Genomic DNA, 53,757 nt, shown 5'->3' with positions numbered 1-53,757 from the left:
AAAGCAGATTCTTTTGAAAGGCGTACATATCAATAATTATAAGAGGTGTGGCGTCACTCTAATACTGATCTCAAATCTCTTGTGCTTTGTGAACTAACAATCTGGTGTATATAGACGATTCTGTTTTATAGGATGTGTTTACACGTATAACAAAGGGGTAATACGTGTATATTTATATAAAATTAAAGTGGTTCAAGTCGGAGGAAGGCACCTTAGGGTGCCTTTTCTTTATGGAATGAATAAGGAAAATTATGATATAATAGAATTGTCGAAACACACATGTGTCCAATGGAATTGGCTTACCATTGCTGATGATGACTGGCTTATTAATCATTTTATATTCCGCTTTTTGTATTATTCGTGATTTTAAGGGAGTGAAGCCTATGACAAAAATTAGTAACTTTTTAAATCTAACATACGCTACTAGCGCAAGCATCATCACATTTATGACAGCCATTCCTTCTTATAGGTTCTAACCTACTGACGAACTTGTGAAACTCAAGCGAAAAGAAGGATATATAATATTTCTATCAAGTCGGAGGAAGGCACCTTAGGGTGTCTTTTCTTTATGCATAAAAAACCTCACCATCTTATGAAAATAGTGAGGTTTTTATGCGTACTTATTTATCTTTAACAATAGAATAATCAGGGTTATCATGTAATACGTAGTTAATAAAACGAAAATCTTGTCTTCGAGCATACTTATAATTTACATCAGCAAATTTATTAAAAGTTAAGTCTTGTGCAATTGAAACCATTTGTTTATTCATACATATGCCATACAGTATAATGTTAATAGATTCCCTACCAATTTCTTGATATAAATAATCTAAATAGAAATCTACTTCCCAGGTATCCATACTATTTTTATATTCATAAATTAATCGCAAACTCCGATTAACACTACTAAAAAATGAAGGAATTACATCGTTATCATATATTCCGCTTTCATCTATAGCAGCAGATAATAAGTCGCCATATTCGTCAAAATATTTATCTACTTCATTTTCTCCAGGAAGCTTTTTAGATGGGTCTTTCAGAGAATTTATCATAGATTTGTCAATACATAGCGTAATAGATCCCATCCATTCATTAAATGTATAATAAGTCTCACCAAAAGCCATTTTTAAATATGCTACCGCTTCTACTTTAGATTTTCTCAGCTCGTCAATTTGTATAAAAAATGAGTTTTCAAATCGCTGCATCTTAGCGGTTTTACTTTGTTCTTGCAATGTTTCCTTTGTGCTTTCCATTTCTTTTTGGAGTAAGGACAACTCTCTTTGTTGTGTTTTAAGTTGTTCATGTTGAAGTTTGTAAGTTCTATAAATAAAGAACATCGTAAAAATAGTCAAGAATGGAATAGTTGAACCCCCAAGGAAGTCCCCATAAGTACCTAAATCATCAAACTTGAATGAAAATCCTTTTATTAACAATAATCCCATGAAAGGAGATACTATAGCCAAAAATAAAAATAACCAGCTAACATCAAATCCTCTATCATTTTTCTGATTTATATTGCCTTTTAAATCACCAGACATTTCGCACCTCTTTTTATATTTATAGATTACACCTATAATAACACGGCATTTAAATAACTTATTATATTCACACGTTAATTTTATAATCTGTTTTTCTTAAATTTCACGTACTATATCTGATGTGTAAAACCTAATTCAGCAATAAGACCTATTCTATCATCCATCCCCTTATCCTCTAACTAACTAACTAAGTAAGTAGTAAATTCCTTTATTTATTCCTCTATCTTAGCGAGTAGTTCTCCTAGAGCTTAAACAATCTTATATTTTTCTGCTTTTCTTCGAATTTAATCTTGACTGAAGATCTTGAGGGTTTTTATCATGTGGGAACGATTATGGAACACGGCTGGAAGGCAGATTTATCCCCTACTTTGAAAGACTACAAAAAAGTAATCAATCAAAATAGATGGATAAGCGTCTTGTTTTCGCCATGCGGTCACTTATAAGGTATCCGTATGTATAGACCCCGTTCACTCAGCGATCTTCACCGCATACATCCTTTTACTATGGCTTGTCCTTGTAATATCGTCCCTACACGACAAACTGAATGTACTCCCTAGCACCGTAATGCTAACGATAACCACCCGAACCTTTTAGAGAATCGTCCCTGGGCAAGTTCTCGCCCACCCTCACCAGAAGAACAGGATTCCAATGAGGGGTGCTGTTTTTGTAGGCGTATACTTTGTACCCCCTGCACGACCAACAGCTAGCCACGCCGTAACACGTTCCCTCTATATAGAAGCACGGAATTACGGCTTATCAGTTTTTATTTACGTGGTATCAGGCAATTCCACGCGAACAAAAACAAAAAGGCATCCCAAATTCCTAAATGGCCTGTACATTCACAAGACTTCTAGGATTAGAGATGCCCGTTATATATCTTTTGGACTAGAAAATAATCAAAACTAGTATTTACTAGTTGATATTTATCCAAACAATGATAAAATGGGTATATCAAAGAAGCCTCGTGAAAAGGCATAGTTGTTTAAGGTTAGTGTTGGTGCACTACTTAAACGTAAATACTGTGGGTTAATACAGTTCTTTCTAGTTAAGTGGTGGTACACTTACTAGAACCAAGTCATTCCCGCTAATGGTTGGCGCCAATAGCACAGGGAGTGGCTTTTTGTTTTGTGTTCATATTCAATTGTTGTATGGATCTTCGTTTATGTAAAATATCAAATTATGTTTTGTTTTGTAGAATGTTGCTTGTTGTTTACTACGTTACAACAAGCATTACCCTTTGTAAACAGCGAATTTGCGCACTTTACGAATAATATCCCTATTTCCCTATTTCCCTATTTCCACTTATAGATATAGGGATATTTCCCTTTTTCCCTATATCTATATTTCCCTATTTTAGTTATTTTTGCTCCTTCTATCTTCAATATTAAATGATATGTATTTTCCTTATATTTCTCCGACTTGATTACAAATAAAACCTCTTAATATCAACGTTTATGTTATTAATTTCTAACTCTATGATTCTATTGCATAACCTCAATATCATTGTTATAATTTCTATAAAGATATAGAAATATCCCTATTTCTATAGTTAGAAATATCCCTAATTCCCTATTTCTATTTTTCCCTATTTCTATAAAGGGATATAGGGAAATTTCAAATAATATAACTGGAGTGTTAAAAATGGCTATTACAATTACGGTAGGTAATTACAAAGGTGGAGTCGGTAAAACCACTAATGCTGTATTGAACTCTTATGAATTTGCTAAAAAAGGCAAGCGTACATTACTTGTTGACCTTGATCCACAAAGTAACGCAACCAAGTCTTTAATGTTAACAAAATCAATCCTTAATCCTGATGAAATTGTTACTGTTGAAAAAACATTAATGAAAGGAATACAAGAGGGAAACCTAGACGGCTTAGAAGTGGAAATTATGGATAATTTGCATTTACTTCCTTCTTATGTTGATTTTCAGGACTTCGCAAAATTTCTTTATAAAAATTGTTCTTCGGAAGCTGAGGAAGATCATTACTTTAAAGGATTACTTGAAAAGATAAAGCATAAATACGATTACATATTTATCGACGTACCTCCTATGTCACTAGAAGTTACAAAAAATGCAGTTGTAGCTTCTGATTATGTTCTAATTGCTCTGCAAACACAAGAACGGTCTCTTACTGGTGCCGAGAACTATATTAATGAACTTATTAAGTTAAAAGAACAATATGATCTTGATATTGAAGTAGTTGGCGTTCTTCCTGTCCTATTAAAAAACAACGGTAAGGTTGACGAGTATATCATGGAAAATGCTCGTGAAATTTTCGGTGAAGAAAACCTATTCAAAAACATTGTCCCGCAAATGGAACGTATTAAGCGATTTGATGTAAATGGTATTACTGAAAAAGATAGACATGATATGAATGTAATTGAACTATACGAAACGATTAGTGATGAATTGTTGTCTCGTATTGATATGTTCGAAAAAATGAAGGTTGGTGTGTAAAATGGCGCGAACTCCTGGTTTGTTAGGTAGAAAGAAAAGTAACTTTGAACCTACTGAACCCTATGTACCAGAGCAAGGACAAGCTGTAGTGGAGAACAATGAAGTACCAGCTGCTCCTTCTCAACCTAAGACAGAAGAAAAACAAGTAACTCGAAAAGAAAAAAGAAACGAAAAAACTGAAACGAAAAAGAAATTTAAAAACCAGCAAGGTAGTATTAAAATTTCTAATCAATCAAAAGAAGAACTTGAAGTATTAATGAAACTTACGAACACAAAATTCACATATGAGATCATCGACTTACTTATAGATCGTTATATAGAAAACGATCTAACACCTGAACAGAAAAGGAAATTCAAGCTCTTAACAGAGGTTTAAAAAATATAGAAATATCCCTATTCCTATAAAGGGATATTTCTATATTTCCACTTTTTCTATATATAATACAAAAAATTGTTTTAACAGTTTGAGATAAAATATTAAATAGGAGTGGGTAATTTGGATAAACAATACTTAGTGACTGTGACGCCTATTCAAAAAGATTCTAAGCCGCAGAAAAAGAATTCATTGCCGGCATCAGACAGAAAAAATATAAAAGTATCACTTGAAACACTTAATAAAATGAAAGCCATTTGCACAATGAAAGACATGAAAAATTATGAACTTATTGATGAAATGTTAGATTACTATATCACTAATAAATTGAATTCAAATGAACAAAATGACCTAAACGACGTACTCTCTATAAGAGGACAAGCTTAATGCTTGTCTTTTTTTATTATCAAGAGTTTTTAGGGAGGATTGTAGATTCTTAGGGAGAATGTTGCAATAGGAACGAAAGGGGGAACGGATACAAATGGATCAGGAACAGTGGAACGGGAATCGTGACTCATTAGAAAAATCTTATTGGACAAAGGAAGTTGCTGAGACTCTTGGTATAAGTGACAGCTATTTACGTAAATGGTGTTTGGAACTAGAGAAGAACGGATACAAATTCATCAAAGTTAAGGACGGAAAGAACAGAGAGAACCGAGCTTTCACGGAACATGACTTGATTGCATTGCGAAAGTTTCAATCCCTTATTGGGAACGCTGGAACGACACGTTCTATGGCTGCTAAAGTTATTGCTGAAGAATACAGTTCGGAAGATAGGAATGGTGGAACGGGGACTGTTCCTGCGCCTCTTATTAGAGATAATGATCGTGAAAAAGCCCTAGAGGAATTAAAAAAACTGGCATTAAATAGTTGGAAGGATGAGTTGAAATCCGAGCTTGTAGAGGAGATTAAACAAGAACTTAAAGAAGAAATTCAGCAGCATATGAAAGAGCAAATACAATCGGCAGAGGAACGTCTTGGTGAACGTTTAAAGAGCCATGACGAATTACTCATGCAAACGATTCGCGAACAACAAGAGACTAAAAAGATGTTAGTTGCAGCGCAGGAGAAAAAGAAATGGTGGCAATTCTGGATTAAATAGAGTCGTTACATTTGAAACAAGAAAATTATAAAAAGCCCTGTTTCTGTTTATACAGGGCTTTTTTCAGCATTTCTATTCAATTCATTAACTCTCTTCTCTAACTCTTTAAAATCACCAGACAAATCTGTCAATAATTTCATTATTCTTTCATGCTTTTCTTCTTCCTTTTGTAAAAGTGATTTATTATTTTCAATTATGTCTTGCATGCCTTTAAGTCTTTTGTATTCCTCTTCAAGTCTTTCTCTTTCCCTTGTTACTATAGCCTTTTTATTACTAAATCCAATAGTTATATATACAAAACCTAATGCTAAAAGACTTGCTGTAGTGCTTATTGAATCAAGAGTATCTTTATCTAATGATGTGATAAGCTTAGAATTCGGGTAAACTAATATACTCATTGTCGCTAAAATATACAATAAACTATCAATAAAGAGATAGAATTTATTATTCGAATTATCATATCTGTTTTTAAAAAAGTCTGCTAGGGTCAAACACAACCCTGATGCTGAAATACCAGTCACTAATGGAGAACTAATATTTGCAGCTCCTGTAGCATTCCATAAGCCTAAACCAACTATTGCTAACCCTAAATATATTGTTATTTTCTCAACATCCAAAAAAATATTTCTTTCCATACCTGAACAACCTTCCCCAACGTTATATGATGTTACAATTATATAGTAAAATATTGACACTTGATATATTTAATATAACAAAATGAATCTATATAGCCTTTGCAATTTCAACTAATAATCTCATAAATAGCGGAATCATTTGAACTACAATATAACCAATCCCTGCGCGACTTATTAACGAAAATCCTCGTTCTTGGCTACCAACCATAATGAATAAACCTCCACATAAAGCGACTACACTAGCAATCGGATAAGACACCGCTTTAATCAAGAAAATAACAGGCTCAAATGCGTTTACAATACGGTTATATAATTGGCCATCAATATAATTTTTTATTGCTCCATCGTTGGACTGTACGTCTTTAAACACTTCATTTACATCTGGATTATTCCCATCAGCAAATACATGAGGAATATCTATAATGTTGCTGAATATAATAGCACTACCGATTACTAATGAAATGCGCACTGCGACAGGTGCGTATTTTTTTGCTTTCTTTTTGAACAAACTCCACTTTTTCTTTGTCCCGTAGTTACCATCCATAAAATCTTTGATGCTCATTGTCTCTGCTGCCATATGGACCATCTCCCTATTTTTAATGGAAATCAGTAACTGTAAAGATGTTACAATCCAATCCCTCGCAAAGCTTTTGTAGGTTCTTCCTGCGGTATTCCGTCGTGGTGTACCAAATAAATTTTGGTGGATTCTCAAATACCTTGCATTCAATCAATTTGCGATACTTCTGCATTTTAATTCGGTTCGCGCTCATCTTTTGCTCATGATCCACCTCTACAATGTGATAACGGCCATTATCCGTGAATAGCGCATCTGCAATTATAGAAACGATACCTTTTACATTCATTTTCACTTCCTGCTTCCACGTTTTCGGGCATTCGTAAGCGATGTAGATATCATTTCGCATGATGTAATGGCGAAATTGATTAGAACGCTTGAGTATTTTCTTACTTCCGATACGTTCGCGCCCTTCTTTGTTGAGATAATATACCTTTTCCCCATCCCTAAAGCTAGACACATATTCTTCAAGACTCTTCATCACACGCGAAGCATTCCTGTCACCACCGAGGTCATGTAGGACCTGAATTTGCTTTCTACTAAGAAAGCCGAGTTTCTTCAAGCTCAAGAGTATACTTTCCGTTCTCGCTTCCTTCATGGCTAGTTTTTGCATCTTCATGCTCCTTCCTCGCTCTTATGTTGATGTGTGGCTTTATGATGTTATCAATCTGCTTATTATCGATATAAACTGTCTGTAGGACCTTCTTTTCATTCGTTTGGTATATAGCCCTTCCCTTTATGTTAGGAAGACTCTCTGCGCCGCCCTCATCTAAAACGGCACGGCTCCCTGCTTCTGTCTGTAATCTAAAGCAAATACGAGCGCCTATGTTTTGCCTTAATTGCGATGGTAAAGCTTCATTTGTTGGGTACTGCGTCGCATATACCAAGCGAAATCCCGCTGCCCTGCCACGGCGACCTATATCAACAATGATGTCTCTGCATTCCTGATATGGTGTCATGTCGGCTGCTTCATCTACAATGACAAAGTATCGTACTGGATCCCCGGCTTCTTTTATGTCTTCGTATCCTTTTTCTAGTAAGTATTCGTTTCTAGCATTCAGTTTATCTTGCAATTCCCTTAGAGTTTCAAGGGCTTCCTCTGGGTTCTTCGCAATTGATTCGACCTGGTTTAAGAATCTATATCGGTTAAAAGAGAGACCACCCTTCAAATCTATAAGGAATAACTTTGTATTTTCTGATTGGTTACGAACTAGGGATGTAATTATAAGTTTTAATACATTCGATTTACCCATGTCCGTCATGCCGGCTGAGATCATGTGCGAAAGTTGATCAAAGTCATGTTTTACCAATCCATCCCTCGTATAACCAATTGGAACCTCCCAACCTCTACATTGCTTCATCATATCCTCTTCAAATTTAACGAAATCAGGAATTCCTTTCTCATAAACTCGTATTTTAAGTAACCCATCGTAAGACAGCTCAATTTCCTTTCTAACGAGTTTTTTCTTGTTTATGATGTTTTGTATTTGCTTTAAAATATCTTTTCGCAGTCGGAGAGATTTGAAGTCTTGTAGTTTGAAATCATAAACTTTGCTCTTGTGGTTTAATCCATCCTCTAAATGTTGCATCTTTTGCTCGAAATCGGAGAAACTAAGACCGAGCGGAATCCTATACGCATATTCAACTCCCCAATCATTTCTCGTTTTGCGAAGTAACTGTATAGTCCTGGTCTCTTTTCCTTCTTTTACTTTTAATCCGCAGTTTGCACAGATTCTTTGAATTTTAGAGGCATCGGTCGTAGCTCCTTTTTGATGCATTTTTGATAGAAAGACTACACCACCAACTGTAGCTGAACTTACTAACTCGAATATCACAAACTTACACCACCCTTCTTTCTGTATTCTGCAAGAATAGTCCCTGAAGATTAGAAGAGATAAAAACAACTATGAATCGTTGAAAATACTAATTTTGTCATGTCTGAAACAGTATTCTGTGAACGAATTCTATTTGGAATAGGTGAAACGAAGTTTTAAAAGGCTATTAATCTGGAACCGTAAATCGTAATTTGTTTGGTATGGTAAAAAGTATTGTGTACTGTTTGGTCTTTATGTCAGTTTTTTTCTCGCGTTTAAAAAAATGACGAAAAGGGCAAGCTATTCATGAGGTGGTAAAGGTGTTTGGATTAGGCAAAAAACGTAGTAAATTTGGTAAGTGGTTAGATAAACAAGGAATCACACAAGGGGAATTAGAGAAGGCTGCTAAGTTGAGCAGAGGTACTATTTCAAAAGTATGTAATGATAAAGAATACACACCTAAATTTTCGACTATATCCCAAATAACAAGGGGACTGAAGAAGTTAGGAAAAAACATAAATGAAAATGAATTTTGGATGTAGCTTCGTAAAATCGGGGCTATTTTTACACTTTCAAAAGAACAAACGTTCGTGTATAATGAACATAAATCGCACGAATCGGGGGATCATCATGGATATTGAAAATTGGGGAACACCAAAGTTACGCGGGAGAGGTATGGTGAAGTGGCAGCCTTTCGCTTCAATACCAGAACAACATGAAGAAATTTGTGATTTGAACCATAACTTTGCCAAACGACAAGCTTATGATTCTTCAAATAGTAGTATATCTCGCGTGAATTATCCGAGATATACGTTGGGAGTGAGTAAATAGGCTATTATCAGGAATCAAATGGGGTATTTTTATTAGTTATTTTGGCAAGCTTATGGTTCAATATAGAATCTATGGCGAGGTTATGCTTCCAAAATTATAAAAATACTCCCCATATAACAACCGTTTACGGCAAGTAAATGGTTCCTATCGTGGCAAATTTATGATTCAAGTCACAAAATTCGCGGAATACTTGAGGATTTGAACAAATTACCTAAACCTATTGTTACTGAAGATATGAGAGAGCAGCTTGAGCGCAGTCTTATTTACTCGATGCAAACTAAAGAAGAAATCGATATTTCATATTACCGTGATGGACATATTAGCAACATGTACATAAATGTATTACATATCGAACCGATGACAAAAACGGTATATTGTACGGATGCATTTGGTTTGAATACCGAATTTAAGTTTGATGAATTAGTGAATATAGCTGACTGATTTCAGTCAGCTTTTTTGCGTGGGAATACCAACCATTTGTTATTGAATAAGATTATAATACACATTAGATACATAAATTTAACAATTTGGGATGGGGGAATACTTATGGAAAACAATACTAAGCCGAAAGAAAATGGAGATAATTTCACTATGTTTTTGGGGGCAGGATGTTTACTAGTAATAATCTTACTTATAGGTTTCGGGATATTTGGAATGATCAGCGCCTTCTTTGGCGACAACGATACTGAAGAATATAACAATAATCCTTATACAGAAGATTTTGATGGGGATGGTATTGGTGGAGATAAGGATGATCATGATTATTACCATAAAAATATAAAATAAGCCGCCCAATGGACGGCTCTTATTTTTATTTAACTTCATACCACCAACCTTTTTTATCCAACCAACCTTTCATACCATTTAATTGCGCATCGCTAGTTGGTTCTGTAACAAAATACGTTAATCCATTAGATTGTAATTTGAAGTCCGCTGTCATTTTCAAAGAATTTAAAGCGCCCATTACATCAGGAGTTTCATATGGTGAAAAAGCGCCAGTTTGGATGACATTTTGTTTAGATGGTGCGATAGATTGACTTGTACCAGAAGATTGAATGGATCTCCCCACAATAACCTCCGCTACTGCCTTGGCTGCTTTATCAAAATTAGCACGATACTTTTGCATATCCGTTTCATTATCAATAAAGCAAATTTCAGGTAATAATCCTGTTTTTGTTTTATTAATCCATCCTAACTCAGTAGAAAATTTAATCCCTCGATCTCTTAATCCAAAAGCATCGGCCATTACTTTAGAAATCTTGGCTGCTAATTCTCTATTACCATATGAAGGATGTAACCAAACTTCACAACCTGTACCACCTGGAGAAGCATTTAAATGAAACTGACAATCTACATCACTATCTTTTACTCGTAAGTGATTGTCTGCTGCGTTACTCCACACTGCGGTTTTTGTTGTTCCTACTTCATCAGAACAGTTAACATATTTCCATCCTGCTGCCTGTACATAACTTGCTACTGCATCCAAGAAACGTCTGTCCTCCACATGCTCAATTCCATATTGACTATTTGCACCTGGTACAATTTTATTGTGGCCACCTGACCCTGCGAAACAACCCATTATTCAACATCTCCTTTTTGATTGCCATCATGATCTGACCAAATACCTAAAGCGATACCAACAGATAATAAAAAAGGTGCCAGTTCATCTAAGAAAGTCTTAGCTTCTGGCACCCCGAATTTCGTAAACAAAAATCCAAGCAAAGAAAAAACCGCAATCCAGGTCTTCCAATTGCGGAGTCGTTTTTTGATATTCTCTTTTGACATATTACATGCCACCTCCCTTCATTAAGAAAGTGAGTGCTGCTCCGATTAGCCCGCCTACAATGAGACGTAAAATCCATGTAGTATTGGCACTGATTTTATCAAGAAGCTTATTTATATTTACAATGTCCTTTTCATTGACTGTAGTACGTGTCTCTAGATTGCGAATGTCACGTTGCATATCCTTTTGATCTGACTTAATTTGTTGGATCTCTTGCTTTAAATCTTGAATTTCTTGCATGGGTTCAGCTCCTTTTCTAAAAATAAAAAAGCCTGCTATAAGCACGCTTCGTTTTGTTGTAAAATCCGTATTTTATTTAAAGACCTATTAGCGATAAACATATTTCTTTATTTTATCTTCCCATGCCTTATAACCATCACCCGTTATGTGGACTCCGTCAACTGTCCATTCTTCTTTTAATTGACCTTCTTTATCTGTAAATAGATGATGTAAGTCAATAAAAGTATGTCCATTTTCTTTAGCGACTTTTTCAAGTTCTATATTCAGCCAATTGATGTCTTCATTGCTTAACTTTTTAGCTTTAGCTAAAGGTTTAGTTGGAAGTATGCTTTCAATGAATATCTTTGTATCTGGTAACTCTGATTTCATTTTTCCAAGAATAGCATTATAGTTTCTTAATATCTCCTCTTTTGGGGTTTTAGCTCCTAAGTCATTAATTCCAATCATAATAAATACTTTAGATGGCTTTAAAGCAACAATTTGATTTAAACGCTTCATTACACCAACAGTTGTATCTCCACTAATTCCACGATTATATGTCTTAACGTATGGAAAAGCTTCTCCCCACTCGTTAAAATTAGTTATACTATCACCTAAAAACACGACTCCAGTGTCTACAGATGTAGCCTTGTTGAATATAGAGGTACGCACTTTGTATGATGGAGAATGCTCTCTTTGATCGCCATTGCTATCACTTGTAGCTGACGAAGCTTCAGACGATTCTATCTTGTATTCTGGAGATAAGATTGCCTTTTTTTCACCAATTACATTTGAATAAACAAAATAACCGCCAACTAGCAACAATGTAATATTTATTGCAATAGATATAGTTGCTACCTTCTTAAGATTCATGTTAGTAAATCCTCCTAGAAAAATTTTCATAAATTGAATTTAATTCACTAAACAATATTATTGTATATATTTTATTGTAGCAATTTTAAAAAGGCTATATTTAATTTGCCTGTCTTATTATAAGAATTATATTTTATTTATATATTTTTAAAAGGTTTTCCAAACATTACATATTGCTATATAATTGAATTTCTTATGGTATTTCTAATATCACATAAATTTTCATTTTTAATATGACATAATCATATCTAGTAAAATCAATTTAATTAACTAAAAAAAGTAGGGATTTTAATGATTCAAGGTAAATTAATTAATAACAACAGCCCGAAGTTAACAATTATTTTTCAATCAGCTGGTCGTATACCAGATCATATTTTAGATAAAATTTTATTAAAACAAGCAAGTAGAGAAGAAGTTGCACTATATCATCAAAGATATAATTGGATAAAAATAGCGACAAATAAAGAAACAGATTACCTTTTTTTAGAAGATTTTTTCTCTGATAGCTATGGATGGTACATGATTGACTCCGGAAAAGATATAATAGAAGAGTTTAATCACCAACTATCTGAATTTATTGAGCAACACCATTATAAAGAGGTTATTACATTTGGTAGTAGTAAAGGTGGGACAGGAGCGTTATTATATGGTCTTTTAAATCCTAAAATTACGACTGTATTCTCCGTTGTCCCGCAAATTAACTCAATAAAGTATATTAATAAGTATATGAATAAATATAAAAGTTTGTTTTTCCCAAAACCAGATACAAGTTTAGAGAAACAATTAGATGACATTTTTTATAATCCCGAACTATATAAGAATGGTACGCATAAGAATACAACTATTTACTTCTATACCGGATTAGGTGATGATCAATTTACCGAAATATTAAACTTCCAAAATTTTATTGTAGAGAAAGTAAAAAGTAGCACAATTATTATCAATTCTAGCCAAAAGAAACATACGCCTGTCGTTGTAGATAATGTAGCGTTTATTCAGGATTTATTGCATGCTCTTGAAAATAATAACAAGATTTCTAATAAAAACTTAGTTAAATTACAAAAAGGACTATTTTTGCTAAAAGATAAATAACATAACAATATTGGATTCTATTTGACAACCCAGTGAGCAGTTAGCGTTTGCTAGCTGCTCTTTTGTTATAATTCAAACATCTTTTTAATCTCTCCAAACGTTTCTTTATTTCTATTAGGAATACTAATAACAGTTATTCCTTTTGCTCCACACTTCTTACATATCCAATTACGTTTAGGTGGATAGGACATCATCATTAAATCTTCGTATTTTTTCATGGTTACAAATGATCGCTTTAATTTCTTCAACTGTCCCTTGAATTTCAAATCCATTAATTTTAACTTTCAATTACTGTCCCTCCTTCTGTGTTTTGTTGTGCCTGTATTTTTTTAAATTCTCTACGCATTAAAGCCATCTCTAAAAACTGACACTCATCCGCTCTAATACCGTATCGGCTACCTGCTGGGGTTAGTTCTATCTTTTCACCAGTGATTTTCCCACTTTCGTCCACCACGTTAATGTACTCAGCAGGCCATTCATCGTATGTGAGAATGCCGATTTTAAGTGCATCTAATTCGTATTTTTTAAACACTTCATCTATGCGTTGTGCTATAACTCCGACATGCCAAAGCGCTGCCGATTCACCTTTGACAGATACATCACTATTAAACTTGTAACAACAAAAGTTAACTTCGCTCCAAGCATCTAACCAAATATCTGGTATTTCGCCAATTTGTTGCTTTTCGCGTTCATCTGATGTATTGATTGTACTTGTTTCTGCATACAACGCTTTCCAGCGGCGGCTAGGAGTACCCAACGCCTGTGATACGTCTTTATCTGGTCTCAGGTTTGCACGAACATTCATAATGTTATTTGCCATATCACCATAGATAAAAGGTGTCTCATTTGCATCGTTACCATAATCAATCCAAAGTAATCGGTCTTGATTAGTTGTTGGATTCGCCTTGTTACCAATGATAATGCTATTAGATCCTGTATAGTTTGCTCCCGCTTCTGTCCCGACCATTACATTCCGAGCGCCAGCACCACTATTTAAACCAGCACGTGTACCAATCATTACGTTTGCTTCACCGTCTGTTTTATTTTGCGCTGCGTAGGTCCCAATAATTGTGTTGATGAAATTATTAACCCCTTTATTCTTTTGCAATGCTTGATGTCCAATTGCAATGTTACGGTTACCATGAACTGAATAACCCATCGCATTATTACCTAAAATGACGTTTTTATAACCATCTTGAAGATACTTAGATGCATTACGCCCAACAGCAATATTATCTTTACCTGCCAAAGCATTAGCTAGAGCGAAAGCTCCTAGTGCCGTACATCGATCTGTTAAATATGACCTTGATAAAGCTTGATATCCCATAGCTGTATTTTGCGAACCTCTTACCAATTGAAGTAGTGCGTTTCTTCCTGCTGCTGTATTACCTGATACTTGCGAGGAAGAAGTTGCGGCCGGAAATCCTCCACCGGGATTAACGATTTCTGCACCAGGAGGTGCTGGATATCCGATTGGCTGAATGAGTTTTTCTACATTAGGATTCATTTGCTTTAGGAGGTAATGATCTGTTCCTGGTATATTCCAAATGTTTTTCTGATCTTTTTCGTTTAACCAAAGTTCATGCCGCGAAACAATAGGATCTTGAATACCTGCCCATTTCATTGCATTATTACCTACTGCTAATGAACGGGTATAAAACTTCCCTCTCGAAAGCGATCCACTACCAATTGAGACATTCGAATACTGATCCGCATTATTCTCCTGAGATTGGAATCCCATAGCCGTATTTTGTTTGCCACTTTTTAATTCTTTTAGCGCATATTCGCCACTTGCAGTATTCGCGTAGGCATCCAACCCAACGTTTACACCTGAATTGCGACTATTAAATTCGTTCAATATAGGCTGCGGGATTGAGCTTAAAACAACAATTCTTACCCCTGTTCGCTGACTTGGCGGGATTGATTCATTAAATTTTTCTCGCTCTTTAACATGCACAACAGCTCCAAGACCATAGTACCAACCGCGTAAATCATCCCCTTTCGCCATATAGACGCCAGGTGGGCAAAATATCGGTACGCCTGGGTTATTTACTTCAGCAGTCAGGAATGCTGTTGTGCTATCTGTCTCACCATCACCAATCGCGCCAAACCAAGTAACATTTACTCCTCTAGTTCTAAGATCATTTTTTAAACACTTATAGTCAGCGTCCTGCCTGTTTTTAGCGGTAGGATGAACGATACCTTCAGCGTCAACTCTAGAATCTACAACTTCAGCATTACTATCTCCGACGGCATTGATAACTAGGTTATCGATACGTTTATTTGCATCGGTTTCTACTTTGGTAACGAAAGACTTCAAGAAATTCAATACAGTTTCAACAATTGTCCAATTTTCATTTGTATTATTTCTAAAATCTCTATCTGTCCAGCTATTAAACCAACGCTTCAGTTTATACAAGTTACGTTCCTCCTTTTATATAAAATTCGTTTTTTAATACTTCTCTATTAGCCTTCTAACCAAACACGGAATATCCGCGCGTAGGCTTTCTTTCCTGCTACTTTATTTCTCATTCGTAAATAAAAGGCTTCTAATTCACCATTTGGGACACCCAAATCATATATAAGTTCAACACCATTGTTTTGATTAGGCGGTGATGATTGAGTCGATGTAGCTCTACTTCTTATAGTGCTGCCATCACCATCAACTATCGCAATTTCAACTTCACCGCCAGCTTCGGTGAATATTTGTGCCGCCAATTTAACATATCTTGTTTTATGTTCAAAAGTGTAGAATTGGCAATTATCTAAGACATCATGGGTAGATGTTAACCACCAACCATCTTCTTCCACGTTAATCCCGCGATACGGTGGATAGTGACCTGCAATATCAAAACCATACTGGATAGCACCACCAATAATTGTCGCAAAGCCATCTTCCCTCTCAACACGAATAAGACCACGATGAACATCGAGGCCTCCTGCACCAATATGGACGTATCTATTTTTATCATTAGGATCTATATACCAAACGCCAGTGTTATCAGCAAATGTTTCTGTGGTCATGTACAAGCGTTTTAGCGCTAAGCTTAAATTACCTTCATCATCCATCAACTGTTGGATATCCCTTTGAGTCTGTTGGAATTGAGCTTGAATTGCGCTTGCGGTTCGTAACGTTTTAAAAGTTGATAGTTCAAATGTTGGCGAAATACTATTATTCACTGGGTCATCAATAACCTCAACGATTCGTATCAGAACAGTTACATCCGCCTCTTCATAAAGCATATACACATAGTCGCCATAATCGTATGGATGCATTTGCAAACCATTTTCGTATAAATCTGAAACAGATACATTAAATTTCGTTAGAGGTGTATCGTTTAAATTATTTTTACATGCTTCCAATAAAGAGCTCTCATACTTATAACGATCATCATCAATCGACTTTTGATGAATTTCACCGTATACACTTGCTAGTGGTGATTTATATTCAACAGAAAACTCTGTCTCGTCATCTCTTTTTCCAAACCCTCGAATAACTGTGCAAAAGTTTGACATGTCCGTTTCTTCATTGAAAGTCTGCAAATTATGTCCATATCTAAACTGTGATTCTGTAGTCTTGCCTATCTCATTTTTAAATGTAATAACTTTATTTTTGTTATCAATGGAAAACTCAGCTTTATACCTTTCTAATCCTTTTTGCAGCAATGCAAGCTTAGAATCTCTCCCGACGTTTTCAAAACGTTGTGGGGCAAATGCACCGTTTATAATGTATGTCCATCCACTACCAACAAATAAGAAGTCGCAGAATTGTTTAAAGTTAATGGTTCCGTTCAGTAATTCATATTTATGTTGACTGATAAAATCATCAAGAAATACATGCATTGCATTAATTCTTTTTCCATAGTGTCCTACTTTAGATATACCAAGTACAATATATTCATCGCCTGTTTCGGGAATTGTTACTTTAGAACGTTCACCTAGCAATTTATAAGCATGTGCTGCTTCTGGGGTGTTTAGTTGATAGAAATTAAGAGAGTGTTCTCCATTGACTCTTCGTTTTCTTCTTACTTCCTTGAAGTCGCAAAGCATCTCTGTTTGTCCATTTATTCCTGTGACTAATAACATAACTTCACCTACAAATAATGGAATTGGAAATCAAACTCTACTTCAAAAGCATCTGTTGTGCCAGTTAACACAAAGTCATTCCATCCAGGTTTTAATGTGATTAATCCCCAATTCGTATTTTTAAAAATACTTCCTAGTACATTTCGATATGCTCTGACGCCATCTAAAGTAATAACATCGTTCAATGTCGTTGTAACACCTGTATAATTCCAAATATCACCGGTAGTGTTATTTTTTATAGTCAGATTATTAGATTTGCCTTTGTACTTTATTTTCAAGCCCATAGATCTCGGATCAACGGTTACATCACCAGCATTATAAATTCGAAAAGACGTAGTAGTATGATGATACTTTATATCTTCTGCAATTAAACCTTGTCCAACTTGCCAAAGGTTTGAATCAAAAGTAAAAGGATCTGTAGTTTTTCCAACTGATTCTGCAAATGGTAGTTTTACAGTTACAAAATCAATTTCAAAGAATCCATATTTCCAATTTTGCTCAATGTTATAGGATGCATTGCACTTAACAAGCCATCGCTTACCCGGATTTCGTTGATCTATAATATAAAAAGCTTCTCTACTATCAAACAGACGAAATACCTCATCTCGCAGTAACGCATAATCCCACATATCAACTGCTTTAAAATAAAAGGAACAGTTTATTGTACGTTGACCATAAACTGTTCCTCTATCGATAGTTCCATTTCTATTTTCTACATTCTCAAAGTTATGAACAGGCGATGGTGACTGCGGATTAAAGTCTCTTGTCATGATGCCTAGTTCTTCTAATACATACTTTTTTCCGTTTAATGTTTGCACTGTTGTTCCTAATGTGATTACTTCAGTCATTTCATCACCATCCTCCCTTTTGTCCCATAACAAATGATTGATTTACAATTCGTTTCCCTTGATCCACATCAATTTTATCTCCGATCGCTCTTACTACTTCAGTGCTATCAATAACAATTACATTCTCAATAACAGCAGGAGTAGTATTTTGTACATTATTTAGAGTTTGAGACTCGGTTGTTGACCTGCTTAAAGTTTGTCCACCAAATCCTGAAGTAGACGTCACGTTCGAAATACTAGAAGGTGTTTTATAACCTGCTGAAACCATAGGGATTGAAGGTCCAGATACAGTCCCCATTGAAACATCGCCAAGCACTACTCCTTCTGATAATGTATCAAACGAATCCTTTACCGCTACTGCCATCTCCCTAGCCGCTTTAAAGACTGGATTCTCCATAGAATTGATACCTTTTACTAAACCTTGTCCTACGTAAACCCCCATATCTCTCATGACACGGGAAGGAGAATGGATACCTAAGAAATCTGTTACTGCGCCTTTTACGCTGGAAGCCACGTCTTTAGCAGCTTCCCAAGCCGCACTTGCCATTGAACCAATACCGTTAATTAGTCCTTGGATGATATTCGCACCAATTTCAAATAAATCAACATCCCCTAAAGATTCTAAAAGTTGACTACCTATTTCAACCCCGGAACTAAATACCTCTCCAACTAAACTTATAATTCCATCAATCAGTGCGCCAATTAATTCCACACCAGCAGAAAGTAACTCTGGTAAATGTTGAATTATTGCTTTTAATAGTTCAGCCATAAGTCTAATTCCAGCTGCAACTAACTGAGGAAGTACTTTAATTATCCCGTCTATTAATTTAGTTAATATTTGCACACCTGCATCAATAATTTGCGGTAAATTTTGAACTATAACCTCAGTAAACTTCGTAATTATTTTAATAACCGCATCTACAATCTGAGGAAGCATTTTAATAATCCCGTCTACCAGTTTTATTAAAATTTGCATTCCTGATTCAATAATTTGCGGTAGATTTTGAATAACAACCTCAGTGAATTTAGTGATAATCTGCATCACAGCATCTATAATTTGAGGTAATACTTGCATGATACCTTCAATTAACGAATTTAAAACTTGTATTCCTGCATCAATGATTAATGGTAAATTTTCAACTATTGCATTAAGTAATGTCGTCATTATTTGAATAGCCGCATCAATTAACTGAGGTAAAATTTGAATAATACCATTCACTAAAGCCATTAAAATCTGAATCCCTGCATCTATCAACATAGGAATCATAGGGATTATCGTTTGAATGAACATTGTTATTATTTGAATTGCTGACTGTATAATCATAGGTAACATTTGTGTAATCCCTTGAACAAGTGCGTTTATAATTTGCACCGCTGCTTCAATAATCACTGGCAAAGCTGTTATGATTGCAGTGACAAGTGTTTGTATCAAGGAAATACCAATCGTTATAATCTGCGGTAACAGCGTTGTGATACCTGTTATAAACGTTGTAATGATTTGCAAAACGGCAGCTATAATTTGCGGTAATGCTTGTGTGACCCCTTGCACAATTCCAGTGATTATTTTAATTCCTTGTTCTAAAAAAACAGGTAATTGAGTTGTTACAAAGCTCGTTAATCCTAAAACTAAGTTATTTAGAATTTCTCCAAACTTACTAACCATTTGAGTGCCACCAACACCAGTGGCTTCTGTCATTCTAGCGAACATAGTACTGATCCCAATAATTAAACCTGGGATACCACCAATCAAAATAGCTAATATAGATGGGAATATCGTTTTGAATACTTCGGTTAATCCAGAAAAATCACCATGGAATGCCTGTACAATAGCGTTTTTCATTGAGTTTAATGCTTCTTTGATTTTGTTAACAAAATCATTAATTGCTTGTATTGTTTCGTTACTGAAACCCAGAGATTTCAATAACTGATTACCAGCATCCGCATTACCACTAATGATTTGCCAAAAAGCTTTTATTGTATTTAACGTATTGTTAATAGCATTCCTAAACGGTTCAATGTTTTTGTAAGCATATGCGAAACCTACCGCCAATCCTGATATTGCTGCTGCAAGAGCCCATGCTACAGGACTGGCCATTGCTAATACAAGAACAGCAGGTTTGATAACCATCCATAATGCAGCAAACGCTGCTCTATAACCCATTAATAATCCCATTCCTGCACCCAATGGCAGCAATAGGAGAGTTAAGGCTGGAACAAGCATCATTGTCCCTTGAATGAATTTCGCTAAGGCTGGATGCGCTTCATTAAACGCTATAACCATTTTCGCCATAGCGTTGACGAAATTAAAAATCGGAATCATTAGAGCTGCAAAGGCATCTCTCATCGGCTGTAGTGCTTTCGTTAACGACTCCATCATATTTTTATACGCTTCTGCATATTTAGGGTTCATTTCCATATTAGCTTGATGTAACTTACCATAAAATAGCACAGCACTAATACCAACAACTAAGAAGGCTTGCGTCATCCCCATAATAGATTGGTTAATAATTCGTATCTGATCATTTAGTTGTTTAGCATTTGCGTTCGGACCTAAGAACTCTAAAGCAAGCTGCGCTGCACTACTTCTATTTGCTAACCTTTCCATTGCATTAGTGGCCATTAATGTACCGCGTGATAAGTTATACAATGGATTTCCCATGCGTTGTAAGTTAGCCTGTAGTTTGCTAGACGTAGTAGACATATTGTTCATCATACCGATTGTTTGTAATAAACTCGCTTGCATGAATCTATCATTCGCCATCATTGCATCGTTAGCAGCTTTTTCAGCTGTACCGATTGCATTGACCTGAGAAATTAAATCCTGAGCACTACCGGAATATGTATCCATTCCCATAGCAGCATCCAGATATGCCAATTTCGTCCGTTTTAATTCTTCAATGTGCGGTCTCATAGCTTCCCGTTGTTCAGCTTTTAGTTGCCTTAATCGTTGACTGTATTCACTATTCGCATCACCCATATTTTCGATACTTCGTCGATACTCCCGAGATGTACGGTTTGTCGTTCTAACAAAATCATTTAATTGACTTTGCATAGCCGCCATTTCTCTTCGTATCTGATCTGTTTCAGCTCGAAATTGTACTACTAATTCTTCTTGTGTCGCCAAAATCTCACCTACCTTTCAATCAACCGAAGTTGAGATTTTGTAAGAATTGCATATCTTCCTCAGCCTGTTTTGCGCGATTTTCAATAGATTTTTTCTTCTGTTCATCAGTAACCATTTTAGATCTATCGAATAAATCTTTTGGTTTCATACTCTTCTTTGGATTACTGTGATAAACCGATCGCATCATAAGAGCAAATATGCTATAGGTTTGCAATTCATCTAGATATTGTTCATTTCTCCCCGTCATCATATTTTGAAACTCACGAGGAGTCAGGTTCATTACCTCATTTGGCAATAAACCTAAATACCTAAATCCATCCTGCTGCACCTTGTCTATTTCTTCTCTAGAGAAGTCTGCGGTTCGTCGTCCGTTCCGTACATCTCGTCCGCCATCTCTTTCAGTTCCGGATTCTTCGCTACCAATTGTTTCTTCATTCGTGCTTTTAATTTCTTCGTTGTCGCTTTGTAGAAAAAATTATCTGCTACCACTTCATTAAGAACTTTATCAATGAACTCTTGTGAAATTTTCTCCGCTTCGAATTGTTTTACAATTTCAGTAACAACTTGTTCTCTAGTAATTCCTTCATCTGTATGCAGTAGTCCAAAGTAAACAGCGTCTTCAAACATCTCTAAATCACCCTGCAAACAAGAACCGATAACTTCTTGCGCGCCACCTTTATACTTTTTGTTCAGCTCAGCAATTGCTTTATAATTAAGTTTTAATTCATGTTCTTTCCCATTAATTTCAAAACGCATATATATCAATCTCCTTTTAATTGGATGTTATTTTCGAATTTAAAAAGAGCGGTTTTATACCGCTCTTATGCATTAGCCCCGGCAGGGATTTCAGTTAATGTTTCTTCGCTTACAGTTCCAGAAAGCTTAGCTTCTAAAGCGTAAGTCGCAAATTCACCTGTTGATGCAGTTTTTTCAAAGGAAGTCATCATGTAAGTTCCTTTTTCAGCTTTTAATGTACGTTTGTTTATTTCATAGATTTCAATATACTCTTTATTACGTAGTTTTTTCTTTACTGCATCTACAAATGGATCTCCCTCAGAAACAATACCCTCGAAAGAACGAGTCTCTGTTACTTTTCCGTAATCAGAAATTGTTCTATCCTTTGATTCTGCTTCAATCTCATCTGCTTCAATAGAATGAGATGAATCAGTTTGGTCAAACGGACGAATCAGTTTCGTTTTTAATGGATCGGTAGGGTCGGGGATTACTACCGCGTAAATAAACTCGTCACCGCGGTACATCTTATTTGAAGTAGCGGGCGTTTCAGTAACTTCAGTCATATATGGTCACGCTCCTTAATTTATATAAGTCTGTTGGTATTCAAAAATCATTGTTAATTGAGCAGAACCTACCTCAACTGGAGCGGTAGTCACTCTTCTGATGTAGACATTATCAGTCGACTCACTTCCATCCTCATTACGAAGATTTAATGTGTAACCGCTGCGTCTAATCAAGTTAGCAATTCCATCAGATAGCTCCATTGCTTCCTCTGTTGTTGCATAAAAAAACCTCACTGTCATCGTGTACAGTAAGGTGAATGTATCTTTCGTATTTTTCAAATCATTCGTCGATAAGTGCGGAAAGTATACTGAAGGTATCCTTATTTCTTCTGGAACCTGTTCATGATAAGCAAATGTGCCTGGTGGCAAGTTATCGAAGACAAAAGCCTTCATAGAACCATGTATTTGTGCGTACATACTCTAACCTCCATTTACCCACTGTCTAAATTGGCGGTCAAATGCAGTTTGGAACATGCGCTCATATATAGCGATAGCATTATCCCAGTAAGGACGACCTTCTATGAATTTAGCAGTAAGCATCATCCCAGTAGGTGCATGTGGATCATACTCGAAATTATGACCTTCCCATCTTCCTGGGACGAATCGTCTCACTTGGTGGTGGCCATCATTCACGACCTTAGCGTAAGAGACTGAAGTTCCCACATCAAGTGTTAACCCACCATTAGAAGAGCGCCATACGTTCTCTCCATCACCTTTTGTAAATGAATTTAAGAGAAGGCGAGTATCTACTACACCTAACGAAATGATTTGGTTTTGTACTTCTTCTAGAAATTGAAATCCGCTAGCTTCAAGCCATAAAGCAACGTTCTGATCTAATCCGTTTGCCATACGGTTCAACTTAGCGCTGAACTCGCGGAATCCTCTAGTCGTTATTTGGCTAGCCATGGCTCACTCTTCCTCTCTGCTATGGCTTTTATATGATTAACCTCACCAGTAAGCGGATGCACTACCGGAAAAGGATTACGTATATAGTAAGTGACGTTTGTATTCTTCTTAATCACTTTGTCATTGTGTCTCACGTCTGTATCAGGCATGAATAACACTTTCATTTGCTCTGTATTTAATTGGTTAGGCGACGATTGAATAGTATCAGGAGCAGCAGTTGCTACATTCTCGGCAAAATAGCAACCTTGATCTGCTATATCAGGAGTTTCATTGTAGGAATATACAGTTTCTCCTGGCTGACCGTACTTACCTGGTAGTTCTTTCTTCTGTAAATGATAAATATCACATTCATGGACCATCATCCCTTGTAGAGACATTAAATCGTCCTCATTTTGAATGTGACTTTATTTTTCCCTTTTTGATTCATGAATTTCTGTAGGAGATACAAAACAGAAGGTTTCGTTACACTCGCGCTATCCTTTGTATAAGAATAGTCACCGCCACCAATACTTTCAGATTTAATACCCTTCATTGCAGTTGTATCAGCGTTTGTATAAGCATAATATTGCGCTAACTTCTTGCACGATAACTTCACTTCTGCTGGAACTTCCGGATATTTCGTCTTATCACTAAAATCTATTTTAGAGAGATTATAAATCTCTGTATCTGCCTCAAGTATGTCCTGCTCCAATAAGGAAACAGGACGTTTTTTAACTTCAGGTAATACAGTGTAATCAATTAATTCTTGAGCAGTAATAAGTGGCATACTTATCACTCCTCTCCTTTAGATTTGCTACCTTCTTTTCTAACTTCAAATTGTTCGTTACCATTTAGATAATCATAAGTTTTCTTTGTAACCTTTTCTTCTTGGCCCAATAAAAATAGACGTTCATGGACGTCGTATGTTTTACCAACTATTAACTTAGCGTAATAATTCAAAAGTCATCACTCCTTAACTTTGATAACTTTCGCTACTGCATCTTCCTCTTCAAATTTCGCATCCACTTTAGCAGTTAAAACAATAATGAACTTACGAGCGCGGATATCTTTATCTACTTCAATTCGGATATTTCGGCTCATACCAACTACAATGTTTTTAGGATGAGTTAAGAGAATGTCAGATACAGTATTTGTTTCATCAGTATATGGTTGTAACATCGCAATACCATCTACAGGAACACCATAGGCTGAAGCTAAACCGCCTTGAAGTGAGAAGTCACCAAGGTTTGTTTGTCGTGCTGCAACTTGGTCTTTCCATTCAACTTCTAATCCATGTGAAGTATAGAACTTCCAATCTTTAGGGTTACGAAGGTATTTCGCAGGTACAGCTTTATAAGCTTTCTTAAATACATCTTTAGAGAATGCACCGGCCGCATGATCAATTACATGTGAAGTTGCTTGTTTACGTAATCCATCTAGTAATGTTAAATACGTATCAGCAGAAGATTTGTCACCATTAATAATTAATTCTTCGATATCTAACGCCGCGCGCTCTGCGATCATCTGCATAATAGTATTTTGAAGATTATTACCCTCGATATTATTTTCTAATGTGTCATATGTGATATGAACTTCAGCAATTACTTCTTTTGCATTTAATGTAACTGTGCTAGTTGTTGGCGCAGAACGATCAGAATCTTTTAATGCCGTTCCTTCTACACCAGGACGAAGGATACGATTACCAAATCCCATTTTTTCAATTTTACGTGTATCTGAAGCCATTTGAACAAATCGAGAATCCTTTAAAATCGTAGGAGCACTTTGCACCATACGTAAGAATGTATCAGCTTGCTCAGGGTTCATTAAACCACCACTAGCTAATGTAGCAAGAGTAATGTCTGCTTTTTCAATAATTGTTTTGTTATTAAGTGTCATATATGTTTTCCTCCTTCAGGCTTAAAGTAAGCCATTCCATACAGATTTTTTGACTTCTGTTTTTTTAACAACATCAGTATCTTGTTGATTACTAATACCTTGAGATTTCTTTAATGCTTCGATTTCTTCACGTAATGGCGCCGTAGCTGCTTCTACAGCTTTTTCTACTTTAATATCCTCTTCTGTTTTTCCCTCATCAAGATTAAGATGTTTTTTAACAGAAGCTAGTTCTTCCTTAATTGGACCTACAGCCTTTTCTACTGCAACGGATAATGCTTCTAATTGTTCTTGATTCATACTATCTTCCTCACTTCCTGCGCCTTCTGGTGTGACGCGTGTTTTTAGATTTGTTAATGACTCAATGGCAGAATCAATATCAGCCATGTTTGGAGCACTAATTTTTTTACCTGCTTTTTCAACTTCTTCTGTAAGAGTTACAACAGGTTTGTTCTCCCATGCTTTAACAACCGCTTCTGTGCCCTTCAACTCATTGATAATTTCAACAAATTCTAGCGCGGCTGCTTCAATACGATCTAAGTCGATAGCATCAGCGGTAGGTGCATTCCAAAGGGATTGATAGAAAGTATCTTCTAAAGCGGAGAATGAAGCATTTACATCACGGCGATGTTTGTTCTGGTTAAATTTATCTCTAACCTCACCTTTTTCAACTTTTTCTCCACTAAAAAAGCCCTTCATCAATTGGAAAAAGGACTTAAATTGTTTCTCTTCAGTTTTCGTTACTTCTTCTTCAATCACTTCTGTTTCAGCGACTCCCGCAAGGGAATACCCCGTCATTTTGCCGTCTTTAATATCTTCCCATATCTCATCGGTAGCTTTTGTCACTAGTACCCATGTACCTTTAGTGATCGTTTCACCGTTTATTTCCATATCAACAGGAGCGACATAACTTTCTACTACTTCACCTGCTCCTGCATTAAAGTCATGTTGAGCATCAATGTTACGATACTTAGCAATGAAGTTATGAGCAGATTTTTCAATATCTTCAGCAGTCATGAAATCTCCGTGTGCGTCATGTGTACTTGAATCTTCTGCGCTACCAGGAGAGTATACAATTCCATAAACAAGCTTTTGGTCTTCATCTTCACCTTTGATGATCTTAACTTCTTTTTCGAATGTTGGTTCTTGCTCGCTTTTTGTTAAGAAGAATTTCTTTTTGTTTGCAGCTTTATCTACAATAGAAACAAAGCTTACATCCACGTTTTTTAGTTTTCTTGGCATATGTTCACCTCCTTTCAATAGCAATCCAATTTCTTTTGAGTAACTTTCATCACTTACTCAACTCCTTCAAAGTTTCTTCCCTAATCTTCTGCTTCTCTTCTTCAGATAAGCCTAATATGTTGTTGTCTACTGCCGGCTGAAGAACGCATTTACAACGCACTCTCTCTTTAGCAGATAAAGAGCTATCACGAGGAAACATGCATTTCTCACCAGAGCCAGGTAATTCAAATTCCTCTTCTACAGGAATCGTTGTGCCACTATACTCAACATGATTATCACGCGGTTGATTGTTCTTTGAACCACTATGACGCCACTTCTTCCCAGTGACAGCAGGAGATTGGCGATATGATTCAAATTGAGAAGCGGAGCATGCTGCGAGGACTTCGGTCTGTGCTGTAGTCTTCGCTCTTTTTCGGTCAAATTCCGGTAGTTTCGCAAGTTCTCTCGCAATTTCCTTTATGCCTTTCCCTTTCTCCAACCCATCGTTTAAAATACGTTCTACTGCTTTGTGAGAGTTAATCTTCATGATCTTTCCTAATTCATCAGACCAGCTATCAATCCACTTTGTAGTGCGTTTCGAAAATATATTAAATTGGATATCCGGGTCAATCGCATCCATGAAAGCTTTCGACATGTCCTTCATCGTGTAATTAAGAAACTTCCTCGCTGCTTTGCTCAAGCTTTTAGCAAATGTATCTGCTCCGAATAGGCTACCAGTGACAAAGTCGATAATATCCTTTATCTTGATACCCTTCTCTACAGCATCCTTTTTCGTATAGTTCTTAATTCCATCGATAAAGTATTTTTTCTGCTTCCGAAGCAGTTTAGCAATTTCTTTTTCGAAATCCTCAACATAACCAGGTAACATGTCCAATACCTCTAGATCAGCAGGTAATGAAGCAGTGAAATCGTCAGTATCAGCCTTTTCAATCCACTCATTTAATGAATCCAGTAACTTATCAATCTTCTGCATCTTGCATCGACTCCAGTAAGTCACGTAAGTCTTTCATTACATTGACTAAATCCTCATTTGAATTAGTACCAGCTGACTTCTGTAACTGCTCACTCAAACCTTTATCCCAACCACTCACTTTACGATGACGTTCTAACACTAAAGCAACAGGTTCGTCTGCTTCTGGCATATCGTAATCTGAGAACTCTTTATTTAGCATATTACCAGCAATATTACGTACATCTTGGAATGTTAATCCACCCTTATCAGCAAGCACCTCGATGGTTTTTACCATATCTTCAGTATTACTAATCTCTGATTTACGTAAGTTCACATATACGTGTTTTAATCCGTATGGGAGCAGCAGGACATTATTGATAATAAACTCTAAGTTATTACGCTCAGGCTCAAATACCTGCTCTTCTGTAATCTCGCGTACAGATTCAGCAGTTGCTCTGTTAAAATCACGAATATAACCTACATATACGTCAGGAAGGCGGAATGCTGATTGTACCTTTTGGCGTGACTTCTCGTCGTATTCAAGGAATAGAGCGTCGTTTTGCAGGATATCAGCTAAAGATTTAAGTTCAATATCCACTGGCGTTGGAGTATCACCTACAATGCCTTCCTCAGCACTTTCCACTTGCAGCAAGAGATATTTATGTTGATTATCCTCACCTTCGACGTTCGAAACATAGTCAGTTATGGCTGCTTCACTTTCTTCGGAAAGTATCCCGTTCTTCAGTAAGATAGCCATTGGAATATGTCTGCCTTGCTTAAAATAGCGAAGATTTAACTCCTCTGCCTTCCTAGCTCCTACCATGTGAACAACATGTGATACCCAACGCGGAATGCCATATGGTCCATTTCCGATCTTCAAATGGAGAACTTCAGTAGCGTTTTTATCACCTAAAGAACTATCAGAGAACTTACCAGTTTCTTTATTTAAGAAACGCGGATCTCCAAACTCTTTAAAATAAGTATCTACTGCTCCTACCCGTTGCACATAGCGACGAAACCTCTTCTTGCGTTTGATCTCTTTTCCGCTAATTAAGTACGTAACCTCTTGAGGTTCGTCATCTTTACGAGTCACTAGCATGTACTGCGGTAGCATATTTATCAACTCAGCAGGTTTCCCCTCTAAATTTCGAATAACTTCTATATAACCATTGCCAGTTGTCTCTTTATCATCAATAGCAGTTTCAAGAATCTCCTTAAATGGCTTATCAAAGCTAAATAGCGGGATAATTTCTGTATCTACCAAAGTCCACTCTGCTTTCATTTCAGGAGTTTCCTTGTCATCCTCTAGCTTATATTTCATCTCATGACCAAACCCAGCTATATTACGTTTGTAAGCATCAATACATTGTCCTAGAATTGTGCTATTCTCTCTAATCTGTTGTAGGTCTTCTATTCTATAAGGCGGTTCGATAATATCATTAATGGCATACTTCTCATTCTCACTCTCTTGCTGTCGTGATAGCACCTGAGTACTTGTTCCTGCTGCTTTAATTACCTTCGCACTAACTTTCCTTTTATTCGTCATTAAGCTGCTTCACCTCTTTTCTTTTTCTTCTTTTTACGTAATCCAAATATGATCGTGTTAATAAAGTATCTCGTTTCATCCATGTGGTGGTCATTTTCTTTTAGCGGTTTATCCTCACCACGTTGTATTGCTTTCTCATCCCATATATAAGAAGCAAACTCTTTGAAAGTCTCAACACAACAATCATTGAAGTATGCTCTGCCAGTATTAAGCGCTATGCCAACGTTACCTATTCCCTCTTTTACGTTGTTACGAGCCTTATATACTTTTCTCTTATTACGCATCAATACGGCAATAAATGAAGCAGCAGAAGGGTCAACTACAGTTCCCTTGATTGGCAAATCACCAACGAATTCCTCATAGTCTTCATAGTATTCTTGGTCTGTTTTCTGCTTCTCTGTATCACGGCCGCTATAATGGTACTCCTTGATTTTGTACCAAACTTCTTTGTCGCCATCTTCAATACATTTACCCCATAATCCATACGCCATAGCGTTCTGCGTACCGTAGTCACAGGACACATAATACTCAACGTAATTACGATCAATAGAAGCAGCTTTGTGTACTTCTTCTTTGAACATATCGAACACGAGACCAGAAGCAGCTGCCCATAACCCTAAAATGTACCGTTTGAAGAAAACGCCGCTATATAGCTTGTAATAACGTTTTTTTGTCTTCTTAGAAAGGGATAAGTTATCATCCATAGTAAACTTCAGATGTAGTAAGTTCTTTTCCTTACGCTTATCCAACCACTCTAATTTAAACCAGTGATACGGTCCTGCTGGGTTACAGTTAAACCATATTTTCGAACCTTCTACAGAACAACGACCTGTTGCCTGATCTACGAAACTACGGACCATTAGCGCTACCTCATCAAAGAAGCAGCCGGCAAGTGTAATTCCTTGAATCAAATCCTGGGAACTTTCATCCTTACCACCAAAAACGTAGAAGAAATTTGTTACCCCATCCTTAGTAATGGAGAGCATATTCTCACTGCGGTGATCTTTAACCTTATACCCACGAGACTTCAACATCTTCTTGAGCGGTGTTATAACATTACGACGATGCGAACCAATCGTTTTACCACACATACCGAAGTTCTCACCTTCAAATGACTCCATTGCCCACATAACGTAAGAAAGAGCCATCGATACTGTTTTCCCGGCACGAATAGAACCATCACAAATAATCCCGTCATAATCTTTAACGGGACTGTTAGGTTTCCACCAGGTTAATACCTTCAGCTGCTTCTTGGAGAACGGCTTAAATTTGAATGGAGCAGGTTTCTTTTTACGCTTCGGAATCGTCGTCATGGTCATCCCACACTTCCTCTACCTTACCTTCTAGCGCCTCTTTGAAACCGTCGTCTTCGTACTCATCACCATCTTCACCTTTAATGCGAGCAGTATCAGCTTTAGTTTTCTCAATGTTTGCTTTCATTTGAGTTAATTTCAATCTTCTTTCATCGTCTGCATTAGCTAACTTATCGAATCGCTCAATCATAGCAGATAATGATGTCATTGCTCGTGAGTAAGCAGTAAGTAAGTTGGCTTGCTTATCCCACGCAAACTGAATCATGTAAGCTTCTCCACCTTCAGGCTCGCTAATAATTTCCTTCGACATATCGTCTTTATCACGAACATGCATGATGCGTTGCGAATTAAGAATGTTGAAGTATTGCAACTGGATAGAATTAAACAGCATATCTAATTCCGTATGGTTTTGTATTTCTTCAAGTAATTCCATCGCATGTGGATCATCATTAGGAATTATCTTTTTGAACAAACCATGAGTAGTTGCATTGTCATTTCCTTTTGGTGGACCATGCCCTACAGCATGCTTATTACCATACTTAGGGTTCTTATTACCCGAATTACCCACTGCATTCTTATTACCAATGGGTGCACCTGTTTTCTTGGTTTGGGTGCATCCTTTTTCACCGTTTGGGTGCACCCCTTTTCGATTCCAACCATGCCTTTTTCTCCAGGACTTAATCGTATTAATACTGACATCATATTTCTCAGCCAATTCCTTGTACTTCATTCCTTGCATGTAATCTTCTTGAGCTAACTCGTGTTTTTGTTTCACTTCATATCACCCACCACCTTCTATATTAATAAGAATAAAATCTTCAAATATATTTATCATTTTTCACGTTGACATATGATCTCCTAAATTATATAATTTCTTTAGAATTCCAAAGAATTCTTTAGAAATCCAAAGAGAGGTTGATGTAAAATGGCTACAAAATTTTTCCCGGAGAAATTAATCTTTGTACCAGCTAGTGGTGGTCATCCCAAGGATGCAGAATATCGAATTGGGATTGGTCCTGAACAATGGGATAAACCTGTACGAATAAAGAAAGTTCAGATGGTTTATGGTAACAAAATAGCAGGTCGTGTTTCACCTTCATTTCCAGTAGATAGTCACGATGAAGATGCTGTACGCCTTGCAATGGAGTTAATTAATTCAGGATACGGAGTTAATGATCCTTATAAAAAAACAATTGTACAAGTCGCTCCACTAGAGAATAATCAGTCTATAAGCGATTTATTAGAGGCACAATTAGATTATATCCAAGATTTTTATCTAGAACTTATGCCACATCTTACGGTAGTCGATTCTGAACCTAAAGAACCTGTACATTTAAGAGATAACTTATATGGTTTTATATTTGATATTTCCTTCAGTATGAAATACGAAAAAAATTAATATGCTATATAACCCAAACACTATGATTGTTTGGGTATTTTTTTGTAAAATAAAAAAAGCAGCGGATTCGCTACTTTAAAGTAAATGATCTAGTCTTGAGTTACTTGTGCTTTTTCGACCAGATAAAGAGTACATAATATCTTGGTGTTTAATCATTCTCTGATGATTACGAGGTATTTTAAAATCCTTTCTTCGCTCCTTCAATGCGCTGATTACATTGATATCGATACTCAGTGCATTCGCTAACATATTAGGGTTATATCCACTGTCCAATAACGAAAGGACCTCATAAAACATCGACTTCCCACCAACAGATTTGAACATTTCTCTTTTGAATCTATCTCTTTCTCTAGCTCTTTCCTTCTGTAACACAATCATTTGAGGTGTCGCAACCCTACGTTTCCCTTTTTCAATGTCTCTTACAGCATCCTCTAATTTAGCCTGTTTAAAAGCTTCATCAATTTCAGGAATCATTTTTACATGTTTGTACTTTGCGTTTGTATTTTTAATATAGTCAGTGTATAAATCCGGGAACTCCTCTTGCACTTCTTTATTTAGCACTGTTTTATATTCGATCATATAAGTTATCTCTAATAATGAACGCTTTAGCGGACTATCTTCTATTAAATAAGCCACTTTATTGAACAGGTGCGCATAATCTTTAGTATTCGAATAACCATTAAAATGAGCATGAACCCTAGTCTTTATTTTAAAAGCTTTGCCTACATAAACAATTTTGTCATTATGATCGGTGATTAAGTAAACCCCACTGTCATGACTTTGTATTTTGTTATTAAATTCTTCAAAACTCATAAAGCTTAATTCTCCCATATCTTTCCCCTCCTACATAATCCCCTTTTCTTTCGCTCTCTCATAAAGAACTGTACGACTTACACCAGTAACTTCACATATCTTCTTCACTGTGTATCCATTCTCTTCACGATTAGCAAGCAGCTCTAAAGCATGCTCCATTTTAGGGTTTTTATCACCGTATTTTTTAGGTCTTCCCTTATATACGCCACGTTGCTTAGCAAGGTCTATTCCTTCTCGTTGGCGCATCTTAAGTAAATCCCTTTCTAACTGATTAACACCAGCCATTACAGTGAGTAGGAAAGTACTGTATGGATTATCACTAGTTGTATCAAGCCAAGTATCTTTTATTGATTTAATCGAAGCTCCTTTACTCTTAATAACTTCAATCAATTCAAATAAATCCTTTGTACTACGACTAATACGTGTTAAATCGGTAACTACAATCGTGTCACCTTCTTTTAAATTATCAAGCATTAATTGAAGTTCTTCTCTGTTTGTTGTTGCTCCACTTGTTTTCTCTTCATACACATGATCACATCCATAATCATTTAGCTGTTTCAGTTGCCTAGCTAAATTTTGTTCTTGTGTAGAAACACGAGCATAACCAATTATCATAATATCTTCCCCTTTGTCCGTTAACGTGTTCGGAAATTAATTCTAAGTACATAATAACATTTATTTTCCGTACATGTAAACAGGACGTTGAGAAGTATGATAAATTCGTTTACTCTTTTACATCCGTATAGGGTAGACCCAAATGGGATAAAAGTTTTGTATTTATTACATATTGATGTTAATATTATTTTTGTACATATGCGCGAGTGGCGCGATGTAATCATACATCTAATAATGCCACACGAGAAAGAGATGTATATGAAAATCGACTTAAAAGGTAGCTTCGACTTAAAAATTGAAGTAAACCCTGAGTCACTAGCGAAATTAGTAGATTTAGTTCTATTAATCGCACAAGCATACCTGGGACAATAGTCTCAGGTATTTTTTCGTTCGTTGTGTTCGTTTGTTTTGTAAATCCTTATCCTTATCTTTTCTTAACAGCAATCAATCTGTTCAACTTAACGTTTAATGTGTAATTTCTATATAACAAAGAAAAAAGCACCCGTCATGGATGCCTTTAAGATTAATAACCTCGAGTGAAAATGTTTTTAGGGTCTATTTTTTCTGCAGTTGAATGTCCGGGAACATCATGACCCTCTATAACTTCGACTGCTAGAACTTCATTCATATTAACCACATGGTTCCCAAAGCTCTTAGCTCCATTAAAACCTACATAATTAATTTCTGAGATAACATCAACTTTATTACCTTCCATTTTCGCTATGATTTGATTGTTGTTTTTCATTGTAAATACAATCTCAAGTTCTTTCATATTTATCTCCTCCTCTCCTACTCTATCTATTCGACAGAATAAAAGAATATCCTACAAAAACAAAAAGCCATCACCGAAGTGACAGCTTTCAAGGGGATGGAAGAGAGAAAACAAATAGCAAAGTTTCTCTTAGATCAAGGATGAGTACTCTCAACCTTCTCCAAGCCACCGCATCATGTAATGTTTTAGCTCTCATTAGCTACGCGCTTTACGTTCGGTGACCTGGAGAAGAATAAGAATCTTCTCGTTTTAAGTCCGTGGACTCGAGAGCTATGGTGTAACTCTCTTATAAAGGTTTTTAAATTTTTATCAAGACGTAAGTGTTTCTTCCGACGCCTTGTTTGAACTAACATATTTTCAAGGGGATGGAGAGGAGGCTCCACTATGTTAGTTCAAACAAAGAGCGGAAGCTCTCTGCACAACGAAAGATGTGAGTAATTCGTTGAAAGTGTAAATCATTTCGTCCAAATCGTTGAATAAAAACCTATTTTTATTTTGTTTACTGTCCATAAATACGATGTTCATTTAATCATAAATAAACCACCCCATTCCATTTCCAGAAACAAACAACAGAGAGTAATAGACTTATATTCACTATCAGCCCAGAGGACGCATCTGAGCTGAATGGTAAATATAATAGAAACAGCATGACGAATGCGAGTTATCTCACACCCGCCACACTGGAATATGTCATTGTTAATTATTTAAGGGAATCTTACCACCCTTACGGCGAGATTCTTACCGCCCATGCCCGCCCTGCCGCGGTATACGTTAAGGAGTACTAATCCTCTTCGATATGCGGTTGTCAAAGGGCTTGTATCTATAATTTACCGTTATTTTCATTTGCAAAAACTCCCCAAAAAATATGCTATTTCTCTGCGTTTTCTCTGCCATTTTCAAATGATTCCTAATGTAGTAGCGATCAGTTTAATTGCACTCTTCTTCTTCTCGTAAAAGTATGAGTTCTTCATCATCAATTCGTTTTGTACGAATGAATCTTTAACTGGTTTATTATCTAGGAACTTCATAGTAATGATATTTCTTTCGTCTTCATCTAGGATGTTGTTTAATGCCTTTTCTATTTGTTGTACCTTCATTCTACTTGCGACGCTTGAATCGCGTAACTCAGGGAATAAACTAATTCCTTCTTGTTCCACTTCATTACTAAATCGCATCTTAAGCGCTCTGTATTCTTTTAAAATGCTTACTACTTCCTTTTGTACTTTCTTATCATCGATAGCCGGTAATAAAGTTAATTGTCTCTCCATGAAGGAATCCCCCTATTTCGAATTTTGGTTTTTACATTCACATCGGGTACGTGAAATTTTACTATCTCTTTGTTGAATAAGGGAAACATGCATAGCGAGCAGCCCCCACCATCCACTCTGCATGGTTCCGTTATCCATTAAGCCTTTAATAATTTTCTTTTCTTGTTAGCCATCTTCTCTTTTGCTGCTTCAATGTTATTTGCTACCTTTTTATGGTCCTGATCAAATTGAATCATTCCATCAAACATAACTGGTGCTGCCGCTTCATCAATGTATTGTAAGTAATCAATTGGTGCACGTTCTGTCTGTTCTACTAAGTACCCGTAAATATCAAAGTCCGCTCTTGGTATAGACTTCTTTCCTTTTGGTTGCTGCGACATCCTTACATAAGATTGAATGACTGATAGCGGTACTACAAATACTGACTTGTCTTTGCTAAATTCAATAAGGAAGAAACAAATTGCTCCCATATGCTCCGCTTTCTCCAGGTAATCCAACTGGTGCTGTGCAATGTTCTTTAAATCAAATCGCCCAGCATTCTCTGTAGACTTCGCTTCAAATGCTATCGCCCGTCCTTTATACACTCCATCATAGTCCACTGTACTCTTAGCTTCATAGAATCCATTTAATACTCGTCCACCTGCACTTTTTAATACCTTCACAGGAGTCGGACGCTTGTTTATAAGCGCTACTCCCTCTCTTTGATACATTTCATTCGAAAGATTGATAAGCTTTTCAAACACCATTCCGCGGTTACCTTGTCCCATTTTTATTCCTCCATTTCTTTCTTACATTCTTCAAGGAAATCAATAACTTCCTGAACATGCTCCCTCGTCGTCATACTCTCCATCACATATCCTGCATCGTTATAAACATTAACCTTATCCCCTGTGAACTCCATTCCGCACATTCCATCTGCACCTAATAGCTTTACGTTACCTTCCATTCTCCTAACCTCACTTTCTATTAAAAGGATTATTTACCTTTTAGACTTTAATCTCGTTACTTTGTATGAGATTATTTTTCAATGATAAAAAACATTAACAATTATAGAAATATTATACATTTTACCCTTTTTTTATTGACTAAAATCATGTAATGATCTATACTGTTATTTGTATATAACATTTCTAAATTACAAGGGAGGAAATAAAAATGAAAAAATTATGGAAAACACTTTTAGCAGCTTTTGTTTTATCAAGCGGACTTCTTTTTGGTACTTCTGATGCCTTTGCAATGGGGTCAAAAGGCCACAGTAATCTAACTCTATCTACTGATGCTAATAATTATGGTAGAGGAGCAACTTCAATTGATGTTAGTGTGTCAACTACTGCTGGAAATATTGTTGTTGAGTTATACAAAAAAGGTAATAACAACCCTGTTGCAAGACGAGATGCCTATTTTGGCGTTAACGGCGGACGTACGACAGTTAAATTTTATACAAGCGGACTTACATCAGGTCAATATGACGTTGTAGCAACTGGTAGCTGGGGAGATCGTACATATCGTAGAGAACTTACAAGCTACATAAATGTAACTCGATAATCTGTCAAAAGGCACTTGTGAAAGTGCCTTTTTATATATCCTCACCACAACATACAACTTCACCGGCGTCCAATACCTTTTCCAAAGCTCATTTATGCTTCTTTTTCTTTACAGAATTCAAATTTGCTCTTTATCAAAAACTTCAATATCGTATAAAGCCTGTGTAAAGATTGCTGTGGTCCAACCTATCTACCCGATAAACGTTATATAATGAACTTGCAAATACACAATCCTCACAAATAGGACATTCAGCTATGATACAAACAGACACCATATCCATCCCCCCTTGAATAAATCCACAAATCTTGTCCTTACTATAAATACACTTAATTATTGAACTTCCTTCTTAACGTTTTTCTGGAGAGCAGTTAGTTTTTGCTAGCTGCTCTTTTATTTATGAAAATAGATAAAATTCTTTATAATGATTCTTCTTTATTTCTCAATATAAAGAGCCTTGGATTTCCTTTAACAATCTTGTAGTATATGAACAAAGAGTAAGGTAAGAGTTACTCTTTGCCATTTTAGGGAAGGTCCTGTTGGAGACTACAGGGCCTTTTTACATATAGAGATAGTTTTGTTTAATTTTTCACCATTAACCACAATAAATATCTTATAATTGTTATATACTAAATTAATCAATGTATTAGGAGTAGATCAAATGCCAGTTACACTAGAACTTATTCTTTTCATTCTCCTTCGCTTCTGCTAATAATTGAGTTACTTCAAACGTGCCATGCTGCGTATATTTCATTGTTCTTCCTCCTTGTATTTAGATAAAATAGTTGTTAATGCTATTGCTGTCCCTTCATTCGCAATCCATTTCCCTCTATAGAACCCAGCAAGTCCTAAATCTTCATCCTCGTAAGCCTTATCAGCTTCTTTTCTGTTTTCTACCGCTGATTGTTGTAAGTATTCTATATACTCTTCAATCGCTTCTCTCATAACTTCCAGCTCCTTTTATTCACATTCAAAATCAATCATGCAATCCATATCGTCATACCTGTTTATAATTACATCCGTGTAGCCTTCAGTGTCTTCACTTGTGTATCTGTTTATATCGAAAACCAACGCTCCACTAACATTAGTGATTACTTTTCCATCTGCTTCAATAATTTCAAATAAGTCACTACAAATGTTTACTTCCCTCACTTCACTATCCGTTTCATGTCTGCTGTAAACCTCACTAGCGATTTGATGCAAAACTCTATCTGATAATGTCTTCATTCTCCTCATCCCTTTCCAAAAGCCTCGCCAGTTCCTCGCAACTCCCTTCAAATAAGTCGCGCCCATCGGGTAGCTTGAATATGTGATTATCGATTAATTTGTTGATTAAAAAGTCTTGCCTGTCCATGTTGCCTCCTAGCTGATTTGCTTCTTTTTCGCGCTTCCGCGTTTGTCCTTTGGCTTTGTTGCCGCTGCATATTGAGCCATGCCTCTTTCTACCCTTTTGCGGTAGAGGTTTTCACTAATCCCGTGTTCTAACGCTATCTTTAGATACACTTCATGTTTTTTCAACTTCGTTGCTGCTTCAATTTCTGACATTCCACTTCTAATCCTTCTGTAGAAAGTAGAAGCACTAATTCCGTTCTGTTCAGCGAGAAATAATAAAGTCCTATTATTCTCTTTCCCTTTTTTATTTTGGAGCGGAACCGTTATAGCGCGTTCTATGCTCCATTGGTATCCGAATACCCTTTGGTTTACGTTAGTTCTTGATATCCCATTACGCGCTGCAATCTCATAATCTCCCTCTGTTGGAACCGCTTTGTATTTCACAACGCTCCCTCCTTATCCTTCATAAAACAACGTCTTCCTGTATTAATTACTGGCGTTGTCGCTGCTCGTTCCATGTCCCATTTCTGGGTGTGAATTCGCGAAATGAATGTTTGGTAGCCAATCCCGTTTTTCTTAGCGATATTCAACCATGTTTTTTCTGTTTCCCCTTTTTGTCTCGTAGGCTTGGTCGCTGCATCTTTACAATTCCATCCAAGATTGTTTACCCTGGTATAAAATGTGTTCCTATTTATTCCGTTTTCTGATGCTATTTTTATCCATTTACCATGTTTCCGTTCGTATTTGTGCCTAACCGTTCCAATTGGCGCTGTTGTCGCTTCTTCCACATCCCAATCAAAGTCGTATACCCTACTGTTTAACCTTATTCTGTTTATTCCGTTAGCTGCTGCCCTTGCATATTCCTCATCAGTTAACCAACGATTTAAAGCCATTTTCTCCCTCCTAATCTAGCTCCATAATTTCTTTAAGAGATCTGTCTGAAATGTATATGTCAACAATCTGTATTTTCCCGTATCTCTTCCTAGCCATTCCCTCGGCTTCGCTAAGAATTGCTCCGCCGTACTCTTTGCTTTGTAATCGAAAGTCCCCAATATGTCATCAAAGCTTAGTTGACTTTTCATTGTTCAAACCTTCTTTCCAAATTTACGAACTTTCCGTATTCCTTAATGAATGCCAATTCTACCGATCCAACCGGGCCATTCCTTTGCTTCCCTATGATGATTTCTATCGTGTTTTTGTTCTCTGTTTCTCGGTCGTAGTAATCCTCCCGATATAGGAACGCTATGACGTCTGCATCCTGCTCTATTTGCCCGCTCTCGCGTAAATCTGACATCATAGGTCTTTTGTCTTGGCGTTGTTCTACACCACGGCTCAACTGAGATAGAGCAACCACACATACATTTAATTGACGAGCCATCGTTTTAAGTGTCCGGCTAATTTCTGCTATCTCTGCTTGTCTGTTTCCTTTATGTACCGGATTCCCTGTTATGAGCTGTAAGTAGTCGATGATCACCATGATTTGTCTACCTGGGAACTCATCGCATAATTTTTTAACCTTTGACCAAATGAAATTCGTTGTAATCCCTGCATCATCAAAGATTCGAATGTTTTTGTTGTTTAAAACTCCCATAGCTTGTGTTAACTTCGTCCAATCTTCTGGGTTTAACTCGCCTGTTTTCATGCGATTCCCATCTATATTGCCGTTAATGCTGACCATTCTTTTCAATAGTTCTTTCTTGCCCATTTCCAACGAGAAGATAGCGACTACATCACCTTCACTGAGTTCTCCTGCCGCATTATTAGCTACATTTAAACAAAACGCTGTCTTCCCTACAGACGGCCGAGCCGCAACAATTATGAATTCTTGTGGTTTGAATCCTGCCGTCATGCGGTTTAATTCAGTAAATCCCGTATCCATTCCAGCCAATCCGCGAACCGGATTCTCTAACTCTCCAAAAACTTCTATAAGTCCGTCCTTGATTCGCCCGTCACTGTTCTTGTCTTCCCTACTTAAATTCAGTAGCGCTGCCATTTGTGTTTGAATAGCGAGTTCTGTATCGTTTCCGCTATGAACCGCCTGTTTTAACGCTTCTGTATTTCTAACAACCTCTCTATCTCGCCATTTACTCCATACGATTTTTTCATAGTATTTAATATTAGAAGTACTTGGCGTAGTCTCTGATAATTGAGCAAGATATCCAATCCCACCAACATCCTCTATAAGCCCTTTCTCAGCCAATCTAGCGGTCATTGTTATAAGGTCTACTGGTTCGTTTCCACTGTCAATTTCGAGCATAATACGGAAGATATGGACATGCTGAGGACGATACATCTGCTCAGGTATTAAATTAATATCTTTTATCTTGTCTGGATCTAATATCAGTCCTCCTAGAAGACCTTGCTCCGCTTGAATGCTATATAAACCCTCGTAATCTAAAGTGTGATTCACTGTCTTCCCCTCCGTTTAATCCCCAATATCTTCGCTATTTCTTTCAGGTGCTTTTCCCGTTCCTCCGGCGGCGCCACGTCTTTGCTATTTTCGTCCCACTGCTTAAATAATTGTTTCGTCCCTAATACAGTTGGCCCGCTATATTTTTCTTCATGTAATAGGTCAGCTGGTTTGGGAGGAAACTTATTTGTTTTACAATGTTCCTTTAACTTCACAAGTGTTTCTTCGTAAGGAACATCCTTCATTAGGTCAATCCATACTTTCACAAGGTCATCTGTAAGCTCAAAGTGTGGGTATACTGCAACAATGTAACGTAGCAAACCCGTAACTTCCTTTTGTTCCATTCCTTATCCCCTCTATTCATATTTAGCAAGTAATTCCGCGTTCTTCGCTTGTCTTTTCTTTTGTTTACCAGGTATTACGGTTAATGGCTTGTTCGTCTGTTGTTTTGAATGCCATCTGTTATAGATGTAACTCGCACAATATCTAAATGAATTTATCCGATCCATTGAATGTTTAGGTTTATAGTTTTGAAAACATTCATCTAAGTAGAAAAGTATTTCATTAAAAGGAACACCTTCCTGTAAGAGCTGATTCGCTGTACTATAATCATCTGGTCCAGGGAAACCTCTTCCTTTCAATCTCATATATTTATCAGTGATTATATTTACTTGTTCTTGTGACGGAGTTTCTTCAACAACAACATTCTTTAAAACATTCTTGTTTGTGGTCAGTTTTTGCGATTTTGTTGGACACTTGTTGGTCAAGTTGTGGTCACTTTTAGTTTCTTCAAACTCTGAAAACATTGGTATATCAGTGTTTTCAGGCTCTTTTTTGATGGTCATTTGTTGGTCAATTTTTCGTTCGAAATGCTCATTTTTGTTGGTCAACTGTTGGTCACTTTGTTGATACAGATGCCAGTTAAGTATTGATATGACGCTGTATTTCGTGGTTTTTTTGATGGTCAGCATCTCCATCTCTTCAAATAGTGCTAAATATCGTTCGATGGTCTTTTCTGAAATGGTCTGCGACTTCTTAACACCTTTATTAAATTCTTCTGCTAATGCTTTTCTACCAGTAACAAATTGACCACTTTGAAGACTTACAACCTGATTTCCAACAAACACTTCACGTTCTTTATGAGAAGCTCTCATTAAGCAAAGCGTCCACAACTTGAATTTGTTACTATCCGTCCATATAGAACTTTCCATAATCTTTCGATGCAATTTTATCCACCCCGTCACAAGGTCTCACCTGCCTTTACTCCGCTTTCTTCCTCATTACAAACAGATACTGAACTGTATCTATATAACCGTTAAATTTAAATCCACCTTTACTGAAGTTTCTCCCCATGTCGTAATCAAAGTCTTTTCTTTGCTTGTAGATTTTTTGATATGGCCTTACATGTTCATATCCATCTTTTTCTAACTCTCTTACCTTTTTTAATAGCTTAGTAAGGTTATATCCCTTCACTGGGAAAGGCTTACTATCATCACGCTCTTTTTTTCTCCAATGTAATTGCAAATCAATCACCTCGTTCGCAAATTGCTATCCCGTTTTTTACTCGCAAAACTTTGTATCCGTCATAACGCTTCATATATTGCAAAATGTTTTGTTTTATCTCTTCCTGACTAGTACCCTTTAAGCACCAATCAGGAAGAACAACATTTGTTTTTGTAGTTATCATTGTTCAAATACAATTTCTGATTGTTCTTGATTTGTTGTTTCTTCACTTGTTTCTTCTGCTTCAATAAACTCTGGTTCTGCTGTAATGTCTTTTCGAACCACTTCGTCATGTTGCGCCTGCGTTTGAACCTCGATACTAATTGGCAAGTATTTAAACATCGATCTCACGACTGTTTTCTTTGCCATTTCTTCATAATCACTTTTCCAAGGGCCGAAGTCTTTTGATTTAGAACGACCGCGACGCTTTTCAATCTCACTTTCCGGCATGAACTCCATTTGATACCCACCGTCTTTAAAATGAGCTACTGCATATGCTCCAATGAACTTACCTCTATCTCCAAATGAAGGTTTATGTGTCAATTTAGGATGTAACCCTAATTCGTATTCGAACTCATCATTCTCGTACACTGCATGAGCGTAAATACTTTGAATGTGACCAGAACGTCTTGCTAAATCAATCATTCCTTTGTATCCGATGATGAATTGAACTTCCTTAACCCATTGAGGATTTTGTTTTGTACCTGCATTTTTATTGAAAGGAAGCAAGTAACAATGTCCAAGTAATCCTGGTTCTAATCCAAGCTGCACTGCTTGCATCACAGCGCCCATTAGAGAAGGAACAGTACATTCTAATAAAGTTGGGTTAGTTCTTATTGTTGTGAGTGCTATACGGCTCATACGGTCCATATCCATATGCTTTGGTAATACTTCAGCCATTCTCGGACCCATTTTCTTCATATAAGCTTCAACTGTTTGCTCAGGACTAACTGGTTTATTTTCAGTACGGTTTGCTAATTGATTTTTAATAGATTCATTGTTTGCCATTTTTCATTTCCTCCCTATTTAACTGTGAATTTTCTGCTTTTAGATTCTTTTGTATACTGTTTGTACAATTCCGGTTGCTCTTCTTTTAAACGTTTACTATCAATCCGATTTGAAATTTGTGTTTTCCAAGAAACCTTGTAGTTTTCTGTTTTTCCGATTTCATTTGAACCGAGTTTTGCTTTAATTTTGTTTTCGTACTCTGCTTTTTGTTCTTCCAACGCTTTAATTTCCTTATCTACCTGATCACGAGCTTCTATTAATAACTCAACCTCACTTCCTAACTCGACTTCGCTATCCTCAACCGAATCAGGATACATTTCTTTTAGTAGAGTAGATGATGCATCGGATCCATCAAACATTGGAGGTATTCCCTTCTCAACGTGGTTTAACCAGAAGTCTTTTTCAATATCGATTAGGTACTGAATAATTTCTTCATCTCGTTCAATCTTTTTATAGATGAATTTGTTACCGCCGATTAATACCGCTATCCACCATGCTTTATAACCCGTTACAGCCATATAGTGTTGGCACTGTAGAAGATAAGAAGCTGGGATTTCTTCACCTTCCCACTCTTTCTTTAGGTACTCAGAAGCCGTTTTACACTCAAGTCCTACCTTTTCACCAACAACAAGCCTGTCCACATTTGCTAGCATCCAAGGGTATTCAGGATGTTGTAAGATTGCGTTGCATGTTCTAACTTTCAAATTAGTGCGTTTGCTGAATTCTTCAGCTACAATTTCTTCTAAAACATTTCCGAAGTAAGCCGCTTCACTTGGTAATTGGTCTTTAACCGTTTCGCTTGTTTTGTCGTAGTAAACTCCAATTGGAGAGCTCCATTTATTTAAACCCGCAATAGCAGCTGCATCAGAACCGCCAATACCAGCTTTTCTAGCTTCTAACCATTGTTCATGGGCCATATCTTCAGTTGTAATAAGTACATTTGCCTCCATATTATTCACCTGCCACTTTCTTCATCGAATGTTCTTCAACGTATTGTTTGATGCATTCGGATTCGGTATGGATTGGATCACCACTAAAATCAAGGTATCCTTCACCGTAGAAAATTTCTCCGCCACATCCTTGGCAGTAATCCATGAAGTCTCTAGCTGATAAATCGTGATGATTTCCGATTAACATTCCGTTTTCAACCATTTCCACATTCCTCCTTATTTACTACGAAAAGTCGATGTGATATAATGAGGATAACTTAATTTTTCGACTTTTCTCGAAACGCCCTGTCTCCCAACTGGGCGTTTCTTCATTTTGTTTTGATGCTTTCACGCATCGGAATATCCAGGAACCTTTCAATAAGGTGGGGACCAACATTAAATTCCTGAATATTCCGACAAGCGAAGGCTGTAAACCTTACTGCATATCGACAAGCGAGGGCTTGTGGCATTCTCAATGAGATTCTTGGGTAATCCTCTCTAATGAAAGGAAATGACCGAGCTATCCCTGTCTACCCGACAGTTAAGTTAGTTTACGCTAACAATCTAATTCCTTCATTTAAGATGTTTATAGCTGCATTAACATCTCTATCATGACGTGTCTTACAATTTGGGCATTCCCACTCTCTAAGATTTAAATTTTTAACATCTTTATTTTTATATCCGCAACAAGAGCATAGTTGAGACGAAGGGAATGATTTACCTATAATTGATATTGTTTTCCCATGCCAATTAGCTTTGTACTCTAGCATTTCACGGAAAGTATGCCATGCTGCATCTGCGATACTTTTTGATAAATTGTGATTTTGCATCATATTTTTAACTTTTAAATCTTCTAAGCAAATCGTTTGGTTTTCACGGATTAACTTAGTAGACAATTTATTCAGAAAATCTTTTCGTATATTTGTTATTTTTTCGTAAATACAAGCAACTTGTAATCTGGCTTTTTCTCTATTCTTTCCTCCTTTTTTCCTACGAGAAAGCTTACGTTGCCAAAACGCTAACTTTTTTTCGTATTTTCTGTAGTTTTTAGGATTAGGTATTTTCTCTCCAGTTGAAAGGACTGCAAAATCTTTTATTCCTAAATCCACCCCTACAGATCGTTCTGTCTTCTCGAACTTTTGTTCATCAATTTCACACAAGATAGATAAAAAATATCTCCCTGATGGTCTTTGGCGTACTGTACAAGATATAATTCGTCCTTCTATTTCTCTAGATTTTGAAAATTTAACTAAACCAACCTTTGGTAACCTTATTTTGTCACCTTCAATTCGAACTGTATTTCCGTTATTGTTTGTTCTGTAAGATTTGTCTCGAGCATGTTTCTTTTTATATCTTGGATAGCCTTTCTTCTCATTAAAGAACTTTTTAAAAGCTACATCGAGATCTTTTAAAACGTTTTGTAGTACCCATTTATCAGGCTCTTTTAACCACTCGATTTCCTTTTTTAGTGATGTTAATTGTTTATCGCATTGAAATCTTGTCAGAGTAATTTTGTCATTTTCATATGCTTCTTTTCTTTTTGTAAGAAAATAGTTATAAACAAATCTCGCACATCCAAAAGCTTTATGAATTAACACCTTTTGTTCTTCATTGGGATGAAGCCGAAACCTATATGATTTATGCATATCTTTCACCTCCTATCTATCCAGCTTGTCCTATTTAGCTAGAGTTATAAACTCCTTATGCATTTCCTCAACCTTATCCGCGCTGTTATGTATCCCTCTGGCTCTTAAATCCTTTATGATCCATGCTAGTTTCTTTAGTTCGTATTTATCACGCTGCTGTTTATTCGTCATTTTCAAGCCATCCTGCTCTCTTTGCTATAACTTCAATTCGGTGTACTAGGTATACAAATACACATATTGTCGCTGATATGATTGCTAGTGATAATGAACTTTCTTCCATTGTTTACACCGCCTTCTGTTCTTGTTCTTTCTTCAGTCGGTCTATGATGTAGGCTTGTCCTTTTGGTGTTACGTAAGGCGTTAGCCATGTGAAAGGCTCTCCGTTAGGCTTTTCTTTTACACCTTGTACAACTTCGAAGTAACCACTGTCGATTGCTTTCTGAGTTGGTTCATTTTTATTTTTGAAGATTAACCCCCACTCTCGAAGTGTTGCGAATAATCTCTTTTGACCTGTTTTGATACCATGTTTTGCTGCTAACTTAGCAACTTCGCTTACTTTCAGTGCCTTATCCGATTGCATACACGCTTCTGCAAATGTTACTAGCGGTTGTTGCTGCACGATTTGTTGTTGTGCTGCTGCAAGCTTTTCTTTCTCTTCTTTTAATTTAGTGAGAAGACCGATTGCGAAGTCTGGATTTGTTACCGCTTGTTCCAGGACTTGATCTGTCATGTATGCTCCGTGTTTTCTAATAGAAGGAAGCACTTCAATTGCTAACCAATCTTGAAAAGCTTCTGCTAATTCGTTGCTTGCTTTAAAAGCTAGCTTGTATACCAACGGTTCAGGAATCAAATCACCTTTCCCCACTTGTGGGGAATTTTTAGGAAGATAAGAATTCACCCTATCCCATCTCACATACATTTTGTTATTTTTAGTTCTCGCAATACCTAAACTCTTAGCAACTTGTTCTACATCGAACAACACTTCGCCATTTTCGAATTTTGCTGATACCTCAAAAATTTCATTTTTAAAATTTTGTAGTTGACTCATAATATCGCTCCTTTTTATTTGTTCGAAAAAATCGAACTTAATATTTAAAAAAAATCTATTTTAACGTTATTAAGTTCGATTTATTCAACCTTTTTAAAAAGATCTTCCACAGGTACTGAAAATACTCTAGAAATAGCAAAGGCTGCTTCCTTACCTGGAGACTTCGTACCCTTAACATATTCACAAACCGTGCTTTTAGAGCGTTTTATCTCTTTAGCTAGTTGTATCTGTCTCATTTCATTTTCATCAAGCAAAGCCGACAATTTTTTGTTGTCAAAAATCATTTTCCTGTTCACCTCGCTTACAAGTAATACTATATCAAAAAGTTCGAAAAAAGGGAACTATTTTTTAAAAACTTTTTTATTTATTTTTAATCTGTAAATTCTACTATTATAATTAACAACCGCAGAAAAGTTTGCTCTGAGCGAACTTTTATAATAAAATGAACTTAATTACTGTAATACTACTACAGTAATACTGTGAGTATTGAACTTTCTAATCGTATATAAATTGAATTTGAATAAAAAGGGTGGATTAATTATGCGCGGGGATAGGGTAAAACAATTAAGGAAAGAAATGAAATGGACACAAGAAGAATTAGGTAACCGTGTTGATTTGAAGAAATCAACAATATCAGAGATAGAAAACAATAAAAAAGATGCTGGTAGAAAAGCTATTACAAAAATCGCTACAGTTCTAAATTGTACTACTGATTACTTATTAGGACTTTCTGATGATCCTCAGTTAAGTAGCGAACAATACTCAGATTTACGAAAGAAATTCGATGTATTACTTGAAAAGCTAGAACAAAAACCTAAACACGAACAGGAGATGCTTTATAAAATGATGCAAGCAGCCCTTGGTTCAGATGACTAAATGATTGTCAGCGAGAAGCTAACAATCATTTTTTTTATTCATTATTTGCAGCTCTATATTAGCAACTTCTTTTTTCTTATTTTCATCATTTGTGATTTCTCCCATAACAAGTGCCTTCCATAGCACCTCAGCTAAGTTCTCTTTTCTCATCCCTAAAACCCCCAGTTTTTCTATGTAGTTTGTGAACGATTCACAATGATTACCTTTTTGGTTTTTTTCTTCAAAAATAGGATTTCCCCGAAAAGCACAAATGGCATTACCTCAACGAGAGGTAATGCCATTTAAATATATATATTATTATAATCAGCCAGCTCCGCCGCCGCCTGGATCGACCATCATTTTGTATTGAGTTTGTTCAGTAATAGCTGATTGCTTAGGTTGTTCTTTTACAATATCAGAAGTATTGAATAAAAACACTCCAAGAACTGCTAACACCGATAAAGTTGATAGAATCTTTTTCAATATGCTCTCACCTACCTATAAGTTAATTATACCATTTTTTCAAAGGATACCCAAGTATAATTTAGGTAATTGAGCATAAAAGATATTGCCGACTTGCTCGAATTTCTTTAAAGAATTTTCTATCAGTTTTTTATCTCCTTTCGCGATACCCATATAGCATAATTGGAAAGCGGATAGCTTACCGTTTTGGTACTCTAATCCATTTAATATTTCAATAGCCCTTTTTTTATTACCTTTTTTAATTTCTAGATAAGCAATCTCTGCAGGATCAGTAAGATACAAATCATCTAAATCTTTCCCATGATATACCTTGAGGAAATTCAACGTGTTTATAATACATTTCTTTTTATTTTTCATTAGGTCATTAAAAGTATCACCAAGAGCGTATAACGCTTGTTCTAAATAAACTTTAGCCTTGTTATAATCCTCAAATATATACGATTCTCCAAGAACATATAACGCACTCGCTTGTGGAATAGGGTATTTTCCCGGTTCTCCAAGGTAGTTCATTAAATAATGAGTGTACTCTCTTGCTTCTTTTATTTTGCAAAGAGTAAGACAAGTAGCGTGGATACTCTCATTAATTTTTATAGTGAAACTCTGCTTTAAAAATTTTTCCTTTTGAGGGATTCCGTTTTCGATCTTTTCTTTAACGTCACGTGCGTATCTATATAGAAAACGATAATCACTTAAATCATAAAGACCATAACAATAAATAATATCGAGGAGTAAATTCATTTCATTACTTTTTACAGTTTTTTGATGTTTTTCAACCTCTGTTAGTAACGGTTGTCCAACAAGGCCTTCTTTACTTCTCTTGTATAAAAGACGATAAACTTTAGCCCATTCTTTTGTAACTTCATTTTTGGAAAGTTCGGCCTTATTAATTAACATTTCCAGTAAATCAAATTCACCTCTAGCATGGACGAATTCCATACCTATTTTTAAATTTTTATTGCCTTTTATCTTCTCGCAATACTCAAACAAACAAGATCTTCTTAATTCCGGATTGTTTTTGTACAGTTGAATTAATGTTTCTGAAAAACATTGAAAGCTAAATTGTGAGTTGCCGTTAAGATAGTAGGAAACCTTCTTTTCGTTGATTCCAAGTCGCACCGCTAATTCTTTATTAGTAATACCAGCAGCAAATAAATCATCTTTCATTTTTAGTAATAGTTTCTGCACTGTTTTGCTCCTCCTTGCCGGAACAAAAGACACGTTATACCCATTTTTTAACTTTTGAGGAAAACGCGTCACTACATTCAAAAGATGTGTTATAATTTATGTAAGACTTGCAGTAAGTGTTTTCCCTACCGAGATTAGGGAAAGCGGTATAAGAGTGTTAGCGCACTACTTATACACGCTGTGAGTCTTTTTTACGTCCGTTTTTAGTTGTTTTCATAATAACACATTTTTCCCAAAATTCGGTCATGGAGTTACCTGACAATTGTTGAGAAAGTTTGATAAACGCTATATAGCAACGTTTATCAGGTCAAAGAAAAATAAAAAATGCAATTATGCATACGACGTTTGAAGAACCCATATGCATATATTACCATAAAACCGAACTTTTGTTCTAATTAATTTTATCGAGGTTCAAAATGAGTCATTTTATTAATTTCATGTCACGAAATTAATCGTTTTATCCAAATATATACCATCTACTTCCTTCGTTCGCTTATAATTGTCACAGATTAAAAAGGGCGGTGAATAGTCATTGCTTAGCGAACGGCTAGTATATTTTCGCAAGAAAAATAAATTAACTCAAAACGATGTTGCTCACCATTTAAATGTTGTTCGTTCAACGTATACCAATTGGGAAGCAGGTCGATCAGAACCTGATGTTTCCACTCTAATCAAGCTTGCTAATCTATATAACATTAGTTTGGACAACTTGGTTGGTAGAGAATACAGAATTCCACCACAAGTCGAGGTCATATTAGACCAAATTTCTGATTTAGACACAGAACCACAAAAGAAAGCGCTAAACCTCTTAGTGGAATATACATACTTGATAAAAAAGTACTTTATGTAGGCTTCACACTCCTTATTTTAACGCATAAACATCTTTACACATCAAGATAATACAAATCTATCGTTAAGATTCTAAAACGAAATACGAAGCGTTGCAGCGCTCGATATTTCAAATTAAAGATATTGTATTTGAATCCATAATAAAAGAAATCATTTCCATTTACTAGAGGTAAAATTTTACATAATTTTACCAATTTATCCAAAGGGAGCTTCGGCTCTCTTTTTTTATTTTCATTCGACAAAATATGACAAAATAGTTGTAACCGTTTCTGTTATGATAGTTTCGGAAATCTTACATTTTACATAACTGGAGGAACAAACATGTATAAAAAAATGGGTACAATTGCTTTAGCAGGAGCACTTGCTTTTAGTTTAGCAGCGTGCGGAGAAACAGAAGTTAAAGAAGTAAGTAAAGACAATGCTCCTAAACAAGAAGAAAAAAAGGACAAAAAAGCATCTACTGAAAACAAAGTTTATAAAATCGGGGATACAGTAGAAGTTAATGGTCTACAACTAACTTTCAGTTCAGCTAAATTCGTTGAACCTAACGAATACATCAAAGCTGAAAAAGGAAAAGTTTTAGAAATCGCATTTAATGCTAAAAACAATGGCAAGAAAGATATATATTTCGGAACTTCTGAACTAAAAATTGCCGACGTTAACGGCAATCAATTCAAAGAGTACTTTGGCGGAGGAGATACATTCGTAAATGAAAATATCGCACCGGGTAACCAAATTACTAACAAAATGACATTTGACGTGCCAGAAGGCGATAAATTCGTTGGTACATTCAAACCAACATTTACATTCGATGAAAAATCTGTCAAATTCGAATTTGACGTGGCTAAATAAGGAGAAATTAAAATGAAAAGAACAGCTGAATTTGTATTAGGACTTATTGGTGGGATTTTTGGAATCCTATGTGCATTTATCGCATTATTTATTGGTGGGCTAGGATCTGCTTTAGAAGCTGATGGCGCAAACACTGTTATTGGCTTAGGATGGGGTGCTGTAGCTCTATCTGTATTAGGAATCGTTGGTTCTGTTATGGTAAGAAGTAAAGCTAAAGTTGGCGGTATCATGATGACTGTTGCTGCTATCGGTGGATTTATTTGTATCTCTGCAATTTACTTATTACCAGGAGTTTTATTATTAATCGGTGGATTGATGGGAATCTTCCGTAAAGATAAGGCTGCTGTATCTGCTTAATCATACGTTATGTTAATCAAAATTAGAGGGCAAAGCTCTCTTTTTTTGTATATTCTAAATATCTTGTACTCAAATAATGGGAATTTTGATACTATTTTATTATAAAAATCTAATATATAAGGGGAGAAATACGGGTGGAAGTTGAAAAGAAATCAAAGGTTTGGGAATATATTGGATGGGGAAGCTTCATTTTAGTCGGTTCTTTCTTATTTTTTTGTGCGTTGATATTAGTATTTGGTGATCCGAAAACTAAATACCAACCTCAAGAGGTGACAGCCCAAGGTCAAGAAGTTAAAAATGCTGAAAAAGATTCGAAAAAAGAATATTCGATTGGCGAGACTATTAAGTTAGGTGACCACAGATTAACTGTAACCGAAGTTAAAAAATCTCCTGGTGGAGAATTCGATAAACCAAGACAAGGGCATGAATACATATTGGTAGCAGTAAATATATATAATGGTGGAAAAGAGGATATCTCATACAATACGCTTGACTTCGAAATGAGAAATAGCCAAGGTAATATCACTAGACCGACCTTATCAATGATCAATCAAAATACCGCACTTAATTCTGGCCAATTAGCGCCCAAAGGACAAGTGGCAGGAACTCTTGTATTTGAACAACCTATAGGTGAGAAATTAAAATTACAATTCACACCTAATTTCTGGAGTAAGAAAAAGATCATCGTTAATCTTTAAAATAAAAAAGCACAGGGAAAGGGAATCCCATGTGCAATAATAACTTAGGTAATTACAGTATAACATAAAACTTCTCTTACATATTTATTTTATATTATTAAAATAAACAAATGTTATTAAAACTAAAGTGGTTCAAGTCGGAGGAAGGCACCTTAGGGTGTCTTTTTTCTACCTAAAAATATTTAATTATTATATAATGATACCATTATACTCCAGGAGGAACATACATGAACAAGAAAATAATTATTGGAATTATCGCTGTAATAGTCGTTATCATTGCTTCCATATCTATTTTTAAGGATTCCAAACCAGAAGATATGAAACCTAAGTATTCACAAAAAGATATGGATGAAATTACCGATAAACACTTTAAAGAACAGCAAGAATTAAAAACACAAATCAAAGAGTTGAAATCTAAAGTAGACTTCTATGAAAAAGAGCAAACTAGGTCACTTCAAAAAACTACACAACCGAGTCAAGAAACACCTAAACCACAAGAACAATTAGAACAAGAAAAGACTAAAAATGATCCGCCAACTACAACTGAGTATACACTTCAACAATTAAAAGAGGCTTTCCCAGTTGGCATGGAATTTAATCAATATGTAGAGAAGAAGAAAACAATGAATGTAGACCATCCTTTTAGCATTTCTCTAAAAAAGGGCAATGTTGGAAGTGTCATTCAAGGTAAAGATGGATTATTAGTAGTATGTGTTGATGGTAACAAAATATTTGATTTAAAAACATTTAGCTCTATCGATGAAGTTAAATCATATGAACAAAGTCTACGCGGAAAATAAAATGCGGTTATTAAACCTAAGAAGGCACCTTTGGGTGTCTTTTCTTTATGTAAACCCCCAAGCATTCATACACATGAGGGTTAATCGATTGAAAGGTAGGGTTGTCTGGAATTCCTTAAATTAAGAACAAAGTGGGATTACTCCTAAACCAATTAATAAAGCTGCAGCAAATGCTGGAATTGGTACAGGAATCTGGATACCTTCTACTACTAAGAAGTATTGTCCACTTACTACTTTAAAACAAACTAATTCCATGGTTATTCCTCCCTTCTGTAAGGATTAATATATTATATTAAATAATCTTATTATTGATATAATTAAATGGTTTGTTTTTTAAAAATATATGATGTTTTGCTATTCTTAGAGTCCTTATGGTTTCTTTTCAAAAGGACCTGCACAATTAATGCCTAAAAACATACAGTAAATTGAATCCGTTAAAATACATGAGTGAACCCTTTTTTTAACCTCCGATTTAAAGGAGGAACCATTATGGGATATGGTGGTAGTTGCGGCGGCGGCTGTGGCTTTGCTGGAGGATTTGCTTTATTAGTTGTATTGTTTATATTATTAATCATCGTTGGAGCTGCTTGCTTCTGCTAAACAAACTATCGGAAAAGACACTCTTATATGGGTGTCTTTTCCTTATGCGTTAAAAAGCCCACCTATTTCCGTAGGTGGGCTTTTTCTTTATTACACAATACCAAAGTATACTCTCTTTTTCTCGTAAACTTAATGCAATTATACATATTCGTAAAAATTACACCAAATAAATATTACATGTAGTAAAATATAGATTGTGGATACATTCTATAAAGCAGATTCTTTTGAAAGGCGTACATATCAATAATTATAAGAGGTGTGGCGTCACTCTAATACTGATCTCAAATCTCTTGTGCTTTGTGAACTAAC

The 53,757-nt window shown here is 36.0% G+C and carries 72 protein-coding genes; 19 read left to right on the top strand and 53 right to left on the bottom strand.

The genetic code is table 11. From position 1 onward, the window contains the following. Positions 1–620: 620 nt before the first annotated feature. Complete coding sequence (locus tag F8162_RS00950) at positions 621–1,538, bottom strand: hypothetical protein (protein WP_151582706.1); 918 nt, start codon at positions 1,536–1,538, stop codon at positions 621–623. Positions 1,539–3,179: 1,641 nt separating this feature from the next. On the opposite strand from F8162_RS00950, the gene F8162_RS00945 reads away from it, so the two are divergent. The 4 genes from F8162_RS00945 to F8162_RS00930 all read left to right on the top strand — a co-directional run bounded on the left by F8162_RS00945 (position 3,180) and on the right by F8162_RS00930 (position 5,476). After that, complete coding sequence (locus F8162_RS00945) at positions 3,180–4,001, top strand: ParA family protein (RefSeq protein ID WP_070169464.1); 822 nt, start codon at positions 3,180–3,182, stop codon at positions 3,999–4,001. A 1-nt stretch (position 4,002) separates the two neighbouring features. Continuing rightward, positions 4,003–4,377: a hypothetical protein gene (locus F8162_RS00940; protein WP_151582704.1), complete on the top strand. Its 375-nt coding sequence runs from the start codon at positions 4,003–4,005 to the stop codon at positions 4,375–4,377. Positions 4,378–4,497: 120 nt separating this feature from the next. Next, on the top strand, positions 4,498–4,761 hold the full coding sequence (locus F8162_RS00935; RefSeq protein ID WP_151582702.1) for a hypothetical protein: 264 nt from the start codon (positions 4,498–4,500) through the stop codon (positions 4,759–4,761). A gap of 94 nt (positions 4,762–4,855) precedes the next feature. Further along, entirely contained in the window at positions 4,856–5,476 is a 621-nt protein-coding gene (locus F8162_RS00930) for a DUF3967 domain-containing protein (RefSeq protein ID WP_151582700.1), read from the top strand. A gap of 47 nt (positions 5,477–5,523) precedes the next feature. Here the strand turns inward: F8162_RS00930 and F8162_RS00925 are convergent, their stop codons facing one another. The 4 genes from F8162_RS00925 to F8162_RS00910 form a co-directional block, all read right to left on the bottom strand. Further along, complete coding sequence (locus F8162_RS00925) at positions 5,524–6,111, bottom strand: hypothetical protein (RefSeq protein ID WP_151582698.1); 588 nt, start codon at positions 6,109–6,111, stop codon at positions 5,524–5,526. Positions 6,112–6,199: 88 nt separating this feature from the next. After that, positions 6,200–6,688, bottom strand: coding sequence for a hypothetical protein (locus F8162_RS00920; RefSeq protein ID WP_151582696.1), 489 nt, complete (start codon positions 6,686–6,688; stop codon positions 6,200–6,202). A gap of 19 nt (positions 6,689–6,707) precedes the next feature. Beyond that, positions 6,708–7,253, bottom strand: a complete 546-nt coding sequence (locus F8162_RS00915; protein WP_318826070.1) for a replication-relaxation family protein — start codon at positions 7,251–7,253, stop codon at positions 6,708–6,710. Beyond that, on the bottom strand, positions 7,225–8,520 hold the full coding sequence (locus F8162_RS00910; protein WP_151582694.1) for an FtsK/SpoIIIE domain-containing protein: 1,296 nt from the start codon (positions 8,518–8,520) through the stop codon (positions 7,225–7,227). Before F8162_RS00910 ends, F8162_RS00915 begins: the two co-directional genes overlap by 29 nt. Positions 8,521–8,819: 299 nt before the next feature. Here F8162_RS00910 and F8162_RS00905 point away from each other — a divergent pair, with 299 nt between their 5' ends. The 4 genes from F8162_RS00905 to F8162_RS00890 all read left to right on the top strand — a co-directional run bounded on the left by F8162_RS00905 (position 8,820) and on the right by F8162_RS00890 (position 10,116). Further along, on the top strand, positions 8,820–9,041 hold the full coding sequence (locus F8162_RS00905; protein ID WP_000467326.1) for a helix-turn-helix domain-containing protein: 222 nt from the start codon (positions 8,820–8,822) through the stop codon (positions 9,039–9,041). A gap of 88 nt (positions 9,042–9,129) precedes the next feature. Further along, positions 9,130–9,330: a hypothetical protein gene (locus F8162_RS29390; protein ID WP_413226525.1), complete on the top strand. Its 201-nt coding sequence runs from the start codon at positions 9,130–9,132 to the stop codon at positions 9,328–9,330. Positions 9,331–9,486: 156 nt separating this feature from the next. After that, positions 9,487–9,771 carry a YolD-like family protein gene (locus tag F8162_RS00895; protein WP_151582692.1) on the top strand — a complete coding sequence of 95 codons (285 nt, stop codon included), beginning with the start codon at positions 9,487–9,489 and terminating at the stop codon, positions 9,769–9,771. A gap of 105 nt (positions 9,772–9,876) precedes the next feature. Continuing rightward, complete coding sequence (locus F8162_RS00890) at positions 9,877–10,116, top strand: hypothetical protein (protein ID WP_225990127.1); 240 nt, start codon at positions 9,877–9,879, stop codon at positions 10,114–10,116. 25 nt (positions 10,117–10,141) lie between these two features. On the opposite strand, the gene F8162_RS00885 is transcribed toward F8162_RS00890, so the two are convergent. From F8162_RS00885 to F8162_RS00870, 4 genes are all read right to left on the bottom strand, one after another. Next, positions 10,142–10,909, bottom strand: a complete 768-nt coding sequence (locus tag F8162_RS00885; RefSeq protein WP_151582690.1) for an N-acetylmuramoyl-L-alanine amidase C-terminal domain-containing protein — start codon at positions 10,907–10,909, stop codon at positions 10,142–10,144. After that, the gene (locus tag F8162_RS00880; RefSeq protein WP_151582688.1) at positions 10,909–11,115 is read right to left on the bottom strand and encodes a hypothetical protein; all 207 of its coding nucleotides are present in this window, start codon (positions 11,113–11,115) and stop codon (positions 10,909–10,911) included. The genes F8162_RS00885 and F8162_RS00880 overlap by 1 nt, the downstream gene beginning before the upstream one ends. Before the next feature lies 1 nt (position 11,116). Beyond that, entirely contained in the window at positions 11,117–11,353 is a 237-nt protein-coding gene (locus tag F8162_RS00875) for a hemolysin XhlA family protein (RefSeq protein WP_151582686.1), read from the bottom strand. 87 nt (positions 11,354–11,440) lie between these two features. Then, the gene (locus tag F8162_RS00870; RefSeq protein WP_151582684.1) at positions 11,441–12,205 is read right to left on the bottom strand and encodes an SGNH/GDSL hydrolase family protein; all 765 of its coding nucleotides are present in this window, start codon (positions 12,203–12,205) and stop codon (positions 11,441–11,443) included. Positions 12,206–12,496: 291 nt separating this feature from the next. On the opposite strand from F8162_RS00870, the gene F8162_RS00865 reads away from it, so the two are divergent. Then, positions 12,497–13,297 carry a hypothetical protein gene (locus F8162_RS00865; RefSeq protein WP_151582682.1) on the top strand — a complete coding sequence of 267 codons (801 nt, stop codon included), beginning with the start codon at positions 12,497–12,499 and terminating at the stop codon, positions 13,295–13,297. A gap of 277 nt (positions 13,298–13,574) precedes the next feature. On the opposite strand, the gene F8162_RS00860 is transcribed toward F8162_RS00865, so the two are convergent. The 18 genes from F8162_RS00860 to terS all read right to left on the bottom strand — a co-directional run bounded on the left by F8162_RS00860 (position 13,575) and on the right by terS (position 31,259). After that, on the bottom strand, positions 13,575–15,716 hold the full coding sequence (locus tag F8162_RS00860) for a tail fiber domain-containing protein (RefSeq protein WP_151582680.1): 2,142 nt from the start codon (positions 15,714–15,716) through the stop codon (positions 13,575–13,577). Between the two features lie 47 nt (positions 15,717–15,763). Continuing rightward, positions 15,764–17,383, bottom strand: a complete 1,620-nt coding sequence (locus F8162_RS00855) for a phage tail protein (RefSeq protein ID WP_151582678.1) — start codon at positions 17,381–17,383, stop codon at positions 15,764–15,766. A gap of 8 nt (positions 17,384–17,391) precedes the next feature. Beyond that, on the bottom strand, positions 17,392–18,231 hold the full coding sequence (locus tag F8162_RS00850; protein ID WP_151582676.1) for a phage tail family protein: 840 nt from the start codon (positions 18,229–18,231) through the stop codon (positions 17,392–17,394). A 4-nt stretch (positions 18,232–18,235) separates the two neighbouring features. Further along, a complete protein-coding gene (locus F8162_RS00845; RefSeq protein WP_151582674.1) occupies positions 18,236–21,355 on the bottom strand; it encodes a carbamoyl-phosphate synthase in 3,120 nt (1,039 codons plus the stop codon). A gap of 19 nt (positions 21,356–21,374) precedes the next feature. Continuing rightward, positions 21,375–21,635: a hypothetical protein gene (locus F8162_RS00840; protein WP_151582708.1), complete on the bottom strand. Its 261-nt coding sequence runs from the start codon at positions 21,633–21,635 to the stop codon at positions 21,375–21,377. 53 nt (positions 21,636–21,688) lie between these two features. Next, the gene (locus tag F8162_RS00835; RefSeq protein ID WP_151582672.1) at positions 21,689–22,111 is read right to left on the bottom strand and encodes a tail assembly chaperone; all 423 of its coding nucleotides are present in this window, start codon (positions 22,109–22,111) and stop codon (positions 21,689–21,691) included. Between the two features lie 65 nt (positions 22,112–22,176). After that, positions 22,177–22,653, bottom strand: a complete 477-nt coding sequence (locus F8162_RS00830) for a phage major tail protein, TP901-1 family (RefSeq protein WP_151582670.1) — start codon at positions 22,651–22,653, stop codon at positions 22,177–22,179. Between the two features lie 15 nt (positions 22,654–22,668). Next, the gene (locus tag F8162_RS00825; protein ID WP_151582668.1) at positions 22,669–23,070 is read right to left on the bottom strand and encodes a hypothetical protein; all 402 of its coding nucleotides are present in this window, start codon (positions 23,068–23,070) and stop codon (positions 22,669–22,671) included. A gap of 3 nt (positions 23,071–23,073) precedes the next feature. Further along, positions 23,074–23,559 carry an HK97 gp10 family phage protein gene (locus F8162_RS00820; RefSeq protein ID WP_151582666.1) on the bottom strand — a complete coding sequence of 162 codons (486 nt, stop codon included), beginning with the start codon at positions 23,557–23,559 and terminating at the stop codon, positions 23,074–23,076. Beyond that, positions 23,544–23,936, bottom strand: coding sequence for a DUF3599 family protein (locus tag F8162_RS00815; protein ID WP_151582664.1), 393 nt, complete (start codon positions 23,934–23,936; stop codon positions 23,544–23,546). The genes F8162_RS00820 and F8162_RS00815 overlap by 16 nt, the downstream gene beginning before the upstream one ends. After that, positions 23,936–24,325, bottom strand: a complete 390-nt coding sequence (locus F8162_RS00810; RefSeq protein ID WP_151582662.1) for a DUF3199 family protein — start codon at positions 24,323–24,325, stop codon at positions 23,936–23,938. The genes F8162_RS00815 and F8162_RS00810 overlap by 1 nt, the downstream gene beginning before the upstream one ends. 5 nt (positions 24,326–24,330) lie before the next feature. After that, on the bottom strand, positions 24,331–24,498 hold the full coding sequence (locus F8162_RS00805) for a YqbF domain-containing protein (protein ID WP_081102038.1): 168 nt from the start codon (positions 24,496–24,498) through the stop codon (positions 24,331–24,333). A gap of 6 nt (positions 24,499–24,504) precedes the next feature. After that, positions 24,505–25,434 carry a phage major capsid protein gene (locus F8162_RS00800; protein WP_151582660.1) on the bottom strand — a complete coding sequence of 310 codons (930 nt, stop codon included), beginning with the start codon at positions 25,432–25,434 and terminating at the stop codon, positions 24,505–24,507. A 21-nt stretch (positions 25,435–25,455) separates the two neighbouring features. Next, positions 25,456–26,673 carry an XkdF-like putative serine protease domain-containing protein gene (locus F8162_RS00795; protein ID WP_151582658.1) on the bottom strand — a complete coding sequence of 406 codons (1,218 nt, stop codon included), beginning with the start codon at positions 26,671–26,673 and terminating at the stop codon, positions 25,456–25,458. 49 nt (positions 26,674–26,722) lie between these two features. Then, complete coding sequence (locus F8162_RS00790; RefSeq protein ID WP_151582656.1) at positions 26,723–27,646, bottom strand: phage minor head protein; 924 nt, start codon at positions 27,644–27,646, stop codon at positions 26,723–26,725. Beyond that, on the bottom strand, positions 27,633–29,171 hold the full coding sequence (locus tag F8162_RS00785; protein ID WP_151582654.1) for a phage portal protein: 1,539 nt from the start codon (positions 29,169–29,171) through the stop codon (positions 27,633–27,635). The genes F8162_RS00790 and F8162_RS00785 overlap by 14 nt, the downstream gene beginning before the upstream one ends. Then, complete coding sequence (locus F8162_RS00780; RefSeq protein ID WP_151582652.1) at positions 29,171–30,490, bottom strand: PBSX family phage terminase large subunit; 1,320 nt, start codon at positions 30,488–30,490, stop codon at positions 29,171–29,173. The genes F8162_RS00785 and F8162_RS00780 overlap by 1 nt, the downstream gene beginning before the upstream one ends. Next, the gene (gene terS / locus F8162_RS00775; protein WP_151582650.1) at positions 30,462–31,259 is read right to left on the bottom strand and encodes a phage terminase small subunit; all 798 of its coding nucleotides are present in this window, start codon (positions 31,257–31,259) and stop codon (positions 30,462–30,464) included. The genes F8162_RS00780 and terS overlap by 29 nt, the downstream gene beginning before the upstream one ends. Before the next feature lie 150 nt (positions 31,260–31,409). Between terS and F8162_RS00770 the strand changes: the two genes are divergently transcribed. After that, a complete protein-coding gene (locus F8162_RS00770; protein ID WP_151582648.1) occupies positions 31,410–31,883 on the top strand; it encodes a hypothetical protein in 474 nt (157 codons plus the stop codon). A 75-nt stretch (positions 31,884–31,958) separates the two neighbouring features. Here the strand turns inward: F8162_RS00770 and F8162_RS00765 are convergent, their stop codons facing one another. Both F8162_RS00765 and F8162_RS00760 read right to left on the bottom strand, forming a co-directional pair. After that, positions 31,959–32,714, bottom strand: coding sequence for a GIY-YIG nuclease family protein (locus tag F8162_RS00765; RefSeq protein WP_151582646.1), 756 nt, complete (start codon positions 32,712–32,714; stop codon positions 31,959–31,961). A 12-nt stretch (positions 32,715–32,726) separates the two neighbouring features. Continuing rightward, positions 32,727–33,311: a recombinase family protein gene (locus F8162_RS00760; RefSeq protein WP_025921809.1), complete on the bottom strand. Its 585-nt coding sequence runs from the start codon at positions 33,309–33,311 to the stop codon at positions 32,727–32,729. Positions 33,312–33,407: 96 nt separating this feature from the next. Between F8162_RS00760 and F8162_RS00755 the strand changes: the two genes are divergently transcribed. Continuing rightward, positions 33,408–33,683 carry a hypothetical protein gene (locus tag F8162_RS00755; RefSeq protein ID WP_151582644.1) on the top strand — a complete coding sequence of 92 codons (276 nt, stop codon included), beginning with the start codon at positions 33,408–33,410 and terminating at the stop codon, positions 33,681–33,683. Between the two features lie 151 nt (positions 33,684–33,834). Here the strand turns inward: F8162_RS00755 and F8162_RS00750 are convergent, their stop codons facing one another. From F8162_RS00750 to F8162_RS28575, 4 genes are all read right to left on the bottom strand, one after another. Then, positions 33,835–34,083 carry a hypothetical protein gene (locus F8162_RS00750; RefSeq protein WP_151582642.1) on the bottom strand — a complete coding sequence of 83 codons (249 nt, stop codon included), beginning with the start codon at positions 34,081–34,083 and terminating at the stop codon, positions 33,835–33,837. Between the two features lie 896 nt (positions 34,084–34,979). Further along, on the bottom strand, positions 34,980–35,351 hold the full coding sequence (locus tag F8162_RS00745) for an ArpU family phage packaging/lysis transcriptional regulator (RefSeq protein WP_151582640.1): 372 nt from the start codon (positions 35,349–35,351) through the stop codon (positions 34,980–34,982). A gap of 137 nt (positions 35,352–35,488) precedes the next feature. Then, positions 35,489–36,118: a Holliday junction resolvase RecU gene (gene recU / locus F8162_RS00740; RefSeq protein ID WP_151582638.1), complete on the bottom strand. Its 630-nt coding sequence runs from the start codon at positions 36,116–36,118 to the stop codon at positions 35,489–35,491. A gap of 2 nt (positions 36,119–36,120) precedes the next feature. After that, positions 36,121–36,297: a hypothetical protein gene (locus tag F8162_RS28575; protein ID WP_192797583.1), complete on the bottom strand. Its 177-nt coding sequence runs from the start codon at positions 36,295–36,297 to the stop codon at positions 36,121–36,123. A gap of 209 nt (positions 36,298–36,506) precedes the next feature. On the opposite strand from F8162_RS28575, the gene F8162_RS00735 reads away from it, so the two are divergent. Then, the gene (locus F8162_RS00735) at positions 36,507–36,896 is read left to right on the top strand and encodes a hypothetical protein (protein WP_151582636.1); all 390 of its coding nucleotides are present in this window, start codon (positions 36,507–36,509) and stop codon (positions 36,894–36,896) included. A 747-nt stretch (positions 36,897–37,643) separates the two neighbouring features. Here the strand turns inward: F8162_RS00735 and F8162_RS00730 are convergent. The 16 genes from F8162_RS00730 to F8162_RS00660 all read right to left on the bottom strand — a co-directional run bounded on the left by F8162_RS00730 (position 37,644) and on the right by F8162_RS00660 (position 47,053). Then, positions 37,644–37,838: a hypothetical protein gene (locus tag F8162_RS00730; protein ID WP_151582634.1), complete on the bottom strand. Its 195-nt coding sequence runs from the start codon at positions 37,836–37,838 to the stop codon at positions 37,644–37,646. Positions 37,839–37,853: 15 nt separating this feature from the next. Continuing rightward, positions 37,854–38,120 (bottom strand): hypothetical protein, encoded by a 267-nt coding sequence (locus F8162_RS00725; protein WP_151582632.1) that lies wholly within the window; start codon positions 38,118–38,120, stop codon positions 37,854–37,856. Further along, complete coding sequence (locus F8162_RS00720; RefSeq protein ID WP_151582630.1) at positions 38,101–38,247, bottom strand: Fur-regulated basic protein FbpA; 147 nt, start codon at positions 38,245–38,247, stop codon at positions 38,101–38,103. The genes F8162_RS00725 and F8162_RS00720 overlap by 20 nt, the downstream gene beginning before the upstream one ends. Positions 38,248–38,255: 8 nt before the next feature. Next, entirely contained in the window at positions 38,256–38,669 is a 414-nt protein-coding gene (locus F8162_RS00715; protein WP_151582628.1) for a hypothetical protein, read from the bottom strand. Continuing rightward, the gene (locus F8162_RS00710; protein ID WP_151582626.1) at positions 38,666–39,118 is read right to left on the bottom strand and encodes a nucleoside permease; all 453 of its coding nucleotides are present in this window, start codon (positions 39,116–39,118) and stop codon (positions 38,666–38,668) included. Before F8162_RS00710 ends, F8162_RS00715 begins: the two co-directional genes overlap by 4 nt. 15 nt (positions 39,119–39,133) lie before the next feature. Then, a complete protein-coding gene (locus F8162_RS28570) occupies positions 39,134–39,307 on the bottom strand; it encodes a hypothetical protein (RefSeq protein ID WP_192797584.1) in 174 nt (57 codons plus the stop codon). Further along, positions 39,304–40,635 carry a replicative DNA helicase gene (gene dnaB / locus F8162_RS00705; protein ID WP_151582624.1) on the bottom strand — a complete coding sequence of 444 codons (1,332 nt, stop codon included), beginning with the start codon at positions 40,633–40,635 and terminating at the stop codon, positions 39,304–39,306. The genes F8162_RS28570 and dnaB overlap by 4 nt, the downstream gene beginning before the upstream one ends. Beyond that, on the bottom strand, positions 40,632–40,979 hold the full coding sequence (locus tag F8162_RS00700) for a replicative helicase loader/inhibitor (protein WP_151582622.1): 348 nt from the start codon (positions 40,977–40,979) through the stop codon (positions 40,632–40,634). The genes dnaB and F8162_RS00700 overlap by 4 nt, the downstream gene beginning before the upstream one ends. 12 nt (positions 40,980–40,991) lie before the next feature. Beyond that, on the bottom strand, positions 40,992–41,861 hold the full coding sequence (locus F8162_RS00695) for a hypothetical protein (protein ID WP_151630066.1): 870 nt from the start codon (positions 41,859–41,861) through the stop codon (positions 40,992–40,994). Between the two features lie 34 nt (positions 41,862–41,895). Continuing rightward, a complete protein-coding gene (locus tag F8162_RS00690) occupies positions 41,896–42,168 on the bottom strand; it encodes a hypothetical protein (protein ID WP_225990126.1) in 273 nt (90 codons plus the stop codon). A gap of 150 nt (positions 42,169–42,318) precedes the next feature. After that, a complete protein-coding gene (gene recT, locus F8162_RS00685) occupies positions 42,319–43,146 on the bottom strand; it encodes a recombination protein RecT (protein WP_151582616.1) in 828 nt (275 codons plus the stop codon). Positions 43,147–43,160: 14 nt separating this feature from the next. Further along, on the bottom strand, positions 43,161–44,096 hold the full coding sequence (locus F8162_RS00680; protein WP_151582614.1) for a YqaJ viral recombinase family protein: 936 nt from the start codon (positions 44,094–44,096) through the stop codon (positions 43,161–43,163). Position 44,097: 1 nt separating this feature from the next. Beyond that, a complete protein-coding gene (locus tag F8162_RS00675; RefSeq protein WP_151582612.1) occupies positions 44,098–44,298 on the bottom strand; it encodes a hypothetical protein in 201 nt (66 codons plus the stop codon). A gap of 328 nt (positions 44,299–44,626) precedes the next feature. Continuing rightward, positions 44,627–45,721, bottom strand: a complete 1,095-nt coding sequence (tnpB, locus tag F8162_RS00670; protein WP_151582610.1) for an IS200/IS605 family element RNA-guided endonuclease TnpB — start codon at positions 45,719–45,721, stop codon at positions 44,627–44,629. Positions 45,722–46,004: 283 nt separating this feature from the next. After that, on the bottom strand, positions 46,005–46,769 hold the full coding sequence (locus F8162_RS00665; protein WP_151582608.1) for a phage antirepressor KilAC domain-containing protein: 765 nt from the start codon (positions 46,767–46,769) through the stop codon (positions 46,005–46,007). Positions 46,770–46,849: 80 nt separating this feature from the next. Further along, positions 46,850–47,053, bottom strand: a complete 204-nt coding sequence (locus F8162_RS00660; RefSeq protein WP_000575564.1) for a helix-turn-helix transcriptional regulator — start codon at positions 47,051–47,053, stop codon at positions 46,850–46,852. Between the two features lie 256 nt (positions 47,054–47,309). Here F8162_RS00660 and F8162_RS00655 point away from each other — a divergent pair, with 256 nt between their 5' ends. After that, positions 47,310–47,645 (top strand): helix-turn-helix domain-containing protein, encoded by a 336-nt coding sequence (locus tag F8162_RS00655; protein ID WP_098168466.1) that lies wholly within the window; start codon positions 47,310–47,312, stop codon positions 47,643–47,645. An 18-nt stretch (positions 47,646–47,663) separates the two neighbouring features. On the opposite strand, the gene F8162_RS29215 is transcribed toward F8162_RS00655, so the two are convergent. The 3 genes from F8162_RS29215 to F8162_RS00650 form a co-directional block, all read right to left on the bottom strand. After that, positions 47,664–47,795 (bottom strand): hypothetical protein, encoded by a 132-nt coding sequence (locus F8162_RS29215; RefSeq protein ID WP_264158316.1) that lies wholly within the window; start codon positions 47,793–47,795, stop codon positions 47,664–47,666. Positions 47,796–47,948: 153 nt separating this feature from the next. Beyond that, entirely contained in the window at positions 47,949–48,107 is a 159-nt protein-coding gene (locus F8162_RS28565; RefSeq protein WP_192797582.1) for a hypothetical protein, read from the bottom strand. A 39-nt stretch (positions 48,108–48,146) separates the two neighbouring features. Beyond that, on the bottom strand, positions 48,147–49,292 hold the full coding sequence (locus F8162_RS00650) for an AimR family lysis-lysogeny pheromone receptor (RefSeq protein WP_151582606.1): 1,146 nt from the start codon (positions 49,290–49,292) through the stop codon (positions 48,147–48,149). A 532-nt stretch (positions 49,293–49,824) separates the two neighbouring features. On the opposite strand from F8162_RS00650, the gene F8162_RS00645 reads away from it, so the two are divergent. From F8162_RS00645 to F8162_RS00625, 5 genes are all read left to right on the top strand, one after another. Beyond that, a complete protein-coding gene (locus F8162_RS00645) occupies positions 49,825–50,142 on the top strand; it encodes a helix-turn-helix domain-containing protein (RefSeq protein ID WP_151582604.1) in 318 nt (105 codons plus the stop codon). Positions 50,143–50,462: 320 nt separating this feature from the next. Further along, positions 50,463–50,993, top strand: a complete 531-nt coding sequence (locus tag F8162_RS00640) for a DUF4352 domain-containing protein (RefSeq protein WP_151582602.1) — start codon at positions 50,463–50,465, stop codon at positions 50,991–50,993. A gap of 12 nt (positions 50,994–51,005) precedes the next feature. Further along, on the top strand, positions 51,006–51,350 hold the full coding sequence (locus F8162_RS00635; RefSeq protein WP_151582600.1) for a DUF4064 domain-containing protein: 345 nt from the start codon (positions 51,006–51,008) through the stop codon (positions 51,348–51,350). Positions 51,351–51,484: 134 nt separating this feature from the next. Further along, entirely contained in the window at positions 51,485–52,048 is a 564-nt protein-coding gene (locus F8162_RS00630; RefSeq protein ID WP_151582598.1) for a DUF4352 domain-containing protein, read from the top strand. A gap of 227 nt (positions 52,049–52,275) precedes the next feature. Then, positions 52,276–52,848 carry a hypothetical protein gene (locus F8162_RS00625; RefSeq protein WP_151582597.1) on the top strand — a complete coding sequence of 191 codons (573 nt, stop codon included), beginning with the start codon at positions 52,276–52,278 and terminating at the stop codon, positions 52,846–52,848. A gap of 120 nt (positions 52,849–52,968) precedes the next feature. On the opposite strand, the gene F8162_RS29210 is transcribed toward F8162_RS00625, so the two are convergent. Next, positions 52,969–53,103, bottom strand: coding sequence for a hypothetical protein (locus tag F8162_RS29210; RefSeq protein ID WP_255260301.1), 135 nt, complete (start codon positions 53,101–53,103; stop codon positions 52,969–52,971). Positions 53,104–53,337: 234 nt separating this feature from the next. On the opposite strand from F8162_RS29210, the gene F8162_RS00620 reads away from it, so the two are divergent. After that, positions 53,338–53,448 carry a YjcZ family sporulation protein gene (locus tag F8162_RS00620; protein WP_151582595.1) on the top strand — a complete coding sequence of 37 codons (111 nt, stop codon included), beginning with the start codon at positions 53,338–53,340 and terminating at the stop codon, positions 53,446–53,448. The last annotated feature ends 309 nt before the right edge of the window (positions 53,449–53,757 follow it).

It is taken from the genome of Bacillus sp. CH140a_4T, from assembly GCF_008923725.1.
Classification (GTDB): domain Bacteria; phylum Bacillota; class Bacilli; order Bacillales; family Bacillaceae_G; genus Bacillus_A.
Note: the sequence above shows the minus strand (reverse complement) of the source record. Positions and strands in the feature narration are given on the sequence as shown.

Bases quoted from the DNA above. Each gene is read 5' to 3' on its own strand.
- F8162_RS00930 (WP_151582700.1), top strand. From the start codon at position 4,856: ATGGATCAGGAACAGTGGAACGGGAATCGTGACTCATTAGAAAAATCT.
- F8162_RS00765 (WP_151582646.1), bottom strand. From the start codon at position 32,714: ATGGGAGAATTAAGCTTTATGAGTTTTGAAGAATTTAATAACAAAATA.
- F8162_RS00855 (WP_151582678.1), bottom strand. From the start codon at position 17,383: ATGTTATTAGTCACAGGAATAAATGGACAAACAGAGATGCTTTGCGAC.
- F8162_RS00875 (WP_151582686.1), bottom strand. From the start codon at position 11,353: ATGCAAGAAATTCAAGATTTAAAGCAAGAGATCCAACAAATTAAGTCA.
- F8162_RS00700 (WP_151582622.1), bottom strand. From the start codon at position 40,979: ATGGAACAAAAGGAAGTTACGGGTTTGCTACGTTACATTGTTGCAGTA.
- F8162_RS00675 (WP_151582612.1), bottom strand. From the start codon at position 44,298: ATGGTTGAAAACGGAATGTTAATCGGAAATCATCACGATTTATCAGCT.
- recU (WP_151582638.1), bottom strand. From the start codon at position 36,118: ATGGGACAAGGTAACCGCGGAATGGTGTTTGAAAAGCTTATCAATCTT.
- F8162_RS00940 (WP_151582704.1), top strand. From the start codon at position 4,003: ATGGCGCGAACTCCTGGTTTGTTAGGTAGAAAGAAAAGTAACTTTGAA.
- F8162_RS00735 (WP_151582636.1), top strand. From the start codon at position 36,507: ATGAAAAAATTATGGAAAACACTTTTAGCAGCTTTTGTTTTATCAAGC.
- F8162_RS00770 (WP_151582648.1), top strand. From the start codon at position 31,410: ATGGCTACAAAATTTTTCCCGGAGAAATTAATCTTTGTACCAGCTAGT.
- F8162_RS00830 (WP_151582670.1), bottom strand. From the start codon at position 22,653: ATGACTGAAGTTACTGAAACGCCCGCTACTTCAAATAAGATGTACCGC.
- F8162_RS00755 (WP_151582644.1), top strand. From the start codon at position 33,408: ATGATAAATTCGTTTACTCTTTTACATCCGTATAGGGTAGACCCAAAT.
- F8162_RS00800 (WP_151582660.1), bottom strand. From the start codon at position 25,434: ATGACACTTAATAACAAAACAATTATTGAAAAAGCAGACATTACTCTT.
- F8162_RS00945 (WP_070169464.1), top strand. From the start codon at position 3,180: ATGGCTATTACAATTACGGTAGGTAATTACAAAGGTGGAGTCGGTAAA.
- F8162_RS29210 (WP_255260301.1), bottom strand. From the start codon at position 53,103: ATGGAATTAGTTTGTTTTAAAGTAGTAAGTGGACAATACTTCTTAGTA.
- F8162_RS00920 (WP_151582696.1), bottom strand. From the start codon at position 6,688: ATGGCAGCAGAGACAATGAGCATCAAAGATTTTATGGATGGTAACTAC.
- F8162_RS00640 (WP_151582602.1), top strand. From the start codon at position 50,463: ATGTATAAAAAAATGGGTACAATTGCTTTAGCAGGAGCACTTGCTTTT.
- F8162_RS00725 (WP_151582632.1), bottom strand. From the start codon at position 38,120: ATGAAGACATTATCAGATAGAGTTTTGCATCAAATCGCTAGTGAGGTT.
- F8162_RS00925 (WP_151582698.1), bottom strand. From the start codon at position 6,111: ATGGAAAGAAATATTTTTTTGGATGTTGAGAAAATAACAATATATTTA.
- F8162_RS00655 (WP_098168466.1), top strand. From the start codon at position 47,310: ATGCGCGGGGATAGGGTAAAACAATTAAGGAAAGAAATGAAATGGACA.
- F8162_RS00680 (WP_151582614.1), bottom strand. From the start codon at position 44,096: ATGGAGGCAAATGTACTTATTACAACTGAAGATATGGCCCATGAACAA.
- F8162_RS00665 (WP_151582608.1), bottom strand. From the start codon at position 46,769: ATGAGTCAACTACAAAATTTTAAAAATGAAATTTTTGAGGTATCAGCA.
- F8162_RS00795 (WP_151582658.1), bottom strand. From the start codon at position 26,673: ATGCCAAGAAAACTAAAAAACGTGGATGTAAGCTTTGTTTCTATTGTA.
- F8162_RS00825 (WP_151582668.1), bottom strand. From the start codon at position 23,070: ATGTACGCACAAATACATGGTTCTATGAAGGCTTTTGTCTTCGATAAC.
- F8162_RS29390 (WP_413226525.1), top strand. From the start codon at position 9,130: ATGGATATTGAAAATTGGGGAACACCAAAGTTACGCGGGAGAGGTATG.
- F8162_RS00820 (WP_151582666.1), bottom strand. From the start codon at position 23,559: ATGGCTAGCCAAATAACGACTAGAGGATTCCGCGAGTTCAGCGCTAAG.
- F8162_RS00780 (WP_151582652.1), bottom strand. From the start codon at position 30,490: ATGACCATGACGACGATTCCGAAGCGTAAAAAGAAACCTGCTCCATTC.
- F8162_RS00750 (WP_151582642.1), bottom strand. From the start codon at position 34,083: ATGAAAGAACTTGAGATTGTATTTACAATGAAAAACAACAATCAAATC.
- F8162_RS00720 (WP_151582630.1), bottom strand. From the start codon at position 38,247: ATGGACAGGCAAGACTTTTTAATCAACAAATTAATCGATAATCACATA.
- F8162_RS00850 (WP_151582676.1), bottom strand. From the start codon at position 18,231: ATGACTGAAGTAATCACATTAGGAACAACAGTGCAAACATTAAACGGA.
- F8162_RS00785 (WP_151582654.1), bottom strand. From the start codon at position 29,171: ATGACGAATAAAAGGAAAGTTAGTGCGAAGGTAATTAAAGCAGCAGGA.
- F8162_RS00745 (WP_151582640.1), bottom strand. From the start codon at position 35,351: ATGGAGAGACAATTAACTTTATTACCGGCTATCGATGATAAGAAAGTA.
- F8162_RS00710 (WP_151582626.1), bottom strand. From the start codon at position 39,118: ATGGCTTTAAATCGTTGGTTAACTGATGAGGAATATGCAAGGGCAGCA.
- F8162_RS00660 (WP_000575564.1), bottom strand. From the start codon at position 47,053: ATGATTTTTGACAACAAAAAATTGTCGGCTTTGCTTGATGAAAATGAA.
- F8162_RS00950 (WP_151582706.1), bottom strand. From the start codon at position 1,538: ATGTCTGGTGATTTAAAAGGCAATATAAATCAGAAAAATGATAGAGGA.
- tnpB (WP_151582610.1), bottom strand. From the start codon at position 45,721: ATGCATAAATCATATAGGTTTCGGCTTCATCCCAATGAAGAACAAAAG.
- F8162_RS00885 (WP_151582690.1), bottom strand. From the start codon at position 10,909: ATGGGTTGTTTCGCAGGGTCAGGTGGCCACAATAAAATTGTACCAGGT.
- F8162_RS00810 (WP_151582662.1), bottom strand. From the start codon at position 24,325: ATGCCACTTATTACTGCTCAAGAATTAATTGATTACACTGTATTACCT.
- F8162_RS00865 (WP_151582682.1), top strand. From the start codon at position 12,497: ATGATTCAAGGTAAATTAATTAATAACAACAGCCCGAAGTTAACAATT.
- F8162_RS00620 (WP_151582595.1), top strand. From the start codon at position 53,338: ATGGGATATGGTGGTAGTTGCGGCGGCGGCTGTGGCTTTGCTGGAGGA.
- F8162_RS00840 (WP_151582708.1), bottom strand. From the start codon at position 21,635: ATGAACCTGACTCCTCGTGAGTTTCAAAATATGATGACGGGGAGAAAT.
- F8162_RS00835 (WP_151582672.1), bottom strand. From the start codon at position 22,111: ATGCGTTTTGAAATTAATGGGAAAGAACATGAATTAAAACTTAATTAT.
- F8162_RS00625 (WP_151582597.1), top strand. From the start codon at position 52,276: ATGAACAAGAAAATAATTATTGGAATTATCGCTGTAATAGTCGTTATC.
- F8162_RS00760 (WP_025921809.1), bottom strand. From the start codon at position 33,311: ATGATAATTGGTTATGCTCGTGTTTCTACACAAGAACAAAATTTAGCT.
- F8162_RS29215 (WP_264158316.1), bottom strand. From the start codon at position 47,795: ATGAGAAAAGAGAACTTAGCTGAGGTGCTATGGAAGGCACTTGTTATG.
- F8162_RS00815 (WP_151582664.1), bottom strand. From the start codon at position 23,936: ATGTCTCTACAAGGGATGATGGTCCATGAATGTGATATTTATCATTTA.
- F8162_RS28575 (WP_192797583.1), bottom strand. From the start codon at position 36,297: ATGGAAGGTAACGTAAAGCTATTAGGTGCAGATGGAATGTGCGGAATG.
- F8162_RS00730 (WP_151582634.1), bottom strand. From the start codon at position 37,838: ATGAGAGAAGCGATTGAAGAGTATATAGAATACTTACAACAATCAGCG.
- F8162_RS00890 (WP_225990127.1), top strand. From the start codon at position 9,877: ATGGAAAACAATACTAAGCCGAAAGAAAATGGAGATAATTTCACTATG.
- F8162_RS00870 (WP_151582684.1), bottom strand. From the start codon at position 12,205: ATGAATCTTAAGAAGGTAGCAACTATATCTATTGCAATAAATATTACA.
- F8162_RS00635 (WP_151582600.1), top strand. From the start codon at position 51,006: ATGAAAAGAACAGCTGAATTTGTATTAGGACTTATTGGTGGGATTTTT.
- F8162_RS00880 (WP_151582688.1), bottom strand. From the start codon at position 11,115: ATGTCAAAAGAGAATATCAAAAAACGACTCCGCAATTGGAAGACCTGG.
- F8162_RS28570 (WP_192797584.1), bottom strand. From the start codon at position 39,307: ATGAAAAGTCAACTAAGCTTTGATGACATATTGGGGACTTTCGATTAC.
- F8162_RS00790 (WP_151582656.1), bottom strand. From the start codon at position 27,646: ATGCAGAAGATTGATAAGTTACTGGATTCATTAAATGAGTGGATTGAA.
- recT (WP_151582616.1), bottom strand. From the start codon at position 43,146: ATGGCAAACAATGAATCTATTAAAAATCAATTAGCAAACCGTACTGAA.